Here is a 57,671-nt window from a genome sequence, read left to right on the forward strand (position 1 = left end):
TGATCGTGACCGGAGCTGATACTATGGACCAATATACGGTTGTCGGTGTGTTTGGCAAACGGTGTCCGGAGAAGGGATCTGGGGAGATTGTCTATGATACATGAAAGTGAACTCTATTCATCAGGGTTTCCGAAGGAGCTTAAGCTGATTTTGAGCATGATTAGAGGTGATCTGACGGCTCTATCCCCTGAAGAACTCAAGGCAGGTTTGCAAGGAACGGATTGGCAGCTCTTTCTGCGGCTTGTCTATCATCACCGCTTATATTCTGTCCTTTATTTGAAAATGAAAGAATTGAACTCTGCAATCATTCCTGCAGATGTTATGGAGAGTCTGAGACAACAATACACGGTCAATACGTTCCGCATGTTACATCTGACAGCTGAGATGGAGCAGGTGTGTGGCGCTTTTCGTGAACGCGGCATCCGCAATATTACACTAAAGGGACCAGCGCTCGCCCATGATCTCTATGGCGATGTATCCATGCGAACCTCCAAAGACCTGGATATCCTGATTCCGTTCGATGATGTGGAAGCGGCTGAAGGAATTCTGGCTACTCTCGGATACGTATCCAAGGAAGGGGAGCGAGCACCTACGGTGCGCAGCTGGAAATGGCGGGAACATCATATCTGTTATACCCATCCGGTCAAAAAGACTCAAGTAGAGATTCATTGGCGTCTCAACCCGGATTCGGGGAAAGAAACCGATTTTGAATTGCTGTGGAAACGCAGCCGATTCAGTTCATACACACAGACACCTGTCCGTATGCTTGAACAAGAAGACCTGTGGGCTTATCTCGTAACCCATGGTGCACGACACGGCTGGTTCAGACTGCGCTGGTTACTGGATATCGACCAGATGATCCGCAGCATGCCACTTGATGTGAAGAAAGTGGAAAGACGTCTGAAAGCGGAGGGGCGTTTATCCATCGGTTCACAGGCTCTTTATCTGGCCTCGGAGCTGCTGAATACGCCGCTGGATGTAGAGTACAGGTCCTTAATGTCCTTGAGTGACCGTACAGGCAAGCGATTAGCCAATGAAGGCGCAAAGTTCATGAACGACATGCTGGAAAGTCCGGCTGATATGAAGTCTTATCAATCATATCTGTTTAAACTTCGAAGTACCAAACAGAAATGGTTTTTCTTTATCGAACGTTTATATCCAAGTACATGGGATGTGGATCAATTGCCGCTTCCGCGTTCTTTGTTTTTTCTGTACTTTCCGTTACGTCCGTTTCTCTGGTTCTGGCGGCGAATTAAAAGGTATACGGTGACGGAAAGGGGTAAAGTATGATCTCGGAATTAAGATATTTCATGCGAAAGTTGCATCATGTCACGGGGCCCATTTTATATTGGAATCTGCTAGGGATGATCTGTATCAGTCTCATGGAAGGGATCGGTATCTACATGCTTGTTCCGATGCTGAGTCTGATTGGCATATTTGAGATGGGCTCCACAGGCTTAAACATTCCCTGGCTTGGAGACGTATTGAATCGTTTTTCTGAAAATAGCCAATTGTTACTCGTATTGTTCACCTTTGTATTGATTGTCTCCGGACAGGCCTGGATGCAGCGTCTCCAGACGATCCGTAATACGCGAATCCAGCAGCAATTTGTACGCACGCTGCGCATGGAAACCTATGGTGCCATTATTATGGCGCAATGGTCATTTTTTCTCCAAAAACGAAAATCCGATTTTAACCATATATTAACGACTGAACTTGCACGTGTGAGTCAGGGAACGAGCATTATGCTGCAAATGGTAGCCTCTCTGATCTTTACGGGCATTCAGATCGGTCTCGCTTTCTGGTTATCCGCCAAGTTGACGGCACTTGTGCTGTTCTGTGGATTGTTATTATTTTTTGTCTTGAGAAAATTCGTCAAGCGGGCCAAGCAGATCGGAGACCAGACCTCTGAATATTCGCAAAGTTATTATAACGGCATTACCGAGCATTTTAACGGAATTAAGGATATTAAGAGCAACATGCTTGAGCGCTCACACATGAACTGGTTTGAGCGCATGTGCAGACAGATAGAACGCAATGTCATTCAATTTAGTCAATTGAACAGTGGAACACAGTTGATTCACCGGATGTCCGCGGCAATCATTATTGCGGCATTCATCTATCTTTCTCTCCGTGTAATGACGGTGCCTCCAGCAAGTCTGCTGCTCATCATCCTTATCTTTTCCCGCTTATGGCCAAGATTTACGGCGATTCAGTCCAATCTGGAGTACATCAGCTCCATGCTGCCTGCGTTTCGGGTAGTCAGAGAACTGCAAGCGCAGACGGCGAAGAGTCGTGAGATTAGTGCAGAGATTGCTTCGGCAGGAGATGTTGGAACTGATGGTATTCAACCTATGGAACTGAAGGAATCTATCACGTGTGAGGATGTCTGCTATCGCTATGAGGGAAGTGATGCTTACTCATTGAGAAATGTGCAAGCTTCGATTCCAGCAAGGGGTATGACCGCAATTGTAGGTAAATCTGGAGCAGGCAAGAGCACGCTGATAGATCTGATTATGGGCCTTGTGAGGCCTGAAACTGGTCGTATTCTGATTGACGGTGTGCCTCTGTCAGAAGAACGATTATTAAGCTGGCGAAGTTCCATCGGATATGTCTCCCAGGACCCATTCCTGTTTCATACGAGTATTCGTGAGAATCTGCGTCTGGTTGATCCAAATGCAAGTGAAGAACAGATGTGGCAGGCTTTACAGTTTTCCTCTTCTGCGGCTTTTGTGAGAAAGTTGCCACAGGGTCTGGATACGATCATTGGTGATCGGGGTATTCGGTTATCCGGGGGGGAGCGTCAGCGATTGGTGCTTGCCCGGGCCATGTTGCGTAATCCTTCTGTATTGGTGCTGGATGAAGCAACAAGTGCGCTGGACAGTGAAAATGAACAGTACATTCATGAGGCGTTAGAACGGTTAAAAGGACATGTGACCATTATCGTGATTGCACACCGATTGTCCACGATTCGGACGGCAGATCGTGTAATTGTGCTGGATGAAGGTCGGGTGATTCAAGAGGGTGGATATCAACAGTTATCTACTGATCCGGTAGGGACGTTCAGCAAGCTTTTGAACATGCAGGCGGGTGTTGTGGGACAGTAAGAGGGTAGATAGCAGAATCCATTCCAAAATTAAAAGCCGAGTATGGGACATATGTATCTGCTTCTGTTCATTCATATATTTATTGAATAATCAGGCACGACACACGTAAAGAGGCGCGCCACGATGGGCGCGCCCTTTATGTAGGTGGTTCGTATATTGAGCATGGATTAATGAACAACGGCTGTTTTCGTAGGAAGCGGCAGCTGTAGAGCACCGATCTGCTCCAAATGCTGTATGATCTCTTGTACAGCTTCCTCAATGGACGATTGTTCCGTATCGATGATGACTGAAGGTGATTTGGGTACATCATAGGGGGCGGAAATGCCTGTAAAATGCGGGATGTCACCGTTGCGGGCTTTTTTGTATAGACCCTTGGGATCACGACGCTCACATTCTTCAATTGAACAACGCACATAGATTTCAATGAAATCATCCGGTTCGAATAATTGTCTAACCATCTCCCGATCCTGTTCATGAGGAGAGATAAAGGCCGAAAGTACAAACAACCCGGCATCCACCATTAACTTCGATACTTCCCCAATTCGGCGCAGATTTTCTTGACGATCCTCAGCTGTAAAACCAAGATCGCGGTTCAGTCCATGACGTACATTATCCCCATCCAGAACATAACAGCTTACGCCTTGTTCATAGAGATTTTGCTCCAGGGCAAATGCAAGGGATGACTTTCCTGCACCTGATAATCCGGTAAACCATATGGCACGACTACGGTGCCCATTATGCTTCTCCCGGTCTTGTCTGTTGATGCTGGATGATTGCCAGGTTATATTGCGCTCTTCCTTCGACATGAGTATCCCGCCTTTTCCCTACCATGATATGTATAATATTTTAACATATTTACAAGATTATAGCACCTTACAGATTTCTTCAAAATAAGCGTGAATCGACAAAATATCGGGTATAGATGTAGTACATACATAAGCATTATGCATATATCCAAGGAGTATTTTGAATCGATTGATGCAAAATGCTCACATCGCAGGAGGAACAATGTCATGAACGAAAACATACAAAACATACAAGTTGGGTTCAAATGCCCGGATTGCCAGCAGGATATCCGAGCGGAATTTATAGATGAACAGGTCAGCACGGTTCGTTGTAAAGGTTGTGACAGAGCGTATACACTTTTGAAGCCAACCATTGGTGATGAGATTCTATTGGATTGGGAGCAGGAGGCTTTGTATCACAAGCTGAGGGCAGAGCGGTCTGAACTGGATAATCACAATATGTCGGCCTTGATTATCAAAGTTATCGAGTTGCTTACATGGCGTGATCGGGGAGATGGACAGACCCGTGCCATACAGACCGTGAGGGAATGGCTTGCTTCCAGTGGCAAACCTCAGACCTTACTTGAATTGTTCCATCAATCTCCGCCACAACCTGAAAATAAACGTTTCGATCGTTGATGATTTACATACATTAGCCGTTCCTGTGGCATATTATCTGAAGGTATTCGTGTGTGCAAACGACTAACCGAATTTTTCAGGAACAGGAGCGGATAGAATGAAGCGAATGGTTCTATATATACTGTTGGGACTGTTGTCCATCAGTATGGTACCGGCACAGACTGAAGCATCACCGGTTACCGGAGCGTATCACTTTGGCTTCAAAAAAAGTCAAAACGGTCAACTGCCCTCCATTGATCAGGAAGGCTTTAAATCGATCTTACAACATAACGATGCCATTTTCCTGGGGGATACAAAACAGAAGGAATTGTATCTCACGTTTGATAACGGGTATGAGAATGGATTCACACCTGCCATACTGGATGTTTTGCGTACCAAGAAGGTACCAGCTGCTTTCTTTGTGACAGGTCATTATCTGAAAGATCAGCCTGAGTTGGTCAAACGTATGGCGGCAGAAGGTCATATTGTCGGTAATCATTCATGGAGTCATCCGGATATGACCCGCATCTCCAATGAAAAGCTTAGAGAGGAACTCGAGAAGGTCAAGTCAGAGGTCAATCGGCTGACGGGTCAACAAGCGACCTTTTTACGGCCACCGCGGGGGATTTTTAACAATCGTACGCTTGCAGAGAGTCATGCCCAAGGGTATGTGAACGTGTTCTGGTCTGTTGCTTATAAAGATTGGGATACCAATGTGCAGCGTGGTGCACAATATGCTCATCAACAGGTGTTGAAACAACTCCATCCGGGCGCTGTCATTTTGCTTCATTCGGTATCCAAAGATAACACGGAGGCTCTGGGTTCCATTATTGATGAGGCTCGCAAGCAAGGATACGTATTCAAAAGTCTGGATGATCTGCGGACCAAAAGTTATTGATCCATTATCATAATGAGCAATGGACCAAATGTAGGTCATTCAAAGTTTAGCAAAATATTAAAGGGCATCCTGAGCGATTAAGCTCGGAATGCCCTTTTTAGTTATATTGGTATGCCAGTCCAAGTATTGGATGTACCACATACGGATTTAGAAGAAATGATGGGTTAATACGATACGCTGTAGCGTGTAATACTATAAAACAGTGTTATAGATGATTCCAATTGTTTTTGGGCCGCAGTGACTGCATACTACACAACCAGCAGTGGTTAGTTCCACACGGGCACCCGTTTGTTCCTGCAAAGACTTCTGTAAATCAAGCGCATCCTCTTCAGCCATGGTGTGCACAACAATCAGCAGGTCTGGATCGATCTGATCCTTCTGGCTGAGCGTATTATTCAGCATTTGTTCCAGAGCTTTTTCCCGTTTGCCGCGCACTTTATAGGCAGGTGCCATCTTGCCATCTGTTACCCGGATGACAGGACGAATCTTCAACAGGCTTCCAATCAGGTTCTGCATGCCCGAACAGCGTCCACCTTTATGCAGATACTCTAGTGTATCGATGACAAACTCCGTGCGTACATTTGATTTCATTGCCTCAATCAGGTGTGTAATCTGAGTCAGGTTTTGCCCTTTATCAGCAGCATGTACAGCTTTCATCACCATCAGCGCAATTCCTGATGAGAGATTCTGTGAGTCAATGACCGATATTCGACCTTCCGGGAACTCGGAACTCGCTAGTCGTGCATTTTGAAAGGTAGAGGAAAGTTCAGAAGATAAGCTGATATATAAAATCTCATCCCCTTGATCTATGTAAGGTTGAAATGCCGTTATGAAGTCAGCGGGGGAAGGTGCAGCTGTTTTGGGAAGACGCCCATCTTTGCTGACACGTTCATATAGCTGTTCAGGCTTAATCTCAGCACCGTCTTTCAGTGATTCTTCACCGAACACGACATATAAGGGGATGATACCGATATCGTGCTGCTGGATCCATTCTGGAGCCAGATCACTTGTGCTGTCCGCAAAAATTTTGATTCGTGACATGTCAATCTCCTTTGAAAACAATGATTTTGGCAAAAAAATATAGATTATACTTATGTGTAAACCCATTCATTTTAATTATAAGGAAACATGACGCTGATGCAAAGCGTTACATCAGCGTCATGCCTACCAAGATAAGTCCAACGAATAACAGAATCATGATCCCATTTAATATGGTTCCGATAATGGCAAAAACTTTCTTTCGATTCTTGAGGACAAGACCAATAATTCCGACGATGCCTCCGGCCAGATTGAGAATCAGGCAGACCAGGATGGCTAACGAAGCCAGAACCACTGCTGGATGCAAGGCGATCTCTTCTGTCTGCAACGGGGTGAGAACTCCGATGGACTCGTTTACAGCCATGGTGGCAATAAAGAATATCAGGATATAACCCAAGATTGCAACCAATCCAATGACAAAGCTGGCGATTCCAGGTCCGGAATGTTTCCGTGGTGCCATCGGTTGCCTGTCATGATCTGGCGGGTATGCTTCATACCCATTGTTATTGTATGGATCTGCCTGGCCAGGGTTCTGATCCGTGTTGTTATAACCTGAATTATAGGAATCGCGATTATCCATAATGTTGACTTACCTCCCTTAATCATCGTACTGAGTGTTATTAACCTCGTCGATGAGTAATGATTCTCCTTTTAAAGGTTGTTCAAAAAGTCCGCTTTTGATTACGAAAGATGCCTAATGGCATCATCATCATCGAATATGGGATTCACCCGAAATGTCCGTTGCTCACGTAGTTTCCTACGCTCCGCTACTCCATTTCTAGCTTCATCCCATCTTCTTGGTACTGAAAACCAATCTTTTTGAACTTGCACTTAAAATACAACGATTACATACCTGTTTACTTTTCCATAAATATCGATAAAAATCAAGGATTTACGCTTGTTTCCTACAATTTATAGGGCAGGGATAGGATTGTTAAGTATAAAGAGACATATGATCTTTGAAGCTCCGTCCCGACTGGTAAAGGAGGAGTGGATTCGCTACAATAATAGGAGTGAATTGTAGTTAAATTAAGGGAGAGAACTTATATGCAACGAAGATGGATGATGCTTGGAGCTGTGATGACCATGCTATCGGTGGCGATTGGTGCGTTTGGTGCTCACATGCTCAAGGATACGATTGGGCCCGCGGCCATAGCTACATATGAGACCGGTGTACAATATCACATGATTCATGCATTGGCCTTGCTCATTATTGGCTTGACGGCTGGTCAACTTGGAGCATCGACAAAACTGAAGTGGGCAGCGCGTCTGTTGTTTATCGGAATTATTGTGTTCTCGGGCAGCTTGTATGTGCTTAGTATTTCTGGCATCAAGATTCTGGGTGCCATCACACCGATTGGTGGGGTAGCCTTCATTGCCGGATGGTTGTTATTGGCATTAGATGTATGGCAGCGAGGTAAAGATCGCTCTTGATCGGTCCAAACAAATCTCGGAGGGTTCAATCCTACATGAACCATAGAACTAAAAAGCAACTTGCGTTAGAATGTCCCGTCATTCTAACGCAAGTTGCTTTTTGTTTTAATCCGATGAAGTTAGTTACAGAAACTCATCGATTTCATTGGTTCGGAATGTATACACCTGTTTTTCATCAACATGGTATATGCTCACAATACTGGTATCTCGATCAAAATTCAGAATACGGCAAGGAATGCTCTGATGTTTACCGTTCTTGTTATTGACAACAATACGGGTGAGTTTATTCTCTTTAATGAGTGTGTCAATCCACGCGTCAAACGAGTTTCCATCGGATACATTGGATGTTTGGGTGGCAGGCTTTTTCTCGCTAACCGGTTTTTCTTGTTGATTCTGTGTTTTGACTGGAGCAGGTGAGGCAGGTGTCTGAGCTGCAGTGGACGCCTTCTGTGCTGCGTTGGCTTTTTTGCGTTCGTTGTGAAGTGTGACGAAAGAGTCCTTCTTGGACTGGAGTGTCGCTTCAATAATTTTGCCTAGCTCTATGCCGGATTGAATCCGAAAGTCCGCAATTTGTTCTTCATTGTTTATGAACTCCAACAGGGACTGCAGTGCCAATGCATTTGAGCGGCTCTTAATAAGTATATCGACATTAAATAAAAAGCCGATGTCCTCTTGATTGGATAAGGTTTCTTTCATTCATCCCAGCCCCGTTAAAAAGTATGTCAGCTCAAAAAAACGCTTCAATTCACTATATCATTAAAAAGGAAATTATCATAGTGCTAGAGACGCAGAAATATGCCGATTAGAATGGGGAAATATCACAATTAAACCTTATTATTCACGTCTTTTCGAAGTTGTCCACAAGACAATCCAGAATGAGGAAACAACATTCGTGACCTGTGGAACAGGAGGTGGATCGGGAAATTTGTTGACCGATGCAGTCTATTATTGTTGGAGAGCGCGTATTGGCATGTGCGGAGCAACTTATCGTATCTCATTTTGGAGTAGAGTCGCAAAGTGCTGTTACACGTAAATAATAAACTGTATGAGACAACATTCATCTTATGCCCACTTTAATTGTTTGTACTCTGACGTTTAACAACCGTCTTCTCGTTATTATGTTACAATATGCTCATCACACATTAAGGAATGAAGACCATGCATCAAGAGGACAGTGTATTTGAACAGATTATGAAGCAGAAAAGATTGAAGCCTGTCAAGCCTGAAACTACAAAAGTTGAAGTTAAACCAATACATAAAAAGAAACTAGCTCAGGAGCCATTAAGTGAATTGGATGTCCAGTTCAAAAAGTCGGTAGCTGAATCAATAGATCGAAGTGTACTTCATAGACGTGTACTGGGAATTAGAAGAGAGTTAACGGAGATAAGGCGATTAAAGAATGATGAGCATACGTTTTAAAGTAGGCCCAATTCAACTCACCTTGGGTGAGGGGGGCTTTTATTGGTGTTTATTCCCTGCGTTCTAATCCCTTCTATCGAATCCCATAGACCCGCTCCTTTTGGCATGGTATAATCATTCCATAATTTAGGAGATGAGGTCTACATATGAAGAAGTTGGTTTTATCGTTTTTAGTTTTATTATTGTTTGTCGTTTCAACTACATATGAACCAGCAACAGCAGCTACTAAGTATGATTTTAAGAACGTAAATTGGGGTATGACAGTTAGTCAGGTTAAAAAGAAAGAAAAATCTAAATTGCTAGATCAATCAAAAATAAAGGATATCTCGTTATTGGAGTACAAAACAACGGGATTCAGAGTCAACGCAAAACTAGTATACATATTCTACAAAAACAAATTAGTACGTGCAGTATACGAGATTTATCCTAATGATTTTAAGAAAACGACTATGGACAGAGTTTATAAATACTTCAGTATAAAACGTGACCTCTTTGACGAATATGATGCTTCAATTAACTTCCAAGATGGTTTAACTCCAAATGGAAAGCGAGTTCATTATGACGATGACATAGAAAAAAATCTACTCTCGGGTGCGGTTGCTTTGGAATGTAATTGGGTAATTGACAAGAAAAAAACCAGTATTAGTTTGATGTTGGCTAGGGTTACTGATGCTGTAAGGCTTAGAGTGATATACACTGATTATAATTTGAAGTATGACCTTGATGAACTTATAGACGCTCAAAAATATTAACGATTATTATGAGAGCTACCTCATTTCTGAGGTGGCTTTTTATATTTCATTGAAAGCTCAGTTCTACTATCTAAGTCTGCGAAAAAGAATTACCAACAATATATTTGAACTGTAAGTACCCACATTTTCTCAAACACGGCAGGTGTCCACACGACAATCCAGAATGAGGCATACAATTATCGTGACCTGTGGAAGAGGAGGTGGATTGGGGAATTATGGTGACGATGGAGCCCATTGTAGTTGGAGAGCATGTATTGGTAGGGGTAGAAGTCAAGCTGCCCAAAACAACGTTGTTGACCATTAACACATCCAAAGGATATATCATGTGCGGAGCACTCGACGTGGGATTACTTAATGAGAAGCTCGGGGATCGCAAAATTATTGCGGCTCGGGCGGTTGGTGTGCGTACACTGGAGCAATTGTTGCATGCACCTATGGAGTCGGTGACAACAGAAGCCGAGGCCATGGGCATTACGGTTGGCATGACGGGTGTAGAGGCTTTGTTGAAAATGATCTAAGCACTAACAAAAGGGCTCCCCATGTGGGAAGCCCTTCTTTAGCGTTGCATTACAGAGCCGACATATCGTAACTAGCAAAGCTATACACGAACGCTTCTCATTAAATTAAGCTTCTTCCTTCGCGAACAAGGCAGCCAGATTTTCTTGGAAAGGTGCGCGAACAACGCCTTTTTCCGTGATAATAGCTGTTACATATTCGTTAGGCGTTACGTCAAATGCTGGATTGTATACTTTAACACCTTGCGGTGCTGTACGTTTGCCAAATCCTTCGGTCACTTCCTCCGCAGCACGTTCCTCAATTGGAATCAGGTCCCCGGATGGAGTGGACAAGTCAATGGTCGACAATGGGCTGGCTACATAGAACGGAATATTGTGAGCCTTAGCAAGCACTGCGACACTGTATGTTCCGATTTTGTTAGCTACGTCACCATTCGCTGCAACACGATCCGTTCCGACGATAACGGCTTGAATCCAACCTTTGGACATGACCATGCCTGCCATATTATCACAAAGCAGTGTAACGTCAATGCCGGCTTGCTGTAACTCAAAAGCAGTCAGGCGTGCGCCCTGAAGTACGGGACGAGTCTCGTCTGCAAATACCTTCAGGTGAATGCCACGTTCCTGCGCGAGATACATTGGAGCAGTTGCCGTACCGTATTTCGCCGTAGCCAGTCCGCCTGCGTTACAGTGAGTGAGTACACCCATCCCATCTTCGAACAAAGGCAGTGCATTCTCGCCGATCATGCGGCATACTTCTTCGTCTTCCTTCTGAATCAACAGAGCTTCTACTTCAAGAGCATCATTGCCCTCATCCAGGCTCAGGCCGGATTCAACGACCTCATTTGCTTTTTGCATCATGCGATCCAGTGCCCAGAAAAGGTTCACCGCTGTTGGTCGGGAAGTAGCCAGATGAGCACATATGGATTTTACGTGATCCAACCAACCTTGAACGGTTGTTCCGTCATATGATTTGGCACCCAATACAACACCAAATGCAGCAGCAATACCAATCGCCGGAGCACCGCGTACTTTCATGGAGTGGATGGATTCCCATACTTCCTCGGGTGTATACAGTTTCAACATGAGGATCGTTTCGGGCAACAGACGCTGGTCAAGCATCTCAAGCTTGTCCTTTTTCCAGATAAGAGAGGACAGAGGCTGATATTCAGGGGTTGTCATAGGGGGTTCCCTCCGTTCCTTATGTTAAGCCTTAGTAGTAGTAACAGCTGTGGATACAATATCCAGTACTTCGCCGATGGTATTCAAGCGACGATTGTTCTTGATCAATGCTTTACCAATCGACAACGCTTTACGCTGAGCATGTTCACGTTCAGTCGCATTTGGAATCGTATCTATATCCGCCACGTGAGCGAGTCCCACGATACGACGAACCATTTTGGCACCTGCAAAGCCGATCGAATCTCTGAACAATTGTTGCACATACAGATCCTGATACCCTGGCGTTTTTGCCATCGGATCAACGAGGTCATTAACCCAGAGGGCACGGAAACGAGATTCGAATTCAGTCCATACATCACGAACCATATTCAGCAAAAGCGTCTCACGCTCACGCAAAGCAGTCTCATCCTGAATCCATCCTGGCAGGGATGCGTAATTCAAGAGCAGGTTCGCAAGGACTGCACCAACATCGAATCCCATGGGGCCGTAATATGCAAATTCGGGATCGATGACCTTGGTTGTTTCAGGTGTAACAAAAATACTGCCTGTGTGCAGATCTCCATGAAGCAATGCCTGCCCATGTGTCAGGAATTTTTCCCGCAGCAAGGCCACTTCAAGGTGAAGTTCTCCATCTGTGCGAAGGGCTTCAGCCTCGTCCTCAATGGAAACATCATAATTATTTTTCTCGGCGATCCGGTAGGGTTCATCAAAGATCAGATCCTCCGTTATTTTGCATTGGTCCGGATTAATGAATCTGCCCTGTTGTTCCTTCTTCAATTGCTGATCCATGCCCAAGTCGGATGTGAAGAACAGCGTTCTTGCCATGAATTCCCCAATATGCTGTGCAAAAAGAGGATAGGAAACACCTTCGATCAGGCCTTTACGCATGATCACATGATCACTCAGATCTTCCATAACCGTTAACGCGAGGTCATCATCGTAATGATACACTTCGGGTACCATCCCTGGACATAGACGATACTCTTCCTGAAGAATCTCACGTTCAATGCGGGCACGTACCAGAGAGAGCGGCCATGATTCTCCAACCACTTTCGCATAAGGAAGCGCCTGTTTGATAATGATACTTTTATCGGAGTTCTGATCCGTGATGTGGAATACCAAATTCAGATTGCCATCGCCGATCTCGTGACAATCCAGATTCGCATCTGCCGCAAATGGACCCGGTAATGTTTTGGCCAGTTCAATTGCATCCTGGGGGGTAAACGGGCGATATTGGGACAAAGGTGCCACCTCCATATATATGAAGAAACAGGAAAACCCACTTCTTTGCTTGGTATATGTCAGTATATCGGAAATAACGCGGTTTTTGAACTTTTTTTTGAGACAAGTCAAGTCGATCCTGATTCGAACTTCCGGTTCAAGGGTAAAAACAAATAGGCCGGACGGTTGAGAGAAACGCCGTTAACAAGCCTCTCCACTACATGTGGTGACACATTATTAACTCTCTGTTATGCATTGTGGGACAACCTGCTTATCATGGCATGACAGACTAATTTTAAATAAAGGATGGGATTAATATGGCTACAAAAAACAAAACAGATCAAGCAAAATCGGTGGAACAAGTACTTAATCGTCAGGTAGCTAACCTGAACGTATTGTATGTTAAAATCCATAACTATCACTGGTACGTTAAAGGACCTAACTTCTTCACATTGCATGTGAAATTCGAAGAGTTCTACAACGAAGTTACAGTACAAATGGATGAAATCGCAGAGCGTATCCTTACGCTGAAAGGTAGCCCGGCGGCTACAATGAAAGAGTATTTGGAGCTTTCCTCTATTCAGGAAGCAGCAGGCGGAGAAGACGCAAAAACGATGGTACAAAACCTGATCGAGGACTTCGCTACACTTTCGAATGAATATCAGGAAGGTATCGATGTTGCAGATTCAGCTGAAGATCAACCAACATCCGATATGCTGACAGGCTTCAAGGCTGACCTTGAGAAACACATGTGGATGCTTCGCTCTTTCTTGGGTTAATACAGCCAAGATTTAATCTAATATAAGTATGTTTCTTACGTAAGCTTCCTGATCCCCGATCATGTTGTCAGAAACGCCCAGAGCGTCTATACTGCTGACAAGAACGATAGGGGAGGGAACCGCTTATGTTAGAACCAACGATACCGGCTTTAAAAGAATGGGCTTCTGCAATCAAAGCACTGGAAACGGGTCGCCAAATTATGGTGATGCGCAAAGGTGGAATCATAGAGGAAACCCGACATTTTGAGCTGAAAAGTCCGGCGTTTTACCTGTATCCGACTTATGAACATCAGCGTAAAGAACTGATTAAGTCCTCGGATCAATCCTATGTTGAAGAATCACTGGCCGAATGGGTGCCCGAAGCTTCTACAATCCGTATTACTGCATATGCCGAAGTAACGCAGGATCTGGAGATACGAGATCAGGAGATGCTGGATCGACTTCTTGACTTTCATATGTGGACAGCGGATTTTGCCGAAGACCGTTTGAAATGGAAACGGAAAGATCCGCTCCATGTATTGATTTTACGTGTGTACCTTTTGAAAGAACCGATGGAAATCCCCGTACTGCCTGAATATAACGGTTGTCGTTCATGGATTTCTATTCCGAATGGTCCGGTGCCGCGCGAAATGACGCCGGTGGTGGACGTTGCGGATTTTGACGAACAGGTACAGAAGATTAACGAGATGCTCAAATTGTAAATAGTAACGTTATTTAACGGGAGGACTTGTCCATGATATGGATAAGTCCTTTTTTTAGATTAGTGTACAGCAGATGACATAAAAGCTTGAATTGCTGTGATTTTTCTCACTGTACATTTGTGAGTAAGATGTTTTCTAATTTGATTCAATTTGTCTTTTAATATAGAATCAGAAAGAATAATGTTTCCTGCAAGGGACAAACGTTCTTAGGAAATGACTTGATTATCATTGAGAATCAGTTTAGAATTATTCTAAAGTGTTCTTGCTTTGAAAGATTCAAGTACAGGAGAAATTCAGGGGAAGCCCTGTTCAGATATAATAGGCGCTTTTTCTTTTTCGACAACAACATCAATTTAATCAATGGAGGGAAACAATACACATGGCTACGAATTTCGTCATTGAAGGTCTGAAAGCGACGATCGAAGGTAAGGAAATCCTGAAAGGCATCAACCTGGAAATGAAAGGTGGAGAAATCCACGCAATCATGGGACCAAACGGAACAGGTAAATCCACTCTGGCTTCTGCATTGATGGGCCACCCTAAATATGAAGTAACAGACGGTACAATTACACTTGATGGTGAAGATGTATTGGATATGGCTGTAGATGAGCGTGCACGTGCAGGTCTTTTCCTGGCTATGCAATACCCAAGTGAAATTGCAGGTGTTACAAACTCCGACTTCTTGCGTAGTGCAATTAACGCACGTCGTGGCGAAGGTAACGAGATCTCCCTGATCAAGTTCATTCGTCAAATGGAAGGTAAAATGAAAGAACTCGACATGAATCCTGAGTTCGCTCACCGTTACCTGAATGAAGGTTTCTCCGGTGGTGAGAAAAAACGTAACGAGATTCTGCAAATGATGCTGCTTGATCCGAAAATCGTAGTACTTGATGAAATTGACTCCGGTCTGGACATCGATGCTTTGAAAATCGTGGCTGACGGTGTGAACGCTATGAAGAGCGAAGACCGTGGCTTCCTGATCATCACTCACTACCAACGTCTGTTGAACTACATTACGCCTGACTATGTTCACGTAATGATGCAAGGTCGTATCGTGAAATCCGGCGGACCTGAGTTGGCTCACCGTCTGGAAGCGGAAGGGTATGACTGGGTAAAGGCAGAGCTGGGAATTACAGACGAAACTGTAGGCCAAGAAGCGTAAAGACAAAACGGAGGAGGATTAATTAATGACTACACAAACAATTCTTCCGGTTGAATCTGAAGCGCTTCGCGCCTTGTCGGAAAGCAACAATGAACCCGGCTGGTTGACCGAACAGCGGCTTGAAGCTTTAAAGCTTGCGAGCGGGCTTGCGCTTCCTAAACTGGAAAAACAAAAAATCGAACGCTGGAATGTCAGCGAGTACGGAACATATAAAACAAGTGAAGCCATTTCTTCTTTGACAGAAGTACCTGCTTCTATCAAAGATCTGGTTCAGGATCAAGCTGAGGGCAGTCTGGTTATCCAGCGCAATTCCGGTACGGTATACTCCAAGGTGTCTGCTGATCTGGCAGCAAAAGGAGTTATCTTCACGGATCTGGCTACAGCGGTTCGCGAACATGGCGATCTGGTAAAACAATATCTGAACACAGCAGTGAAAGCGGATGAGCATTCCCTCGCTGCATTACATGCGGCACTTTGGAATGGCGGGGTCTTCCTGTATGTTCCGAAAAATGTCGAAATCGAAGTACCACTGCAAGCAGTGTTGCTTACGGACGACGCATCTGCAACGTTTGCCCCTCACGTGCTTGTAGTTGCAGAAGCAAACAGTTCAGTAACTTATGTTGATAACTATGTATCTGGCGAATTGTCCGCACCTGTTTTCCATAATGGTGTTGTGGAAGTATTCGCAAAATCCGGTGCTAAAGTACGTTTCGCATCGGTTCATCAACTGAGTGTGAATGTAACTGATGTTTCATTCCGTCGTGCAGTGTTGGAGAATGATGCTTCCATCGAGTGGATTGTAGGTGAAATGAACAATGGCGACACAGCGAGCAACACGATGACCGTGCTGAAAGGCAATGGATCAAGTTCTGATTCCAAAGTCATCGCTGTAGGTTCCGGTTCACAGAAAATCAACTACACCACAGAAGCTCGTCACTTCGGCAAGAATACACCAAGCCAGATGATTACACGTGCAGTTATGCGTGAAGAAGCTTCTGCAATCATCAACGGCATCACGAAGATTGAGAAAGGCGCTACCAAAGCTGATGGACAGCAGACAGAGAAAGTATTGATGCTGAGCCCTAAAGCACGTGGAGACGCCAACCCAATCCTTCTTATTGACGAGGATGATGTAACGGCAGGTCACGCTGCTTCTGTTGGTCAAGTCAATGCCGAGCAGATTCATTACTTGATGTCGCGCGGAATTAACCGTACGGATGCCGAACGCCTGATCATCTATGGCTTCCTGGCTCCGGTGGTGGCGGATATTCCTCTGGAAGCACTGCGCACCCAATTGCAGTCCCTGATTGAGAAGAAGCTGGGACAATGAACCCGTCCATTCGCGAGCAGTTCCCGATCCTCCACCAGGAAATTAACGGACACCCGCTCGTATATTTAGATAGTGCTGCAACTTCACAGAAGCCTCATGCTGTGATTGAAGCAGTCAAACATTATTATGAGTATGAGAACTCCAACGTACACCGAGGTGTTCATACCCTTGGAAGCCGTGCAACGGACGCTTACGAAGGCGCACGTGAGAAGGTAGCCAAGTTTATCAATGCCCGCCGTACACAGGAGATTATCTTTACTCGCGGGACAACGACAGCCCTCAATCTGGTGGCTTCATCGTACGCCCGCGCCAATTGCAAAGAAGGCGATGAAATTGTTATCACGCAAATGGAGCACCATAGTAATCTGATTCCTTGGCAGCAAGTTGCCAAGGAGACAGGTGCAACATTGAAATACATTCCGCTTCAGCCTGACGGTCATATTGAATTGGCTGATGTTGAGAAGACGATTACGAACAATACTAAAATTGTAGCAATCGCTTATGTATCCAATGTTATGGGTCTGATCCATCCAGTGAAACAAATTGCTGAAATTGCACACCGCAATGGTGCTGTCATCGTTGTTGATGGCGCACAAAGCACACCTCACATGAAGGTGGACGTTCAGGATCTGGACTGTGATTTCTATGCATTATCCGGTCATAAAATGTGCGGACCAACCGGAATCGGTGCACTCTACGGCAAAAAGGCGCTGCTGGAGTCCATGGAACCCATTGAGTTCGGTGGTGAAATGATTGATGATGTGGGTCTGTACGAATCCAACTGGAAAGAGCTTCCCTGGAAGTTCGAAGGTGGAACCCCGATTATCGCAGGTGCGGTAGGGTTGGGAGCTGCCATTGATTTTCTGGAGCAGATTGGTATGGATGAGATCGCACATCATGAAAGTGTGCTGGCAGCTTATGCAACAGAACGACTGGCTGAGATCGATGGGTTAACCATCTATGGCCCAGCCAAGCGGCATGTGGGTGTCGTTACCTTTAATCTGGGGGATGTTCATCCACATGATGTGGCAACTGTGCTGGATGCGAGTGGCGTAGCCATTCGTGCCGGACATCATTGCTGTCAACCGCTAATGCGCTGGCTTGAAGTTAGCTCAACAGCTCGTGCCAGCTTCTATCTATACAATAACGAACAAGATGTAGATCGGCTTGTCAGCGCCTTAATCCAGACAAAGGAGTATTTTGGCGATGCAACTTGATGATCTGTACAGACGTGTTATAATGGACCACTACAAAAACCCGCGTAACCGCGGAACATTTGATAATGACGCTGTCACGGTGAATTTGAACAATCCAACGTGCGGCGACCGGATTTCACTGCAAATTTTGCTGAAAGACGGAATCGTTCAGGAAGCCAAATATACGGGTGAAGGCTGCTCCATCAGCATGTCCTCTGCATCGATGATGACAGAGGCTGTCAAAGGCAAAACGATGGAGCAGGCACTCGATATCGCTAACCGTTTTTCCTCACTGATGAAAGGTGAAGAAGTCGATTTCGACGATTATGAAGATCTCGAAGCCCTATCCGGTGTGAACAAGTTCCCTGCACGCATCAAATGTGCCACTCTGGCCTGGAATGCATTACGCAAAGGGATTGACGAAGAGAATAAAGTACAATAACGATAGGGAGGTAGAGCAAGATGGCTAAAAAAGCACCAGAAATGGAAGAGTACAAATATGGTTTTCGCGACGAGCACAAATCCATCTTTCAAACCGGTAAAGGTCTGACTGCAGAAGTGGTTACCGAGATTTCCAAGATTAAGAATGAACCGGATTGGATGTTGGAATTCCGTTTGAAATCCTTGAAACAATTCGAAAAGATGCCAATGCCAAAATGGGGCGGAGATCTCGACGGATTGGATTTCAATGAAATTCAATATTATGTGCGTGCTTCTGAAAAACAAGGTAAAACATGGGAGGAAGTTCCTTCCGAAATCAAGGAAACCTTTGATAAATTGGGTATCCCTGAAGCAGAGCAAAAGTTCCTTGCAGGTGTATCGGCTCAGTATGAGTCCGAGGTTGTATACCACAACATGCAAAAGGAATTGGAAGACCAAGGTGTAATCTTCATGGATACGGACACGGCTCTCAGAGAGCATCCGGAAATCCTGCGTGAATATTTTGCAACAGTTATTCCGCCAGCAGATAACAAATTTGCTGCATTGAATAGTGCGGTATGGTCCGGAGGAAGCTTCATCTACGTGCCTAAGGGCGTTAAATGTGAAGTGCCTCTGCAAGCCTACTTCCGGATCAACTCCGAGAATATGGGACAATTCGAGCGTACACTCATCATTGCCGACGAAGATAGCTTCGTTCACTATGTAGAGGGCTGTACAGCTCCAATCTACAGCACGAACTCACTGCATAGTGCGGTCGTTGAGATCATCTGTAAGAAAAATGCCCGTGTTCGTTACACAACGATCCAAAACTGGGCACCAAACATCTACAACCTCGTTACGAAACGTGCGGTTGCAGAAGAAAATGCAACGATGGAATGGGTCGATGGTAACATCGGTTCCAAACTGACGATGAAATATCCAGCGGTTGTATTGAAAGGCCGTGGAGCTAAAGGTTCCGTACTCTCCATCGCTGTAGCTGGTAAAAACCAGCATCAGGATGCAGGTGCGAAAATGATCCACTTGGCTCCAGATACAACATCTACGATTGTATCCAAGTCCATCAGTAAACATGGTGGTAAAGTAACGTACCGTGGTTTGGCTTCCTTTGGACGTCAAGCTGAGGGCGCGAAATCTAACATCAAGTGTGATACACTCATTCTCGATAATGAGTCCACATCGGATACAATTCCTTACAATGAAATCATGAATGATAACATCATGCTGGAGCATGAAGCTACAGTATCCAAAGTGTCTGAGGATCAGCTCTTCTACCTGATGAGCCGCGGTCTGACTGATGCGGAAGCAACACAGATGATTATCATGGGCTTCATTGAGCCATTCACGAAGGAATTGCCAATGGAATACGCCGTTGAGATGAATAGATTGATCAAATTCGAAATGGAAGGCTCCATTGGCTAATCCAATGCAGCGCCTTTCGAAGCCGTAAAGCTAAACCTAGCTGCTGATGTTAAGCAGTAGATATAGTTTCAAGTGATCGAATACCCTCTAGAGCAGACTTTTAAAAAGTCTCTCTAGGGGGTATTTTTGTGGAATAAAATAAGACCAATAGCACAAGCCATTTCATAGATTTAAGCATTTAATGATAGAAAAGGATGTGAGTGTATGAGCGTAAACCCTTTCGAGGGCTATCGGATTACAAGTTCATTCGGCTATCGAATTCATCCTATTCATGGTGGACAGACATTTCACCGCGGAATCGATCTCGTGACAGAGCCCTGGAATGGCCCCGTCTATGCCTTTATGGAAGGTAGGGTACGTTTTGCTTCCGAAGGAGTTACAGGCTCCGGATTCGGCGGTTACGGGCTTACAGTTGCCCTTCAGGATCATCGTGGCTACTTGCATTGTTATGCGCACCTTTCACGTATTGCTGTAAGCGTTGGACAGCAGGTGAAGCGAGGCCAGCTTGTCGGTAATCAGGGGAGCACAGGTCAGAGTACTGGTCCGCATGTACATTATGAGATTCGTAAAACAAGTGCACCATCTTATGGGTATACAGCCAGCGAAGAGGGTGTGACGGAACCGGGTGCGTATCTACAGGCCGAATACGGAACTGCATCTCAGGAACAGGAGGCTCCGCCGATGACCACTGAGCAGAAGAAAATGTTTGAAGCCATGCAGAAAACGCTGGAGATTCAAGGGGGATGGATTCAGCAACAGGAGCAACTTTCCAATATGGATTGTCCCGCATGGGCGCAGCAAGCATTTGATTATTATCGACCGTTTATTATGAACGACAAAGGCAGTTATGAATTTTGGAGATTACTTGTTATCATGTACCGCAAGGAAAAAGGCATCCAGGTTCATTCGGATTCCGACACATAGATTCCTGCAAAGAACAGGGAGTAACAGAAGGCTGATCCACTCAGGTAGATGCAGACAGACAACCATTTATCGAATGTTGCCTGTTCGCCCGGTTCATTCCACCGGAAACGTCATATGTTAGGGTATACCTGATGAAGAGGAGGCAATCACATGAGCGAAGTAGGATATGGCTGTGGTGGCAACGTAGGCGGAGTAGGCGGCGTTGGCGGATACAATATGTTCACAAACACTGGTGCAATCTTGGTACTGTTCATTCTGTTGGTTATCATCACAAAAGCATTCTGCGTGTAATCCAACATGATTGAATCGGAATAGACAAAAGGGAAGCCGATTACGGCTTCCCTTTTGTCATATGCCAACCTATGAGTTGGTTATTCAAGCTACTTCCTGTTTGTTGCTTCGTATCCATCCTGTGTGCTGAGTACAATGAACAGATAGGCTTGTTACACCACTACTGTACATAAATTTCAACGATAGCAATATCTCTTTCTTTCGCTAAATCGATAAAGGCTGTAGAGGTCTGAACGAGTGGTCGGAAATAATCCGCAGGATTATTCATGACAATGAGTCCCGTCTGACCCGTGGTGAGCAGAACCCTTTTACCGATAAAATTAGGTAGCATATGCTTGATCAGTTCCTGCGTTGCTTCACCGTTTAACTGACCGAAGCTGAGACTGTACAGTTCACACAGAACAGAGATCAGTTCCTGTTTGGTCTGGTACACCCGATTTGTCGTCATGGCGCTGTAAACGTCTGCTACAGCAGTTATACGGGCATATGGGTGGATTTCGTCCCCTCGAAGTCCATGAGGATAACCACTTCCATCCTCGCGCTCATGATGCTGAAGTGCAACCATTGCCAGAATTTCATCCTGCGTGGATTCTTTAATGATATCGTACCCATAGAATGTGTGTTTCTTCATTTCGTCAAATTCTTCCGTGGTCAATTTACCAGGTTTATGTAAAATCTCAGAAGGAATCTTGGACTTGCCGATATCATGAAGATATCCTGCTTTGGCTACCGTTAGACATTCCTCGGGGTTGTAACCCATCCAGCCGGCGATATAAAAAGCGAGCATTCCGACTTGCAATGAATGGTTGTACGTATAATCGCTTTCCCCGTCCAGCATAAGCAACAAGGAGACAACATCTTTTTGTTTTTCCAACTGTTCTGTTAGGGTAAACAAAATCTCATCGACCTGTGTCTCATCAATAAAACCCTTCTCCATCGCTTGTTGAAATAGAGATTCAGTACCTTTGATCGTATCGTTAAACAAGTTAGTTAACAGACGGGTCTGATCGGAAGGTAAGGTTTGTGCATCAGAGTGTAGGTCGGATGGTGTGTGTTCTACATCTGCGTACTCGATTCCATGTTGCAACAGTTTGGATAGGTCATCTTCACTGAGGGTGGAACCTTTCATCAGCATGTGGAGACCCGAACTGTTGTATACATCATTTTTTAACAGGTCACCCGGTTTAAGATCAGTAACATGCACTCTCACGTATAAACCACCTTTTCTCGACTAATATCGACACATATAATTATAATAACAAGAAAAAAATGGGTTGACAACGACTTATTTACTATTAACCCACTCAATCTAAAAGGTGTAAAGGCTCATTATTTAGTTCTCCATGGGGTTCCATGGTCCTAATTGATGTCCCTTCCATTCAGATCCATCTTCCCAAATTTCCTTTTTCCAGATCGGAACGGTCTGTTTGAGTCTCTCTATGGCGTAACGGCTTGCATCATAACAGTCGTTGCGATGAGGCGAGGAAACGGCAATGACTACACTAATCTCTGCCACATCCACTTTGCCAATTCGGTGACTGATTGCACATAACACACCAGGCCAGCGATCGGAGATTTCCATACCAATGGCAGCCATCTGAGAAAGAGCCATCGGCACATAGGCTTCGTATTCAAGATGGACGGTGCGCTGTTCACCAGTCATTTCACGAGTCGTACCTACAAAAGTAAGAGCTGCCCCGTGATTCGGGGTAATCACTAGCGCCGTTGTTGCTTCCACGGACAAGGTGGACTCTGTGATCAGAAATAAGCCATCTTCAGTCCGATGTTCTGGAACGGTAGAGCGAAGCTTTTCATCGGATATATCCGTACCATCACCTCCAGAGACGGGAGGGATTAACGCAAGTTCATCTTCTGAGCTAAGTATAGTATCGGCAGGAGCGTACTGCTGGTTAACTGCCAAAAAAGATGTCCTTATCTGAGAAGCTGCCTCTGGATAGGCCAGACTCAATTTTTCTTTTAAATCGGCAGCGGTTGGAAGGTCTCCAATGTACTCAAACTCCAGAAGGGATGTATTTAAACGTTCTGCAATGCCTGCAAATAGTTGAATTGTCAATTTCATGGATATGACTCACCTCTTTTTGATCTCTAAACCCTTTAAATATATCATAACGACGCGGAAAATGTTATGCTTATCCATTAGAAGAATGAACGTTTATTGAAGAGCAGGGGAGGCGGTGTGATGAGCACCAGGGAGAAGCAAACGTTAACGATTCTGCACACCAATGACATCCATAGCCACTTCGGCTCCATGAGCACCATCGCCGCTATGATTAATGAAGAACGTGACCAAGGTGGCAACTTTCTAGTACTGGATATTGGCGATCATATGGACCGGATGGCCGTTGACACAGAAGGAACACTGGGTACGGCTAATGTTGATGTTATTAACCTGACGGGCTACGATGCCATTACAATCGGTAACAACGAAGGTCTAACCTTTACGCCAGATCAGCTCTCGCAGTCCTACGCTGGACTTCTGTGTCCTGTGGTATGCGGCAATGTTGTGGAGCAAGATACTGGACTTGCACCAGTGTGGATGAAACCTTCTCTGATTGTGGAGAAAGGTCCATTTCGCGTTGGTCTGCTGGGGGCAACGGCCCCTTTTACCACGTTTTACGAACTGCTCGGGTGGGATGTTCTGGACCCTGTGGAATCATTAAAAGTTCAAGTGGAAGCATTACGTAATGAAGTGGATGTGGTGGTTATTCTTTCACATCTGGGACTTTCGACAGATCGGAGACTGGCGGAGCAGATTACTGGAATTGATGTTATTCTCGGTGGGCATACCCATCATGTTCTCGAAGAGCCATTAGTCATTGGTCAGACCGTGCTGGGCGGGGCTGGGAAATTTGGCCAATGGCTTGGGAAAGTGGTTCTGGAACGAACAAATGTGGGAGAACCTCTCCAACTGGTAAGTAGCGGTTGTATGGCTGCCAAGAGTATGTTACTGGATGATCAGGTTGCGCTGGCAATCGCTGCGAATCGTACGGAAGCCGAAAGAACACTCAATCAGACGGCAGTGATAACGGATCGGGTGCTGCCTATCACGTATGATCGGGAATCCCCGTTTGCAACATTGCTTGCACAAGCTGTCCGTCATTTCACGGGGGCACAGCTGTCTCTGGTGAATGCAGGTCAGCTTCTCGGAGAGCTTCCACAAGGGAATATTACAAAAGGAATGTTGCATTCCCTATGTCCATCTCCTATAAATGCTTGTACAATATGCTTGAGTGGAAGTCATATTCGTGAAGCACTTGAGCAGTCCTTGTTGGACGAGTTTTCAGGTAAGCCCATTGTGGGATTTGGTTTTCGTGGTCATATTCTAGGCACGTTATGTATGGACGGAATGGAAGTTCAATACAATCCACATGCGCCAGCCTATGAGAAGATCCAGACCATATACATCAATGGGGAGCCTATGGACGAACAATGTGAGTATATCGTTGGGACACTGGACATGTTTACGTTCAACGTGGGGTATCCTCCTCTTGCTCATGGAACCCGTACGCTCTATCATCTTCCAGAATTCATACGCGATTTGCTAGAAACGGAAATAAAACGACCAGGGGCTCTGGACGACAGCCTGCGAGCCCGCTGGCATCAAAGCTAAATTTAAAGTACTTGCCTTCTGCTGAAGCGGCGGCTAGTGGTAATTACATCTACGGAGCGGGAGAGGATAGGCTGTGCGTTTAGTACATATAAACTTATTGCAGCCTGGCATGAAGCTGGGGAAACGTATTTATAGTGAAGAAGGCCTTGTATTACTTAGTGAGGATGTAGAGCTGAACAGTCGATTGATTGGACGCCTTAAGGATCTCGGGGTCGGTTATGTGTATATTAAAGATGCTGCGACAGAGGACATCATCGTTCCTGAAATGTTGCAGGAAGAGACCCGAAGGAAGGCACTGGTCGAGATCAAACAGCAATTTCAGAGTATGTCAGGATTGAAAACCAAAAATCGGATTCCTCATTTCGGTAAGGCGCTTAGTGGTGTGATGAATGCGATTCTGGAAGACATCGGCAGTCAAAAGGAAGCCATGATTATGCTGATGGACATGAACTCCAGCGATTTTGACCTGTATAACCATTCTCTGAATGTATGTGTGTACACGCTGGTTCTTGGTGTCGCTTCGGGTTACACACGCCAGCAGTTAATGGAGATTGGTCTGGGCGCTTTGTTGCATGATATCGGCAAAACACAGATTACACCAGAAATTTTGCATAAACCCTCCAGATTGAGTGATGAGGAATTCAAAATCATTCAGCAGCACACTACATATGGACACCGTATTCTCAAAGATGAACCAGGTATACCGCTTCTATCCGCGCATTGTGCATTGCAGCACCATGAACGAATTGATGGAAGTGGATATCCCTTTGGTTTGAAAGACAAGGAAATTCATGAATATGCCAAATGGATTGCGCTTGCTGATTCGTATGATGCCATGACAACGAATCGGGTGTACAAGCAAGCCTTGCTGCCGCATCAGGCAGTAGAGGTGTTGTATACAGGTTCAGGAACCCTCTATGAACAACGGATGCTGGAGAAGTTCAGGGATTGCGTCGCGATATACCCAGTAGGTATTTCAGTCAAGCTCAGTACGGGAGAGGTCGGGGTAGTTGCATCAATTCATTCACGTGTTCCTCAACGTCCACTTATCCGTGTTCTAAAAGATGCGGACGGCCAGACTTTATCTTCGCCTTATGAAATTAACTTGTCTACAGCACTGTCTGTGATGATCACAGGTGTAGAGGGTGTGGAAGATACACCATCAGTGGCTCAAAGTGAACAGGTGGAAAGCTGAACTACTAGAAAGTTGATTAGCGCTCATGTCGCAATATCCGGGCCGTTTCGTAATTCGGTCCAGAGTTGCCTGAGCGTTTTTTTGTCATGTAATGGACAGGGTCTACGTATGCCGAAGCATTCAAAATTGTGCTATGATAAAAGATAACTCCAAAAAGAGAAACACAAGGTATGATGTAAATAAAACTTTTTAGGTTAATAAAAGGAATAAGGTGAAGAACAATGACCATGCTAAACTCAGGATCGGTACAACCGATGCCTTTATCGCCAACGAATGATCCATGGGATCCGATCGGTTCTCTGCGTACATATGGACGCCATGTGCTGACCAGTGTAGAAATGACCGTGACACATCTGTGCAATATGAGGTGTGAGCATTGTGCCGTGGGAGATATGCTTACGATGCGTGAGGCGCCGGCTCTTCCGCTCCCTCTGATGCTGAAACGATTGGATGAAGTGGAGCATCTGCAGACGATTAGTCTGACGGGTGGCGAGCCAAGCTTTAGCCAGAAAACAGTGGATGAGATGATTATCCCGCTGCTCAAATATGCCAAGGAACGTGGAATTCGTTCCCAGATCAATTCGAATTTAACGCTGGATATCAGCCGGTATGAGCAAATTTTACCTTATCTGGACGTTATGCATATCTCATTCAACTATCTGAATGCTGACGATTTCCATCAAGTTGGATTTGCGAATAGTGGCAGACCTGTGAAACGTGAAGTAGCGGTGAAAATGTATGAGAAAATGATTGAAAATTCACGCAAACTGAGTGAAGCAGGCATGTTTATCTCTGCGGAATCGATGATTAATTTCCGTACGCACGACAAGTTGGATGGTATTCATCAATTGATTCGTGAGATGGGCTGTGTCCGTCATGAAGTGCATCCGATGTATAATTCGAACTTTGCTTCGTCACTGCCCGTGTTATCACTGGATCATATGAGAGCAGCGATTCATCGTTTGCTTGATGTGCGTGACAAAGATATGTGGATGTTATTCGGGACCCTGCCATTCTTCGCGTGCAGTGCAGCAGAGCAGGATCGGGAACTGATCAACCGTTTATACAGCGAACCAAATGTGACGGTACGTAACGATCCGGACGGACGTAACCGCGTTAACGTCAACATGTTCACGGGTAATGTGTATGTGACGGATTTTGCGGATATCCCGGCGTTTGGAAACATTCGTGATCGGAAACTGGATGATGTGTTCCATGAATGGTCAGCTGAACATCCGTTGAATCAAACGGTCAATTGCCATTGCGATATTGCATCCTGTTGCGGACCAAACCTGCTAGTGGCAGATATGTATTACAAGGGTGTGGATTTCAAATCGAGAAAGGCAATCACACGTTGATATTCCAGGTGTATTCCTGAAATAGATAGAAAAGGGGAGTTTCAACTTGGATATTCATACTGAATTTCATCTTGGACAGCTGGTATTTAATCTGGTCTGTGTCTTTTTGCTCGTATTTTTGAATGGCGTATTTGTTGCAGCGGAATTTTCCCTTGTGAAAGTAAGGCAGACACGCTTAACTCAATTGCAGAGTGAAGGAAACCGTTTGGCTGGTTATGCACTGAAGGTGAATAGTAAACTGGATTCCTATCTATCGGCAACTCAGTTCGGGATTACATTAACATCACTTGGACTCGGGTGGCTGGGAGAACCAGCCATCTCTGAATTGCTCGTTGAGCCTCTCATGTTTAAGCTCGGTGTAGGAGATACAGGGCTTATTTCGACCGTGTCGGTCATTATCGGTTTCTGTATCATTACGTTTCTGCATATTGTGCTCGGTGAGCTTGCGCCTAAATCGTTGGCAATTCAAAAAACAGACGGAGTGGCATTGTTCTTATCTGCACCCTTGCTGTTGTTCTACAAAATCTTCTTCCCGTTCATCTGGGTACTGAATGTATCGGCCAATGCATTGCTGCGTTTGGCAGGTATCGAACCTGCCAGTGAAGGAGAAGCTCACTCGGAAGATGAACTTCGAATTCTGATGAAGCAGAGTGCCAAAAGTGGTGTCATCGATAAAGATGAGATCAAACTGATGGACAACATCTTTGATTTCTCCGATATGCTGGCACGTGAAGTGATGCTGCCACGTACAGACATGGATTGTCTGTACACGCATATGTCTTTGGAAGAGAATCTGGAGATCATTAATGCAACCAAACATTCCCGGTATCCTGTTGCAGTAGAAGACAAGGATGAGATCATCGGATTCATACACATCACTGATCTGTTGCTGGCTAAACCGGAGCAACAACATGATCTGGCTTCACTTGTTCGTCCAATCTTAAACGTTCCTGAATCTATGGAAATCAGCCATGTGCTGCGTATGATGCAGAAGAAACATTCTCAGATGACGCTGGTTGTGGATGAATATGGCGGCACAGCTGGATTGCTGACTGCGGAAGAAATTCTGGAAGAGATCGTTGGAGATTTGTATGACGAATTTGAGGATGAGCGTCCACATATGGAACGCAGTGGTGATTCGTTTTCCATTGATGGTCGTTCGCTTATTGAAGAAGTTCATAAGTGGACCGGAGCCATCATTGAGGATGAAGAAGTGGATACCATTGGCGGATGGCTGTTTAAAGAGCTTGGAGGTAGTCCAGCCAAGGGCAAAACTCGGGAGCTGAATGGATACGTCTTTGAAGTGGAGGAGTCCACTCGTTTGCGAATTACCCGGGTTCGAGTGTACAAACAATCTGTTCCTCAAGACATGAATTCGGAAGAAAAACCAGTAGAATAGATTTTGTAGTAATCTGAAGATGAGTGAGATGAGCAAGTGTGAACATGTTACTCATTTACGAAATACAGACCTTTGGAAGTGCCGTAAGAGGTGCTTCCAAAGGTCTTTTTTGATTGAGAGTGAAGTTGGCATGAGAAATTCCTTTATGAAGTTTGGATAAATGGGGATTAACCTGTAGAACTGAAACATATACATGTAGAGACGGGAAGCAATGGTTTGAATGGTATGGGGAATGCACGTAAACATCGTTGAAGGAGGCGTTTCGAGTGAAGGATCCACAGCTTCGAGCCTATGCTCCTTTTGTGGGGCCGTTTGATCCTTGCAAACCGATGGAAATCCGCACGTATCTTGTTCCACCGCAGTTGTTTATACCGTTCCAGCCCATGGGTTGGCCGCAATACAGTCCGGCAGAAGCGTTAAGACTGGGAACATTATGGCCTGCATTATATAGCCCTTACACATCCAAGAAGTCAAAGGAGAGGAAGGTGGAGGCAAATGGAACCTGAAGCACCGAAAGCCTGTGATGCAAAATACTACGAGTTGCTGGAAGAACTTCAGGCGCTGGACTTCGTGTTAGTGGAACTGAATCTGTACCTGGATACCCATCCAGGTGACTTCCAAAGCATTGAGCAGTACAACAAGTTCAGCCAGGAGCGAATGCGGGTAGCTCATGAGTTTCAACAGCTGTATGGACCGCTGATGAATTTTGGTCACGCCTTCTCGAAATATCCGTGGGAGTGGTCCCAGACACCATGGCCTTGGCAGGTATAAACGTTAAAGGAGGAGTCTTGCAATGTGGGTATACGAGAAAAAGCTACAATATCCCGTTCGAGTGAGTAAATGTGACCCTCATATGGCCAAATTACTGATGGAGCAGTATGGTGGAGCAGACGGGGAATTGGCAGCTGCCCTGCGGTATCTGAACCAGCGTTATACGATTCCAGACAAAATTATCGGCCTGTTAAACGACATTGGAACAGAAGAATTTGCCCACCTCGAGATGATTGCAACCATGATCTATAAGCTGACTAAAGATGCTACAGTTGAACAGCTGGAGCAAGCCGGGCTGGCTGCTCACTACGTTAATCATGATAAGGCCCTTTTTTACAGCAATGCAGCAGGTGTACCGTTTACCGCTACGTATATTCAAGCCAAGGGTGATCCGATTGCGGATCTGTACGAAGACATTGCAGCGGAAGAGAAGGCCCGGGCTACATACCAATGGTTGATCGACATGACGGATGACGTGGATCTGCAGGACAGTCTGAAATTCCTGAGGGAACGGGAGATCGTGCATTCCTTGCGTTTCCGGGAGGCTGTAGAGATCCTGAAAGACGATCGCGAGACAAAGAAGATTTTCTGAACGTTTGGTATAGAAGCAGAAGTCTGGCAGTCCGATAGGGCTGCTTTTTGCTTTGAGTTAATTACTATGAGTTAGTTAATAAAGCCAGAAGCAGTATACGTGGTGGAGTGAGGATTCCGTTCAAATAAAAAGACGATCCTTTTTGAATTAAAATAAAAGGGATCGTCCTAGTTATTATTCTGCTGAATAAAGATATGATGGCGAAAAAGGCTAGCCTAGTATTCTACCACCATGGCTACATTTTGCCACCCGGCTCCAACCGTCCAGAACAACACTTTGTCACCACGCTGAATCTGACCGCTTGTAACCGCCCGATGCAATGCAATGAATGGACTGCTGGTTGAGGTATATCCGAATTCATCGCCAATGTAGACGGCAATATCATCAGCAATGCCGACATTCTCGGATACAGCCCGAATATTACTAATGGATAGTTGAGAGAAGCAGGCGGCTTTGATCTCGTCTGGTGTAATCTCGTTGCGTGTTAACAGGGTACGGATGGACTCAGAAGCGGCATCCACGCAGATGGAATCATCGAATGGTATGAATTTCACATGAAAAGCACCCGCATCTACACCCGTTTTGCCCAGTTTAGCCAGGCCTTCTGCAGGAAATAGCGAATTACCATACACACACGTATCCGTCTGATAGATTGAATCAATGAAACCGACAGCTTGTTCATCCCGCTCCACAATAACCGCCGCTGCTGCATCACCGAAATTGGCGAAGTATACGGGATCGTCCGGGCTGGCGTGAGGAGCCACGTAATCCGAGCCGATGATTAAGGCACGACGAATGCGAGGATTGCCCAGCATCTGCCGGCTAACCTGTTCGAAAGCTGCTGTCATGCCTGCGCAGTTGGCGTTGCTGTCAATGCAGATCGTATGAGAGGCTCCGTTAATCAGGCGATGGATCATCAAGGAATTCGTAGGAAAGATGTATTCTGGCGTTTGGCTTGCATAAGCAATCAGATCAATATCTGCACCGGTGAGTCCGGTTTTTTCCAGTAGGTTACTGGCTGCCTCAAAGGCCATGCTTAGTGAGTTTTCGTCATCGTTGTCAATTTTATAACGTGTATCACGACCAAGTGCCTTTAACAATCCTCGAATATCTACACCTCTTGCGTCAAAATGTTCAATATAAAAGTCATTGTGCACCTTGGTTGCTGGATGATAGATATCGATATCTACAATACGAATTCCGGCCATCTTCATTCTCCTCTTGAGCGGAAGGGTGAATTCTCAGCTTGTCCGCCTGGTTTATTAAGTGGTAACGGTAGAGATGATTTCGAGATTGTCCAGACCGACTGACCGGCCGAGCCGGGACAACTGCATTTTTAGAATCGCGTTGTTCTCGAGGGTCAATACGATTTTTTTATATTCATCTTTTTTGAACATTTGAAGGCATCCTTCCAGAAGAGGCACAATCTCCGGAGCCGTAACATTCAACTTTTTGCAATCAATGTTCAGGTTATACTCCTTGGTATTAATAGGAGCGATCGTATCCTGATAGGCCGAGATGGAACGCAAACCGTCTTCTTGAGAGAAAGAACCCTCCAGTTCAATGTTTAACACCTTGTTCGAAACGTCAGTCTTCAGAATGAAATTTCCCATGCTTGATCTCTCTCCTTTAAATGAGTTAAGGCTATCCTGTTAGTGGATACACAGCCCATTGGGCCTCTGCCGAAAGCTTCTAAGATGCGAGCTGGTTCGAAGGATAATTTAACCATATTATAAAGGTAGGAATGTAAAAAGATCAATAAAAAAGTCGAATCATGTATAAAAATGTAGAAAAGTGAATTACTGTATTTCGTCTAGAGTGGCAAGCAAAATATTAAATGCACTAATAATGCGTGGAGCACCCACACATGGTGCCAGATGTAGCAATATTCCCTTGAGCTGATCCACCGTCACTCCCACGCTTAGAGCCATCGTGTAATGCACGCCTAGTTGTTCATACTGTCCTTGGGTGATCAACGAAGATATGATAGCAACTTCCTTCCATTGATCCGAAATGGTGGTGCGCTGAAAAATATCCCCATATGCTGTCCCCATAATAAATTCAGATAATTCGGGAAAATGCTCCTTGATTGGTGCAAGGGCTCTTGCGCCGTACTCACCAGAAAGTTTAGCAAAACGGTCCAGGCCCTGAGCTACATGTTCGCTCATGATATGCTCCTCCTAATTCAAAGTTACGGTGCGGTGAGCCGTAGGTGGAATTTCATCTCGATCAGTCAGAAGCTCAATGACAGTCACCTGATTCAACGTTTGGGCTGTGCTCAGCGCAGATGAGAATTCTTCATGTGTCTCTGCCCGGAAAGCGACAGCTCCCAGAGATTCGGCGAATTTGGCTGCATCCATGGGAACCTCAAATAAGGTGCCATCGATCCTGCCTGTTGTTTTTTCCATTCCTTTGAGAGCCATATCCAGTTGTTTATTATTGACGACAATGAAGATCACGGCAAGATTGTTGCATACTGCGGTATTAATCTCAGTCCCCAGCATCATGAAACATCCGTCCCCGGTGATGCATACGATAGTTTCCTCAGGAGAAGCAGCTTTGGCACCAATGGCCATACCAATGGCATTACCCATACATGCAAAGTATGCGTCAAATACAAAACTGCCTGGTTTCTTGACTTTATATCGCTGTACCGCATGAAATCCATGGCTGCCATCATCAACAAACAACTTATGATCGTACGGAAGCAGATCACTCATCCCTTCCAGCACAGAAGCCAGAGACAGGTGGGGCAGATCTGGTAAAGGGACAGTGTAATCGATGGGTGCCGTGGTTCTCACAGGAGTAGGGAGGTCTTCTAATGTGCCCAGCAAATATTGCATGTTGTCCTTCAAATCACCGGTGATATGTAAGGTTTGAGCACTCAGAATCTTACCCACAAATGTAGGATCAGTATCAAATTGAATGAGGTGTGCCGGGTGGTTCTCAGGTTTCAGATTGCATAGGGTCATATCACTCAGACGTGAACCGAGTACAATATAAAGGTCACTTTGGTTCAACATGTCGTCTGCATGTGGGAAACCTCCAACACCACAAGGTCCATGGTACAGGGGATGGTCCCACGCAATCGCTCCTTTTCCACCAGGCGTAGTAATGACAGGAATGTTGAACGATTCGGCCAATTGAAGCAATTCATCATGGGCTCTGGCACGACTTACACCTTTACCAGCAATAATTAAAGGGCGGTTGGATTGTTGAATGAGAGGGAAAATACGATTCAGGTTAGATATACTAAAAAGAGGTTCCGGTTCGGGAATGATAATCCGGCATTCCGATAACAATTCAGTCTGTACGTCAAAAGGAAGACAGAGGTGAACAGGGCCTTTATTCGGACCAAGGGCAATGGATAAGGCATGATTCAGTAGGGTGCCGAAGTGATCTCCACGCTCAACGAGTTTACTGAATAATGTGGCAGGCCGGAACATCTCGGCTAGATCAGCCAGATAGGAAGAGGAATCCTGGCACTGAGGTAGCCCCAGTTCCTGGATGGATTGATGACCCGTAATAAATAGAACGGGCAGATTGTTGGCCTTTGCATGGGCTGCTGCAGTAAGCAGATTAGTTCCGCCTGGACCGGATGTGGCAAAGGCAACGCCGAGTTTACCCGTCTGTAATGCATAGCCGGATGCGGCAAAACCTGAGCTGGATTCATGACGGCCTGGAATGAACTCTAATCCGTAATCCACCATTTTCAGTACAGCAGGGCAGATGGATTTACCAATAATACCAAAGACATGAGTAACGCCTAGATTACGCAGAGTTTCTGCCAAATAGTCCGCAACTGTTCTCATGCGGGACACCTCGCTTCATGAAATAGGTTATTAGAACCATACGCATATTCCATTTGTTGAATGCAAGTTACTATCTAAGGTTGTAAGAGGAAATATTCATTGTTATTAGGAAGAGTATCTTTTTTTGTGGTTTTTTGTCAACCTGTATTTGTGAGTCTAAATTCCTGATTCTTAAGTTGGTAACGCTTTAAGTGATGCTGGATAAAGTGAAAACAATTGGTTATATATCCCTGGAACGAATTACCCGGTTGTTACGAAGTTACAAATAATGTAAAAATATGACTAACAATGATGAATTTCAGTCTCTAATAGCGACTTGAAAGCTAGGGATTTATCTTTTTTCGTATCAACGCATCGCATTCGCAATTCTTTGCTTTCTGCTATACTGGAAAGGAATTGGGAGGGGATGGAATGACAGTCATCAAGATGGCTCTGATTGGGCTGGGTAAAATGGGATTACATATGGTTCATCTCATCGAGAATACAAAGATGGACACGGAGATTGAGATTGTTGCGGTGTGTGATGCGAATGAGGAAAGTTTGGCGTCTTTTGCAGCTTCTCATCGGGGAGTTAGGACGTATACGGATTACAAGCAATTGATGAATGAACATCAGATTGATCTGTTGTATATTGCAGTTCCGCCGAAATTTCATTATCCGGTTGTCATGGAGGCGCTGGAGCGCAAAATTCATGTATTCTGCGAGAAACCGCTTGCCAATAGTATAGAAGAAGCCAAAAAGATGCTGGATGCAGCGCAAAAAGCGGGCGTTGTTCATGCCATCCACTTCTCGATGCCGCATGAACCTTCCGTGCTGAAGTTGCAAGAGATGATTGAGCAGGATACTGTGGGGGCCATTCGCAAAATAGATCTCATTTTGCAATTCCCGCAGTGGCCACGATCATGGCAACAGAATGCATGGATTACAAGCCGGGAGCAGGGTGGATTTATTCTTGAAGTGGGGATTCACTGGATTCATATGATTCAAAAGGTGTTTGGTGCCATCCGGGTAGTGAGCACCCAGGTTCAATATCCTGATAATGGAGACTGTGAACTAGAAGTGCAGGCTGCAATGGAACTGGAAGACGGAATCCGAATTCAGCTGAACGGCATCTCTCAATTTGCGGGGGAAGAACGTGTATCCATGGTGGTGTATGGCACAAAAGGCACGATTGCGCTGGAAAATTGGGAAGAATTGAAGACTGGCATGGTGGGGCAGCCACTTTCTCCTGTGGAAGTGCTTGAGTCCGCCAGTGAATTGCCGGTTCTTAAACATGTGATTGCACGTATACAAGGCAAACCAGCTAAGATATATGACTTTAACGATGGGTATCAGGCACAATTGATACTGGAAGCGTTACGGAACACGGAACAATCAGGATAAGAAAAGGAGTGTCAGGTTTTTTCATTTCGAAGTGCCTGCTGTACCTTTAAATGTATCAGCTCTCCGTAACACCAAGAAGCATCGCAGTGGCCCAGGTGTGCCTGTCTGCGATGCTTCTTTCCTGTGTTTTGGCGCAAAATAGAGCTACATAGACATTCTATCGTTATGTTGTATGTTGATTCAGGTCACGCCAGCTTGAATCGCTTAACCAGCTGATCAAGTGTATCCGACATTTCATTCAACTGCTTGGACGTGTCAGACATTTCCTGCAGGGAAGCAAGTTGCTCCTCCGTCATCGCAGATACTTCTTCCGTGGCTGATGCAGTATCTTCCACAACAGCCGATACTTCATTGATGGACTTCATCACAGCCTCACTACCGGAAGTTAACTCCTCGACAACAGCAGATACCTCCAAAACTTCACCGCTGAGGTTATGAATATGCTGAGTAATGGTTGAAAAAGCATTACCTGCATCCTCAATGGTCCGCAACCCTTCATTCACATGTAGAGTACTCTCATCAACCACCTGCACCGTACTCTGAACACCTGCTACCACGGTTTCCAATATACTTGTAATCTCTTTGGCTGATGTTGCACTTTGGTCTGCAAGATTACGAATTTCCGCAGCAACAACAGCGAAGCCGCGTCCATTTTCCCCAGCGCGGGCAGCTTCGATTCCGGCGTTAAGTGCAAGCAGATTGGTTTGTCTCGCAATACCTGACATTGAATCTGCAATGTTGATCACTTGATCAGACATCTTCGAAATTTCATTAATGGCTTCCTGTACAGAGAGGAAGGATTGCTCAATGGAACTCATTTTACCTACAGCATTATCAATGCGCTGTTGCCCATCCACGGCAATGGATTCGGTACGAACTGCACGGCCTGCCACGTCACTTGCCGAGGAGGCGACACGATTAAGGCCGTGGAGGGATTGCTGCATCGCAGCTACCATGGTTTGCGTAAGAGCAACCTGTTCATCAGCGCCTTCAGCTACACGTTCCATGGCAGTGGCAACTTCTTTTCCTGCAAGATGGCTATCGGCAACCCCTTTATCCAATCGATCCGAAGCTTTACTCAGAATCATGGCATTGCTCTGAACGTCCAGCATCATTTGCTGCAAACCAGTGAGCATTGTATTGGCTGCCTCCGCGAGTTCACGAGTTTCGTCTTTCATTGGCGTAGCGATTCTCAGTGTCAGGTCACCATTGGAAGAACCGATGTCATTTAATGCCTGCTTCACGGTACGGATGTTTCTAACAATGGCACGTGACAGGACCAATGCAGTGATGAACGAGATAATGGCCACAACGATAAGTGCCCCATACAGTTCCAGGTTCAGTAGTGTGTTTTTTTGCTTCAGTGCTTCTGTACGGTTATCGGTTAACGTATGCTCGTTGGTTCGAAACGTATCGAGAGCAGTCCGAATCTGGTCCATGTCTCTTTTACCTGGATCATCTGCGAAAAAATCTCGAATGGCCTGTGTATTATTTGCTTGGCGAAGGGCGACCACAGGTTCACCAGCGACCTGAACCCAGTTCTCCATATTAGTATGTATGTCTTCCAAAAGTGCAAGTTGAGCCGGATTATCCGAAATTAAAGCAGCAAGTTCATCTTTGAGTGTAATAAGTTGCGCTTTTCCTTGGGTGTAGGGATCGAGATAATTGTCCTGACCCGTGATGATGTAACCGCGTTGACCTGTTTCCATATCTACCATGTTTCTTTCGAGTTCATAGGTGAGGGCGTGTACCCTCATATCGTGATCGACCAGAAAATCCAGTTCCCGTTGGAGCTGACTTGTGCTGTTCTGAATCAGCAGGATGCAACCAGCCAGTACAGCCAGTACGAGTAAATATCCTAATCCGATCTTATAAAAAATCTTAAAGGTCTTTCGCTTTTTCATGTTTGTTATTCCTCTCTATGGGGTATATGTAGTTGTCGAAAAAACCGGAAATATGACAATTGTAGGTCTTTAGATTAGGTGTCTAAAGAACTATTTTTTAGTATTATACGTAAAGAAACTTCTTTTGTATATAGTTCGTTTAACTATAATATAACGTTTGATTTATGTTGTATAAGGTTGGGGTTGATGATGTTTTACAATCGTTGGTTTACACGTTCAAACGTTATGTTTATCATGGGAAGGGAACGATTCCAATTACATATACAATATCCCAATCCGAAAGGAACATTGGACATGAATAAAGAGAAGGTATTGCTCAAACCGGAAGCGATGATTTTTGACATGGATGGTACGCTGTTCCAGACAGAGACCCTGTTGTTGCCAGCTTACCAGCAACTATTTGATACATTGCGTGCCGAAGGGCATTTTGAAGGAGAAACTCCACCCGAGGAACGGATGCTGGGAAGTTTGGGCATGTTGCTCGAGGATATATGGAAAGTGGTTATGCCTGAGGCATCGGAAGTGGCACATCGCCGTGCAGACGAACTGTTGCTTCAACTGGAGATTGAGGGGCTTGATCAAGGAAGTTCCCAATTGTATCCTGGGGTGAAAGAAACACTGCAAGCATTAAAACAACAAGGAGTGCGTCTTTTTGTCGCAAGTAACGGGCTGGAGGACTATGTGAAGGGTGTGGCGTTTGCACACGAGATTATGCCTTTCTTTGAAGGGGTATACAGTGCAGGCCAGTACAAGACTCCTTCCAAGATTAATCTGGTGCAGATCCTGCTTGAGAAACATCGTATTCAGGACGCATGGATGGTAGGGGATCGCTCTTCTGATGTGGAAGCTGGTAAAATGAACGGTCAGGCGGTCATCGGCTGTGCTTATGCCGGGTTTGGCCGTGATGAGGAGCTTGCGGGCTCAGATGTGCTCATCTCTGATTTTACAGAACTGCTGCGTCTGTATGATGAAGCAGAGTAGCCTATACGCTACATACGTATACTGAGATTTAAGATTACGAACCGCATGATATGAACCTGTAGACTCAACGGAAATTCGTTGAATACAGGTTTTTTTGTATGGTCATGCAGTCACATTCTCCCCTGTAAAAAGTTGATTTCCCTATCCCGCCTACCTCCATATTCCCTCTATACTTCATTCAAAAGCTATAGGGGGTCCGATTCTGGTGAAACCATCCAAAATACATGCCTATATGTTCATCTTTCCAAGTCTTTTTTTAACCCTTGTATTTGGGATCTATCCGCTGTTATGGGCGCTGCGTTACATGTTCTATGATTATCAAGGCATCGGGACGCCTGTCTTTATCGGGCTTGATAATTTTGGACGCATTTTGCGTGACGGGCAATTCTGGGATTCTGTAGGCAACACGGGTGTGTACGCCCTGGGCAAACTCGTTGTTACAATTCCACTGTCGTTAACTCTGGCGATTATTCTGAATCGCAAATGGAGAGGGCGATCCCTCTTTAGGGCGATCTATTATCTCCCCACTATTTTTAGTGCTTCGGTCATGGCGATTGTATTCTTTATTATTTTCAACTCTTATAACGGAATATTGAACCAATTGCTGCTCAAGTATCATGTGATCTCCGAATCCATTAGCTGGCTGGGGGCTGAACATGCCATGCTAACAACCATCATCATCGCCATCTGGGGGGCTGTGGGCAACTATATGTTGTTGTTCATTGCGGGTCTTCAGAGCATTCCCGAAGAGCTTTATGAGGCGGCATCGCTGGATGGAGCGAGTGAGTTTCAGAAACTGCGGAATGTAACAATTCCATTGCTGGGTCCAGTCTTGCAGATGATCATCATGCTGGCAATTACCACGGCGCTGAAAGGTTACGAGAGTATTATGGTGCTTACCGAAGGAGGGCCGTATGGCAAAACAGAGGTGATGTATCTGTATTTGTTTAAACTGTTGTTTCCCGTGTCGGCTGACACCCAATCACTCCAGCAGCTCGGTTATGGCAGTGCGGTTGGTTTCACAACGGCTCTCATCGTAGGGGCTGTGACGCTCATTTATTTCCGTATATCCAAAAAGCTCAATGATGTCTATTAAAATGAAAAACAGACTTTTTGAACACGTATAAATTAATCAGGAGGAAACGATGATGACTCAAAATGTGCTTGCGCCCTCAGGGTCTCCCCAACTCATTCGCTGGACCAAACGAACGGTACTTTGGCTGTTTTTGATCGCAATTGCTCTGCTGTCGTTGTTCCCCATCATACTTGTATTGCTCGGTTCCTTCAAAACAAACCAGGAATTGACCGGAGGGGCTACCATCTGGCCGAAGATTTGGCAGTTCTCCAACTATGCTCAGGCTTGGAAAACCGCCAATTTTTCGGGTTTTACGATGAACAGCGTGTTTGTTAGCATCAGTACAACAGTTGGCACGTTGCTGGTAGCTTCGATGTCAGCCTACGCTGTGGATCGAGTGAATTTCAAAGGGAAAAAGGGGTACACCTTGCTCATGGCATCCACTCTGTTTATTTCCATAGGCGCGGTTGTGCTGCGTCCGCAATTTGACCTCATGGTTAAGCTGGGGCTGAATACCACGTTGTGGGGCGTTATTATTATACTGATCAGCGCACACGCTGCCACATACTTTATTCTCATTGGTTTCTTCAAGAGCATCCCGCGCGAACTGGATGAAGCGGCGATGATTGATGGCTGTAATTTCTTCACCACATACTGGCGAATTATTCTTCCGCTCCTGCGGCCCGGACTCGCCGTTGCAGGTCTGGGTGTATTCCAGAGTTCTTGGAATGAATATATTCTTCCTTTTGTGTTCACCATGAGCAATCCGGATTTGCAGACTTTGCCGGTTGGGCTGGCTAGTCTGCGATATGGCATCGGAGCTGCGGCTGAGGTCCAACTGATGATGGCCGGAGCCTGTCTGTCCATTTTGCCGCTGCTCATCGTTTATATTTTTGCCAACAAATCATTCATGCAGGTGACCTTGGGAGCTGTGAAAGGATAGGCGTGAGCACAATCATGGAAACGGTTTTACGGGTTATTCCACTGTGCTATACTCATTTTAATTCACAGCGGACGGGCCAAGCCGTGTTCAAGGAGCGAGCGCCGATGATATTCGACTTTTATAAAATGTCCCTGAAAAAAAGAATACAGCTGCTGTACATTTTTCTCGTTGTCCTGTGCATCAGTGTGACCGGGATATGCTCTTATCTCTTTGCTGCACGAAGCATTGAGCAGAATGCACTTGAACTGAAACAAAGCATTCTGAACAAATCAGTGCAGGTTATGGATGAACATCTAAGGCATATTGTTGTATCCTCTTTTTCTTTTATGCTCAATGAAGCATTCACCCAGGTCATGAAGGACGTGGGGAAAAATAACACATCTCATTATTATCAGAATCTCTCGCTGCTGCAAACATCGTTTGCTCAATTGAAGCTCGTAGAGCCACTGATTGATACCGCATATCTGACAACACCCATCGGTGATTTTTTCTCGACCAAAGATTTTCCGAATCGCAATAACCCGTTCGACAGGGAATACGGACGCTACGTGAAGCTGCAAGGCTGGAATACGATGTGGTTTGGTTCACATCAGAGTGAACTGTTCCAATCCCAAGGAAATGTGTTATCTCTGTTGCTCAAACCCATTGTGATCGATAATCATACCTATTCGAATGTATATATGGTCGTCAATATGAAGGAAGAGGCGATGCGAGACATTCTGACGCAGGATCTCATGAATAACCAGATTCAACTGTTTTTGCTGCACAAAAACGGAAATGAAGTCATTCGACCCAGGTCCCGAAATTACGATTTCATTATGGAGCCGGACTTTACCCAACAGTTTAGCCGTGGCGATGCTGGAGATTTTACCTATAGGAACGATCAGGGGGAGGACATGCTTGTTAACTATTCGGCATTGTCGATGAACGAGGATTGGGTCATGGTAAGTGTACAGTCCAAGGCTGACTTGTTGTCCCCCCTCCAAAAGATACGCTGGCTGATCATCCTGATCATGTTGTTTTGCATTTTGCTCGCACTTGGGTTGTCCAGGCTACTGGCATCCGCTCTGCTGAAGCCACTGAACAAACTGCGACGCCTGATGGTTGAGGTGGAGTCCAATGATCTGGATGTACGGTTTCGCAGCAAGTATGACGATGAAGTCAGCGCTGTAGGGCATCGTTTCAATCGGATGTTGGACCAGATTCAGGTTCTGTTTGAAGAAGTACGGACAACAGAGCAAGACAAACGGCGGTTTGAAGTCAAGGCGCTTCAGGCGCAGGTTGATCCTCATTTCCTCTACAATACGCTGAATACAATGTTCTGGAAAAGTGAGAGCGGAGAGAAGAAGGATGTAAGTGAGATGATCGTCTCCTTATCCTTGTTATTCCGTCTGGGACTGAATGATGGGAAAGACATCACCAGTGTGGGGCAGGAGATCAAACATGTCGAACAATACATGCAGCTTCAGCAAAAATGTTATGAGGATCTGTTCGTTTATCGAATTGAGGTGGGGGACCCCTCTTGTTACGCTGTTGATATTTTAAAAATATTGCTTCAGCCCTTGGTCGAGAATTCCATCCTGCATGGATTCAATGACAAAGAAGATATGGGCGTTATCCTGATCCGCATTGATCGTCAGGGTAACACACTACGGCTGGAGGTGGCTGACAATGGATGTGGGATGGATGTAGCCAGCATCTCTGCTGAGGATGCTCCTGACGGGGGACGCAAAGGTTATGCCCTATCCAATCTCCATGGCAGACTAAGCCTGCACTACGGGGATGTGGCCTCGATTGTGTTTCATAGCAGTACAGATGTAGGGACAACAGTTGTTATCACGATTCCGATCACCTGAGGAGGGGCAGTATGGGCCAATTGACGATGTGTGTTATGGATGATATCCAGGCAGTTGTAAAAGGCATATCCTCAACTATTCCGTGGGAAGATCATCAGGTTCGGATTGTAGGCACGGCGGGCAATGGAGAGCTCGGTTGGTCCTTGTTGCTGGAGCAGCAACCCGACATCGTGATTAGTGATATCAGGATGCCCAAGCTGAGCGGACTGGACCTCATGAAGCGGGCATTGGATGCCGGACTGCGAGCCAAATTTATTTTCATCAGTGGTTATTCGGATTTCCAATATGCACAGGAAGCCATCAAGCTGGGGGCATCCGACTATTTGCTCAAACCGTTTACCCCTGAAGAAATACTCGGTGCGGTGTTGAAGGTAAGACAGGTGATTAAGGAAGAGCAGGCACAGTGCAAACAGTTGGAACAGTTGGAGCAGAAGGTGGAGAGCAGCAGCCAGTACGAGCGTCACAGCTATCTCCTGGGTTTGTTGCGTCATGAAATCGGGGGCTTCCTGAATGAAAGTCGCTGGAACGAGCTGCATATTGATCTCGATTCCTCCAATCTTCTCGTGATGGTCATTGAGGTGGATGGTTATACGCGATATGGATACACGATGCATCTGGATGCCGAAATCGTTCCTTTTGCGGTCCAAAATATTGTGGGAGAAACCTTGAACCGCTATACCAAGGGCGTTGTTTTACGGGAAAACCGATACCGGCTTGCCGCCATATTTAACACACCAAGTCAGATCGATGTCTCCGAGCTCCTGGAGCAATGCCGCCAAAATGTGGAGCGATTCAGCAAAAAAACAGTCTCGATTGGTGTGGGTACGATTGCCCACAGACCACAGGAAATCTGGACGTCCTACGCACATGCAGATCAGGCGATATCCTATCGTTTTTACAGTGAAGGAAATTGCATCCTCAAGTATGCTGAACTGGAGAATCAGGCCTGTGTGGCCCCGGTATATCCTTTGGAGAAGGAAAAAGAGCTTTTTTACGCACTGAAATGTGGTAATGAGAGCACTTGTCACCGGATCATTGATGAAATTCTCGAAGAATGGCAGGTTTCCGAAGGTTTTCCCGAGCCGCTCACGATGATTCGTTTGTTGTCTGGACTGGCCTTTGCCATCTACCGTGCCTTTTGTGATGAGATTACAGCAGAGGAACGCTTGCGTCTGGAGGCCGACCTGACAGTGCTTGAGGCGATGCGCTCCTTGACATTTGAGGGCTGGAGGGGATATATCAAGCATTTTAGCAGTATGGGATGCGAGATTATGGACAAAAAGCGACTCACCGATGTCAAACAGGCGATTAGCAAAGCACAGGAATATATCAGTCTGAATCTTGCAGAAAATCTGACGCTGCATGCCTGTGCCCAATCCGTGCATTTAAGTCCGAGTTATTTTGCCAATGCCTTCAAAAAGGAAACGGGCATAACGCCGATTCAATATATTACTAAGATGAGGATGGAAAAAGCAAAAGAGTTGCTGGTTGCAGGTGTACAGGTGCAAGAGATCTGCCAGAGGCTGGGTTATGAGGACAGGCCTTATTTCAGCGGTTTGTTCAAGAAATATTGCGGCATGACGCCAACCTGCTTCCGGCAAATGTATGAGAATTGAACCCGATACGGATCGTCATTTTTCCCACCATGCAAAGTCAGAATGTCCCTCACTTGCATGAAAGCTTAGCGATTATCATTACGTTAACGGATAACCAAACGGGTTGTCCAGACAAGCATAAGGGGGCATATCAATGGTTAAAAAGTGGATGGTGACTACGCTAAGTGCATTGCTGGCGCTAAGTTTGGCAGGTTGTTCTGCTGACAGTGGTACTTCGGCAAATAGCGAATCGGGGACCAGCGGGGAGAATGCCGGAGGGAAAACCAAAATCATATATTGGACACCGGACCGCCATGATGCTGATTTTATGAAATCCAAGATCGATGAGTTCAACCAGACGAACAAGGACAACATTGAAGTGGAGATGACCGTGATGGGGGACAACTACCCACAGGCGGTCGATATTGCTTTTGCCAGCAAGCAGGCACCCGATGTGCTGCAAGTTAATGATTTTCAGACGTATTATCAGAAGGGGTATCTCGCCCCGATCGATGGATACATGAGTGATGAGATGAAGGCCGTGTTTAAAGACAGCTTGATTGAAAATAAAAACACGATTGATGGAAAAATATATTCCCTCCCCAATACAGGGCAGGTCTGGCGGCTTGTGTATAACAAGGATATTTTCAAAAAAGCAGGGATCGAGAGTCCGCCAAAAACGTTGGCTGAGATGGTTGCGGATGCCAAAAAAATTACCGAAGTTGGTAAAAGTGAAGGCATCTATGGTTTTGCCAGCCCGTTCAAGAGCAGCAGCGGCTTCTGGAGAGCAGCCAATACGATCGCAGGTGCAAGCAGTAATGTTGGTATTGATGGTTACAACTACAAGACTGGCCAATTTGATTTTGGGATGTACAAGGATATCGCAATGGCACTCCGTCAGATGAATCAGGATGGCAGTATGCTGCCAGGGGTAGAAAGTCTGGACATCGATCCACTCAGAGCCCAGTTTGCACAAGGAAAAATTGGAATGTACATTAATCACTCCGGCGAACCAGGGGTATATAAAGATCAGTTTCCTACCAAAGAAAATTGGGCAGCGGCTCCTGTGCCAACAAATGATGGAACGATCAAGGGCGCTTCGCAAGTCATCGGGGGCTCCTACATCGGCATCAATGCAGATTCTGCCAATAAGGAAGCGGCATGGAAGTTTATGGAGTATGTGTACAGCACAGATCTTCAGAGTGAGTATTACGAAAAGGGATACGGAATCTCACTGATTCCTGCTGTACTAAGCTCTGACAAAAAACCAAGCATTCCGGGCATTGAAGGTTTCCTGCCCAAACGATATGATGCCATTTTCCCGGCAAATCCAAGTGTGGTGACCGAGAGTTCACTGGAAGGCACCAAATGGGGTGAGGCTTTTTCAATCTTTGTATTCACGGGTGGCGATCTCGATGCTGTGATCAAGGATCTGGATACAAGGTACAATGCAGCTCTGGAGAAAACCAAAGCGGCAGGGCTGACCAACATAACTGCTGATCCATCGTTCGATTCTTCCAAGCTTCAGGGTAAATTGTCCACAGAAGACTAATAAACGTTCATAGCGGCCGTGGTTTAACTACTTCGGTCGCTTATTCACAAGGAAAGGGGAAAAGCAAAATGATTATTAATCATGCGTCTACCGATGCATATATCATAAACGAAACGAGTTCCCGCAAGATCTTGGGCATGGGCGGTACATTAATGATGGTGGAGGTTACCTTTGCTAAAGGTGGTATTGGAGAAGTTCACTCTCATGATGCGCACGAGCAAGTCAGCTATATCGTCAAAGGCAGCTTTGAGGTACAGGTCGGTGAAGAAACTCGTATCTTAAAAGCAGGGGACAGCTTTTATGCCGGTTTTAACGTTCCGCATGGGGTCAAGGCCCTGGAGGACTCCGTCATTCTGGATGTGTTTACCCCATTCCGTCAGGATTTCCTCGAGGCGTCCCAATGAGCGATTTTTACCTTTCGGCAACGGATCTGCAACGGGCTGCCCAATATTATGAAAAACATTTTCCGGAAGAAGCCCGAAATTCGCTCACGATTGCCAATCGTGCCATCCTGAATGAATTTATCGTTCCTTATACCAACGATCTGAATCGCTGGATTCCGATGGGGACACCTGTGGACTGGCTCGACAACCCGACCAATGATCTGGAGTTCACATGGGGCATCAATCGACACTGGCATATGCTCGATCTGGGCAAGGCGTATCTGATGAAGGGCAATCCGCTATATGTAACAGCATTTATTGACCACTTCCGTAGCTGGAGACAGCAAAACCCGGTTTCTGTAAATCTGGTTTATGACGAGGCTGTGTTCTTTCAAAGACCCGGTCCGTGGCGCCTGCTGGAGACGGGACTACGTGTGCAGTCCTGGATATCGGCATATAAATATATGGAAGCGAGTTCACTGATAGACGAAGGTTTTCAGGCGGAGTTCCGACAAGGTCTGGAAGAGCACGCCGAGTTTTTGACCCGTTACCTCGGCAGCACGGAAATCAATCATGCCATTATGCATATGCAAGGCTTGTTCATGATTGCTACGTTCTACCACCAGCACCCGCGAAGTCCACACTGGCGTCAAGTGGCGATGGAACGTCTTGAGCTGTGTTTGCTGCATCAGTTGGGTGAAGAGGGAATACAGGTTGAACTGACAACACATTACCACAATGCCAGCATCGAGATGTTTGGCACGCCTTATCGGTTGGGTGAGATTTCAGGACATCCTTTCTCGAAATGGTATGCCAGCTGTCTACGCCAAATGGCAGCATTTACTGAGGCGCTGATTCGACCAGATCACCAGTCTACCGGTATTGGTGATTCGGATTGGGTTGGCGATGGACGACAACGACTGACCCTGCTTGGAGCGATCCTGGACGATGATGATTTGATGGCTCGCGGAACGGATAGCTCGGAGTGTCTCTGGTTGCTGGGTGTGGAGAAATATGAGCGATGCCTCCGTCTACAGGCTTCTTCTTCTCCGGCTTTGTCGAGCCGGGCTTTTCCGCAGACAGGATATTATGTTATGAGGGACAAGTATCAATATCTTTTTTTTGATGCGGCTGCCATGGGCGGAGCACATGGACATGCAGATGCGCTGAATGTGGAGTGGATGTGGAAGAACCAGCTTTTCTTCACGGACACCGGACGTTACACGTATGAAGAAGGGGAATGGCGTCGGTATTTCAAAAGTACGCGGGCGCACAATACCGTCACGGTGGATGGTCTGAATCAGACACCTTATCTCTCCACACAGCAATGGGGTGAACCGGAGGCTCAGGCCACAACGTTACGTTGGGAGAGCAATGACAGCTATCACTTCATTGATGCTTCGCAGGATGGATATACACATTTGCCAGATCCAGTTACACATCGCCGGTGGATGCTGGCAGGGGTGGAGATTCCTATACTACTAATTGTGGATTGGCTGGAGGCAGAAGCAGAGCATACTCTGGAGCAACGTTTTCACCTGCATCCGCAAGCGGATATTGCGTTGAGGATGAATGAAGCTGGAGAAATGACGGCGGATATGAGCTATGAGGCATCTTCCATAACGCTGACGATGCAATGGGTTACGGCAGGCATCGGGAAGGGAGCCTTCGCGTTGACGGAGCAGCCCGGCTGGGTATCTGAGGTGTATGGTTCCAAGTCGGAAACATCGGTCATCCAGGGCAAGACTGATTTCTCGGGAAAAGTGGGTATTCTGACGTTGTGCCTGCCTGCGGATCATATTGACCAGGTTACATGTGTTACCACATGCCAACTAGAACCTGACCTGATGAGATTGGCATTATCTTATGTGCAAGGTGAGGAAAAAGGGTATATTGTGATTGACAACGATACGCTGCAATGGACGAAAGAACAGAAATAAAAAACAGTAAAGCAGGAGTCTATGCTCGCACTTGGCGAACATAGACTCCTGCTTTATCTAATCCATTCACTTGACTTTCCTTTTTCTTTTTACTCTGGTGGATTTTTGCGAAACGGGCCTGGGAGTGGCTGGTTTTCTGGACGTTCCGGGAGGTCTGTTGCGATATACATATAAGGCATACTCCAGCGGTTGAGTGATGGCTTTATAATAGATATCCCGCTCCCCGATGCGAGCGAATACTTCACGCGCAGGTTTGGGATTAACTTCAAGCAGGTAGATACGTCCGCTTCTGTCAATCGCCAAATCCAGTGCCAGCTCACACAGGTCGCCATACGTATCTTCCAGAAACGAAGCAACATCAATGCCGAATTTCTCTGCAGTTGTGTTAATTTCTGCCCGGAGGTCGTCATCTTCGATCCATTGCTTCATGAGTCGGTTCATCGCTATTGCCTGACCGCCGCCATGCAGATTGGAGGTCACGCTTTTTTCTGCACCCATGCGTCCAGCACATCCAGTAAGCTCCCATTGTCCTTCACCATTCTTCTGAACGAGCATGCGATAATCATGCACACGTCCATTCGGAAGCTGAAGTTGAATCCCCTTTTGTACAAGATACTTGTCTTTCATGTTCCAGTGCTGGAGCAACGCGCCAAGTCGTGAGAAATGAACTTTACGTGGAGTGATGATACGACGTTTCTGATCCCGCCCCTGAACAAGCACCGTATTAGCCTCGCTACTGCTGCGTTCAATGCGCAGAATACCACGTCCGCCTGTTCCATTAATGGGTTTGAGATAGACCAGGGAAGAAACTTTGAGCATCCGGTTTACATCGGACATATCCTGAAATAGAGCGGTTTCCGGCAGGTGTTCACGAAAGTTGGCTTTTTGTAAAAGGGTCTGGTGGATGGTCCATTTATTGCGCAGTGGCCTGTTCAGAAAGAGCAGATGCCCATATTTCTCACGAAAAGCAAGCAATTGCTGGAACCTTCGGTTACGTTGAATCCGGCAGCGATCAAAGATCAGGTCCGGGAATGATCGCCACTCCCTGGACCAGCCTTTTCCCTCATGAAAAACCATGGCTTCAATTTGTTTGCCCCCGGGGTGTACGTCGGCTGGTGTGAATACATAGATATCGAGTCCCCGCTTGCGCCCTTCAAGAATCATTCTGCGATAGACGCTTCGTTCTTCAAGAGCGCGATGTTCATTTAAGTACAACGTCATAATGCCCAGAACAGGTGAGGACACAAACAATCACCTTCTTTTTGCAGTATTCCTGTCTATCATCGTTTGGACTGACGGGCAAGATAAGCGCTGTAGTGAAATATACGTTCCAATGACCGCCGTCTGATCTGTGGTTCATCAAACTTCATGGGCTTTGCATTGGCTTCGAAGAACCAGAGTTCCCCCAGGTCATCAATGCCCAGATCCATGGACATTTCTCCGAGTGTGAAACCAGATCCCCGTTCTACCTGTCTTGCGATCATTAATGAAGTGGATTTCACACGTTTCATCAGGGTTGTTGACATTTCTTCGCCAAAAAGCTCGGTCAGCAGCTTCTCAGGGTCTTCTACGCTCCCGCCGCGCGGCACATGCGTTGTAATGCTGCGGGAGCCAGCAAGTCTCGCTCCTACACCGGTTACGCTCCATTGGCCCTTGGTGTTCTTTTGTACAAGAACACGCAAATCGAAGGGGCGTTTACGAGAGGATGCCAATTCAATGCCTTGTTGCATGATATAGGGCGTAAGTCCGGTTTCTTTGCGAATTCGTGCCCATAACTTGGCAAGTGTAGCTGCTTTATAGGTCGTGCTTTTACGTGTGGTTTGTATTTTGAGTCGGTAGGGAAGTCGTTCTTTTTCCTGAAATTTAAGCATCATGATTCCTTTGCCAGCTTTGCCGCTCTCGGGCTTAAGGTACAGGTAGGGATACGCCCGTAGAACGGCACCCAGAGAAGAAGCACTTCGCATCCGCCGAGTATAAGGGATCAGTTGCTGAGTCGATTTGGACTTCTTCAGCCATTCGAACAGATCCCATTTGTTGAAAAAGAATGGGTTATACAGTTCGATTCCGGATTGCATGCATTCGTCAATTTTACGCTGTACGGAAGGTTTTCCTTCGTCTTCCCGGTTGGGAATACGATTGTACAGAACATGGGGAAGGGGGAAAGGTTGTGAAACCCACTTTCCACTCCCCTTGTTGTACGTATATCCTTTCACGGTGGGACCACTCACGTTCAGATCCCGAACAGTTACAATGTACACCACGTATCCCATGCTTTCGCCTGTCTGTAAGATATCCTGAAAATTTTGATGATTTCCCCTGAACATGCGCTGTTTATCATGCATGGTCAAAACAGCAATGACAGGTTTGAAATCATCATGAAGGCTCATCAAATTTCTTCCTTCTTCCGGAACTTGCTCAAATACAGGCAGTGTTCCAAGATGTGCTCCACCGACGATTTGCCCTCCACCCGGAGTGAAGGGTGACGGAAAATGGAGCGCCCGGGTTTGGCGTTCGCTTCGAACATCCATACATGTTCCTCCTGATCAATGCCCAGATCAAAGCCAATCTCACCAATCAGATGCTGGTGCTGGGTTTCAATCGCCTGGGCCAGTGTAATAGCGACGGATTTGGCATGCTGAAGAACTTCTCCCGCACGATCGCCGAAGTTGCGACTGAGCGCCTGCTCAGGAGTCATTAGGGAGCCGCCATTTTTGATGTGTGTTGTGACGCTGCCACGTCCTGCCTTTTTGGCTCCAATTCCGACAACAACCCATTGATTGTTACCATTTTTATGCATGTGAAAACGAAAATCAATTGGACATTCATCAATCTCAATTAGACGTATTCCCTGCTGAACGACATATCCGCGTAGCTGTTTGCCATGTCTTCCCTGAAGCATGCGCATCAGACTGTTGAAGGACCCAAAACGCAGGAGTGCATTACCGCCTTTTTTGCGATAACGTGCGAAATATCCACGTTTGGGCGAGTAAGTCAGGCGGTAGATCCCGTTCCCCAGACTTCCGGCAGTAGGTTTATAGTAGACGAACTGATGGCGTTCCAACATTTCCTTCATCTGTTCAACGGACGGATTGGTAATTGATTCAGGGATATACCTTCCGGCTGTTGGTTCGTTCTCCAGCAATGTATAGATATCTGATTTGTTGAAGAAGCTCCAATTGAAGAACGGAATTTTCCGACGAATAAATCGTTCCCGCAGTTGGTTAATGGCTGGTGAGAAATCTGAACGACGGCTTGGTAACCGGTTGTAGACGACATCGGGCAGAGGTACCGTTTTGCGGGTAAAGCTTCCGTTATCATTCAGAAAAAAACCGGATACCGTCTCATTCTGCCAATTGATATCCCGGGGAGTAAAGGCATAAATATAGGATTTTCGGCTGCCTTCACGGAGTAACTGTTTGATGAAACCAGTACGGGAACCGAATGGATTCGTGCTCGTCGCAGGCCCATCAGAGAGTACGCCGATCAGTGGACCTAACTGGACCTCATCATTTTGCAAATTCCGGAGATAAATACTGCCCCGTTTCGGAACGTTCATCATATTACGGATACCTGAAGCGAGATACAGATGTTTACCTGCTTTTTTGATTGGTTTGATCGTTGCAGGTACCCGGTCACGCCCGAAGCGAAGGTGCACCGTTTTTTTGCCGGACAGGTTGAGGCTCTTCATTAAAGCGTTGGATACATAAACCACTTTATCCGGTTGCTTGGTGAAATGCAGATTGCAAAAGGTCAAACTCATGATTTATCCTCCTATCCTGAAAAGATCCTTGGGCTCCATGGCAAGCGGGCGCTGCGGGCCTCAGCCGCCGTGAATCGGGATGGGTTTCAGGCCAGCTTTGCTGGATGTATTCGGCAATTTCATTGGACGAATGACGTCCGTGAGAACATGTTGTTGCAACAGATAACGGGCATAGGCAAGCGGCCGGGTATAAGTCAGAGTATGCATGCGTCGGTCGCCCGCTTCTGCAAATGAGGTGCGGCCTGGTTTGGAGTTGACTTCAATTAGCCAGAGTTGGCCCTCTGCATCTGCTCCGAAATCAAGCCCCAATTCGGCTAACCTGCCGAAACGGCTTTCCAGCAGGGTGGGGATAAGAGTAGCAGTCTGCCGGATGCTCTTCAGCAGAGTTTCTGTGCGAATCGTTCCATATCGCTGGAGCAGATATGCGTGGGCAGGATATGCTTTACCCCCACCGTGAAGATTGGACGTGAGTGAACCTTCGGGTCCTTCCCGTACCATATATCCGGTAAGCGTCCAGCGACCTTGCCCATTCTTTTGCATTAGAGCCCGTATGTCGAATGCTCTTCCATGATGGCTAAGCTCCAGATATGGCTGCACGATCATCTTACGCTCAGCCTGATGTAATGCTAGCCAGGAAGATACAGCCTGGGTATGGTTGAATGTAAGAAAAAAGGGTTCATTGTCCTCGTTACGCCCCTCCACGATCCATGTTGATGGAGTCGTTCCCCGAGACAGGCGAAAGGTATTTTTGCCATGAGTCCCGGATACCGGTTTGAAGAACAGTCCTCTGGGCCAACGGTCCAGCCATGTTTCCCAAGGAATATGTGATCCGATCCGGGTTGTGGGAGCAAGTTGTGACCTCAATTCAGGATTTCGGGACAACACACGATGTACCTCCCATTTTCCTGGAAGGGAAGCAGACCAATAACGGTGTTGATCTGTGCCGTTGGTTGGTATCCATTCCTTAAGCTGTTGTCTGACGTACCTGGAGATCGGGCGAAGACAACGATCCATAATGAGATCGACTGCAGGAACAGGTACCGAATTCCACTTCCCTTGATGATAGACATATCCCCATTGAAGAGGGAGATGGACTGCATCATTTGATATCGGGATCACAATAATCTGAAGGGCGTATCGCATGCTCCCCACACTGAGACGACGACAGAAAAGTTCATCTGTAAAGGGAGGTGAGCCTTCGGTTGCACGTACCAGAATGGCCAGTGTCTTGGTCTGAGATGATGGAAACATTACGCTGCACCTCTCCTCTATCAGATTTGTTTCCCATAGGGAATAACTTTTCAAAAACCCGCCAGGTACGTAGAATATTCAAGCATGGCTTTGACGGAAGGGCGGATCTTGCTCTCACTCAGTGGTGTATTATCATTCTTGGATGGTTTGGAGTTGACTTCGAGCAGCCATACGCGCCCAGTGGTGTCCAGAGCCAGATCAATACCAAGTTCACCAAAATGAGCAGGGATGGCACTCTCAATCCCTTTTGCGATATCCAGTGCTGCGGTGTGCAATCCTGCATAAGCGGAAGCTTTGGCTGATCCAGACAACTGTGTTTTGGCAACAGCATCCTTGACGGTACTGAGACTTCCACCCCGTGCCAGATTGGATACGTAGTGACTCCCGCCCGCAATCCGGGCGACGATGGAGGTTACACTCCATTTACCTGTACGGTTTTTTTGCACGAGCGCACGGAAATCCACGGGTCTGCCACTGTTGTCAATGAGAGTCAGCCCTTGTTGGATCTGATAACGCGTTGTTTTCATTTTCCCAGACATACTGGCATACAGTTTATCCAGAGAAGTATACGTTTGTTTCCGGGTGCCCCCGACGCCAGTCGCCAGAGTCAGGAAGCTTCCGTCCGTCTGACGTGAGACCCGGATGATCCCTTTACCCAAAGAACCGCGTACGGGCTTCAGAAATACAACCGGATGTCGGTTGCACATCGTCTTGAGCAGGGCGGACGTCTTGAGTAAATGAGACTCGGGAAGAACTCGTTTAAGCGTTGAAATGGACTTGAGTGCGTCAAACACTTCGTTTTTGTCCAGAAACTTTTCATTGAAGGTTTGCGTGCCGTAGAGCGATTTTACTTCTTTCATAAAATGCTGTACGCTAGGTTTGTTCTCAAGCTTGCGGGACGTTAGCCGGTTATTGACGACGTCTGCTACAGGCAGAACAGTCTTTTTCCAGCCGTCATCATACACCCAGCCCTTCATATAACCCGTTACCGCTCCAATATCCTCCGGTGTGAAAAAGGATACATAGGCGCCTTGCTTACGGCAGGCGTTCACCAGTTCTTGACAGAACATCGTGATGGAGCCAAAGGGCCGATCGGGCTGATCGGGATAATCCTGGCTAACCAGTACACTGATGTAGGGTCCAAGGCGAAGCGTACGGCTGGCTGAACGATAGGATACCCTCAGAACCGAACGTGGAACGAGACCGGTCTTGCTGGCAACTGTCTGATTGATGCGCAGCCCGTCATACCTTGGTACCGGAATAACAGTGACTTCGCGACGGAAAGAGCCAAATTGCAGCTGAAGCGGCCTTCCTGAAGGGATTTTAAGCGCCTTAAGCATCCCTTCGCCCAGCATGATGACGTCGTCCTGCAGGATGCCCGAGCCGGTAACCTGAATCGTTACTTTTTTAGTGGACATCACGGATCTCCTTCCGGGCGGCAACTTGATGTCTGATCTCGAAGTTGAACGGCATCTGAACATGGCATGTGCTTCATCATATGAGGACATATAACCCTTGGTGATTGACCCATATGGATTAAATGCATTTGATTTCGAGGCAGTTTATGGATGGCCTGTTTCAGATCGCCATTGTTTGACAGCGAAGAAAAGCGTGTATTAACACGGATGAACAAACCAATCTGAGGAGGAATAATAGTGAACATTTATGACAAAGCCAATGATTTGGCCAAAGCACTGAGAGAAAGCAGCGAGGTGGAAGAGATTACTTCCGCGATGAAGCTGATTGAAGCTGATCCGGATGCAAAAGCAATGCTGGATAACTTCCGTGATCAACAAATGGAACTGCAACAACGTATGATGAGCGGGGATATGCCAGCTCCGGATGAGATGGAGAAAATGGAGAAATTGTTTGAAGTACTGAGCTTGAATCTGAATATCCGTCGCTTGTTTGACGCGGAGCGTCGCCTCAGTGTCATCATTGAAGACGTGAATAAAATTATTGCTGACAGCCTGGGTCATCTGTACGGTGGCGCTGAAGCGTAAAAAAGGTAGTTCAAAAAGGTTGTCTTGTTTTTTTACCTGAACCTTTCATATTGGCTCCTTATCGTTCATAGACTAGACATATAGAGTCGATCAAGAACGAAGGAGCTGTGAATGGTGAAAAGGTTGAAGAAAGCAAAACATGTAATCTATCTGCTTATTGCGTTGTCGATGCTGGTCATTGCACTGCCGCGGATTTCCTTTGCTGGAGGAATGGACTGGGTTAATATTTTTGGCATCGTCTGGGTGCTGTTCTCCTTATTAATCGTTGGTGCACATCTGCATTTTATTCTTGGTGTGGATGAAGAGAAAAAGCGGGCGCTGGAAGCCGTTCGTCGGGCGAAGCTGCGGCAGTGGGAGATGAAACTGCTGGACAAGCAGGAGCGGAGCGAGTCTGTATAAAGGATAGAATTACAATCCGTATGCCAGGGCCAACAGCGTTGGTTCTGCCTCTGGAACAAGACCGGATTCCCTTGCACATAAGGGGCCGGTCTTTTTGTTATATACAAGGATCAGGGAATAATCGGAAGATTGAATTCAAGCAGCCCATTTCCCAATAAGAATGGGATAGGAAGTGGGGTTATTTTCCTGACGTCGTGTTATAATAGGTACAGTATAGTACAGATGCATCTTCGGGGGTGGTACAGTTGGACGGACAGGAAGAGAACGTAACGAAGCATGAACAGTTACTTCAACATATTGAACAACTGAAGGTTGGCAGCAAAATATCAGTACGTGGACTTGCGCGGGAGCTGGGTGTAAGTGAAGGGACAGCATATCGTGCGGTGAAAGAGGCGGAGAACTTCGGGCTGGTCGTGACCAAGGAACGAATTGGAACGGTGCGGATCGAGAAGAGACCTCGGGGCATGTCGGAACAGTTGACCTTTGCTGATGTTGTGACCATTGTGGAGGGCCATGTGCTGGGGGGGAACGAAGGTCTCACCAAACCGCTGCACAAGTATGTGATTGGTGCGATGAAAGAACAGGCAATGGCCCGTTATATTGACGCTGGGAGTCTGCTGATTGTGGGTAACCGTGAAGATGCTCACTCGCTTGCCCTCGAACAGGGAGCGGGCGTGTTGATTACGGGTGGTTTTGGGACAAGTCGTGAAGTAAGAATTATGGCTGACGAGCTTGGGCTACCGATTATTTCATCCAGACATGATACATTCACGGTAGCTTCAATGATTAACCGTGCGATCTTCGATAGGCTGATTAAGAAAAAAATTATGCTTGTTGAGGATATCATTGGTCAGAAACCTCGCTTGCAGGTATTGAAGGTGACCAGTTCAGCCGCAGATTTTCATATGCTGGTGTCGGAGACGGGTGAACATCGCTTCCCGGTGGTGGATGAATGGAACCGGGTCATCGGGATTGTGAGTCTGAAGGATGTCAGTGAGCTGAAAGAAGATCAAAGTATTGAGAAATGCGTGATACGCCGCCCGATTACGGCCTCATTGCAGACATCTCTTGCTTCTGCTGCCCAGATTATGACCTGGGAAGGTATCGATTTTCTGCCAATCGTGGATCGGAATCGCAAACTGATTGCGTCCGTCACACGCAAGGAAGTACTTCAGGCCATGCGGGATGCACAGAAGCAGCCACAACTGGGAGAGACGTTTGATCATCTGATCTGGAACGGGTTTGCTGAGGAGCGCGGTGAACAGAACGAATTGTTATTCCACGGATTCATCATTCCTCAGATGGCAACGGATCTGGGTACGATCTCCGAAGGTGTTCTGTTGAATGTGATGACCCAGGCTGGCCGGCGGGCAGCGTGGGATGTTACAGGGAACGACCATGTGGTCGATAATGTAACGACGTATTTTGTTCGACCGGTACAGATTGAGGATCAGATCCTGGTTCGACCGTTAATTCTGGAAACCAGCCGTCGAACGTGCAAAATGGACATTGTGGTTACCCGAGAAGGCAGTGTGGTATGCAAAGCAGTAATGACATTGCAGTCGATTGACCATGCCTAGCAGGGTATGTTGCCTCGGGCATAAACAAAGAGAGTACTCCCTGATCAAGAAGCTCTGCCGGGTTGCGCTGTTGCGCGGTTCTGGCTTCGCTTAATGAAGGGGAAGTACTCTCTTTTTGCAGACAACGATAGAGCTTCAACGAATCATGCAGATTGTCCGGAGGTTTTACCTGATCCCTTACTGGACCGTTGTTGAAGCCGCGCATAATAACTGCGGTTACGTATTCCGGCAAATACATTATACGCACCCATAATCAGAAATAGCGCTTCCACAATCACAGATAAAGTGGAACCTGTGAAGACAAACATCAGAATCAGTGCAAGCACAACAAGCATGCCACCCATCCAGATATTTGTCCACGAACGGTACAGTCCGGCGCTGGTAGCATCCGAACTTCTGTGTGAACGAATGCTGTTCAACGCTGCAAAAACCATGGCAACAGCAAAGATGGCGATTAGAGCATATTTGAGTACATCAATGAACACAAAGACGCAGCTCCTTTTCTGGAAAGCATTTACTGCCCTTATTGTACCATGCAGAGATGCAGACAAGGGCAGTTTTTTGCTGTTACGCAGGAACGTGCATGCGAATCTGTACCCAAACTTGCAGTACGCCTTCCATAACCAGCATCGTTTTGACCTGAACGGTGTACTCCTTTTCCCTGACCGAGTAGACTTTCTGATTCAGCATGATTCGTGTCATTTTGCTATACTCATCGATGTTGAATACATCTCTGCCCCGAAGTACCTCAAGTTCGTCTCCGAGTTTCTGTAACATCACTTTCAGAGAAGCTTCGTCTGGCCCCTTATCCGATTCTTCTGCACGGACCTTGATTTCCTTGATAACGGTTTGGCGTTTACTGTATTTTTTCAGCGTTTTGATATCCTCCTCATTCTGATGCAGCTGAAGCTGCAGCTCCTGATTGTTCAGCCACAACGCATTGTAACTCAGGTGAAATACACCGTTGTAGACGACACATCCAGCGATCATTCCCAGAACAAACACAGCGGTCATTCGCATCAGCGGGCGGTAACGGGAAAATGGCGGAATTCTCATGAACGCTGTTCCTGTCTCATATTAGCTCCGGCCTCCGCCG

General features: G+C 46.2%; 58 protein-coding genes (2 of these 58 cut by a window edge). 37 read left to right on the top strand and 21 right to left on the bottom strand.

Annotation, left to right across the window (positions count from 1 at the left end):
• The 3 genes in view from ACE04G_RS14435 to ACE04G_RS14445 are tightly spaced (at most 52 nt apart) and all read left to right on the top strand, a layout consistent with a single transcriptional unit that may run on beyond the window.
• Positions 1-104: the final stretch of a lasso peptide biosynthesis B2 protein gene (locus tag ACE04G_RS14435; protein ID WP_449004280.1), read on the top strand. 379 nt of this gene lie to the left of the window's left edge; the window shows 104 of its 483 coding nt (coding positions 380-483); its start codon lies beyond the left edge, outside the window; the stop codon is at positions 102-104.
• Between the two features lie 52 nt (positions 105-156).
• Entirely contained in the window at positions 157-1,290 is a 1,134-nt protein-coding gene (locus ACE04G_RS14440; RefSeq protein WP_237176441.1) for a nucleotidyltransferase domain-containing protein, read from the top strand.
• Entirely contained in the window at positions 1,290-3,107 is a 1,818-nt protein-coding gene (locus ACE04G_RS14445) for an ABC transporter ATP-binding protein (protein WP_449004279.1), read from the top strand. The genes ACE04G_RS14440 and ACE04G_RS14445 overlap by 1 nt, the downstream gene beginning before the upstream one ends.
• A 167-nt stretch (positions 3,108-3,274) precedes the next feature.
• On the opposite strand, the gene cysC is transcribed toward ACE04G_RS14445, so the two are convergent.
• Positions 3,275-3,913, bottom strand: a complete 639-nt coding sequence (gene cysC / locus ACE04G_RS14450; protein ID WP_221823054.1) for an adenylyl-sulfate kinase — start codon at positions 3,911-3,913, stop codon at positions 3,275-3,277.
• Positions 3,914-4,120: 207 nt separating this feature from the next.
• On the opposite strand from cysC, the gene ACE04G_RS14455 reads away from it, so the two are divergent.
• Positions 4,121-4,531, top strand: a complete 411-nt coding sequence (locus ACE04G_RS14455; RefSeq protein WP_091032651.1) for a hypothetical protein — start codon at positions 4,121-4,123, stop codon at positions 4,529-4,531.
• A gap of 97 nt (positions 4,532-4,628) precedes the next feature.
• A complete protein-coding gene (pdaA, locus tag ACE04G_RS14460) occupies positions 4,629-5,408 on the top strand; it encodes a delta-lactam-biosynthetic de-N-acetylase (RefSeq protein WP_076318332.1) in 780 nt (259 codons plus the stop codon).
• A 192-nt stretch (positions 5,409-5,600) separates the two neighbouring features.
• On the opposite strand, the gene ACE04G_RS14465 is transcribed toward pdaA, so the two are convergent.
• Positions 5,601-6,449: a DegV family protein gene (locus ACE04G_RS14465; protein WP_221823070.1), complete on the bottom strand. Its 849-nt coding sequence runs from the start codon at positions 6,447-6,449 to the stop codon at positions 5,601-5,603.
• A 106-nt stretch (positions 6,450-6,555) separates the two neighbouring features.
• Positions 6,556-7,026, bottom strand: coding sequence for a hypothetical protein (locus tag ACE04G_RS14470; RefSeq protein ID WP_449004121.1), 471 nt, complete (start codon positions 7,024-7,026; stop codon positions 6,556-6,558).
• Positions 7,027-7,493: 467 nt separating this feature from the next.
• On the opposite strand from ACE04G_RS14470, the gene ACE04G_RS14475 reads away from it, so the two are divergent.
• Complete coding sequence (locus tag ACE04G_RS14475) at positions 7,494-7,880, top strand: DUF423 domain-containing protein (RefSeq protein WP_017689551.1); 387 nt, start codon at positions 7,494-7,496, stop codon at positions 7,878-7,880.
• A gap of 123 nt (positions 7,881-8,003) precedes the next feature.
• Here the strand turns inward: ACE04G_RS14475 and ACE04G_RS14480 are convergent, their stop codons facing one another.
• The gene (locus tag ACE04G_RS14480) at positions 8,004-8,576 is read right to left on the bottom strand and encodes a hypothetical protein (protein WP_091014625.1); all 573 of its coding nucleotides are present in this window, start codon (positions 8,574-8,576) and stop codon (positions 8,004-8,006) included.
• Positions 8,577-9,038: 462 nt separating this feature from the next.
• Here ACE04G_RS14480 and ACE04G_RS14485 point away from each other — a divergent pair, with 462 nt between their 5' ends.
• The 3 genes from ACE04G_RS14485 to ACE04G_RS14495 all read left to right on the top strand — a co-directional run bounded on the left by ACE04G_RS14485 (position 9,039) and on the right by ACE04G_RS14495 (position 10,569).
• Entirely contained in the window at positions 9,039-9,299 is a 261-nt protein-coding gene (locus ACE04G_RS14485) for a hypothetical protein (protein WP_221823074.1), read from the top strand.
• Positions 9,300-9,445: 146 nt separating this feature from the next.
• Positions 9,446-10,051, top strand: coding sequence for a hypothetical protein (locus tag ACE04G_RS14490; RefSeq protein ID WP_221823077.1), 606 nt, complete (start codon positions 9,446-9,448; stop codon positions 10,049-10,051).
• 215 nt (positions 10,052-10,266) lie between these two features.
• Complete coding sequence (locus tag ACE04G_RS14495; protein ID WP_017689545.1) at positions 10,267-10,569, top strand: YunC family protein; 303 nt, start codon at positions 10,267-10,269, stop codon at positions 10,567-10,569.
• 105 nt (positions 10,570-10,674) lie between these two features.
• Here ACE04G_RS14495 and mtnA read toward each other — a convergent pair whose 3' ends face one another.
• Both mtnA and mtnK read right to left on the bottom strand, forming a co-directional pair.
• Positions 10,675-11,748, bottom strand: a complete 1,074-nt coding sequence (gene mtnA, locus ACE04G_RS14500; RefSeq protein ID WP_036609936.1) for an S-methyl-5-thioribose-1-phosphate isomerase — start codon at positions 11,746-11,748, stop codon at positions 10,675-10,677.
• 24 nt (positions 11,749-11,772) lie between these two features.
• Complete coding sequence (mtnK, locus tag ACE04G_RS14505; protein WP_221823079.1) at positions 11,773-12,990, bottom strand: S-methyl-5-thioribose kinase; 1,218 nt, start codon at positions 12,988-12,990, stop codon at positions 11,773-11,775.
• Between the two features lie 296 nt (positions 12,991-13,286).
• Between mtnK and ACE04G_RS14510 the strand changes: the two genes are divergently transcribed.
• The 9 genes from ACE04G_RS14510 to ACE04G_RS14550 all read left to right on the top strand — a co-directional run bounded on the left by ACE04G_RS14510 (position 13,287) and on the right by ACE04G_RS14550 (position 21,212).
• A complete protein-coding gene (locus ACE04G_RS14510) occupies positions 13,287-13,748 on the top strand; it encodes a Dps family protein (RefSeq protein ID WP_221823081.1) in 462 nt (153 codons plus the stop codon).
• A gap of 125 nt (positions 13,749-13,873) precedes the next feature.
• Positions 13,874-14,449 carry a DUF1802 family protein gene (locus ACE04G_RS14515; protein ID WP_221823083.1) on the top strand — a complete coding sequence of 192 codons (576 nt, stop codon included), beginning with the start codon at positions 13,874-13,876 and terminating at the stop codon, positions 14,447-14,449.
• A 379-nt stretch (positions 14,450-14,828) separates the two neighbouring features.
• Entirely contained in the window at positions 14,829-15,611 is a 783-nt protein-coding gene (gene sufC / locus ACE04G_RS14520; RefSeq protein ID WP_017689540.1) for a Fe-S cluster assembly ATPase SufC, read from the top strand.
• A gap of 25 nt (positions 15,612-15,636) precedes the next feature.
• Entirely contained in the window at positions 15,637-16,941 is a 1,305-nt protein-coding gene (sufD, locus tag ACE04G_RS14525; RefSeq protein WP_036609929.1) for a Fe-S cluster assembly protein SufD, read from the top strand.
• Entirely contained in the window at positions 16,938-18,158 is a 1,221-nt protein-coding gene (locus tag ACE04G_RS14530) for a cysteine desulfurase (RefSeq protein WP_017689538.1), read from the top strand. The genes sufD and ACE04G_RS14530 overlap by 4 nt, the downstream gene beginning before the upstream one ends.
• Positions 18,148-18,579: a Fe-S cluster assembly sulfur transfer protein SufU gene (gene sufU / locus ACE04G_RS14535; RefSeq protein WP_017689537.1), complete on the top strand. Its 432-nt coding sequence runs from the start codon at positions 18,148-18,150 to the stop codon at positions 18,577-18,579. Before ACE04G_RS14530 ends, sufU begins: the two co-directional genes overlap by 11 nt.
• A 20-nt stretch (positions 18,580-18,599) precedes the next feature.
• On the top strand, positions 18,600-19,997 hold the full coding sequence (sufB, locus tag ACE04G_RS14540) for a Fe-S cluster assembly protein SufB (RefSeq protein ID WP_076209130.1): 1,398 nt from the start codon (positions 18,600-18,602) through the stop codon (positions 19,995-19,997).
• 204 nt (positions 19,998-20,201) lie between these two features.
• Positions 20,202-20,921 carry a M23 family metallopeptidase gene (locus ACE04G_RS14545; RefSeq protein ID WP_221823087.1) on the top strand — a complete coding sequence of 240 codons (720 nt, stop codon included), beginning with the start codon at positions 20,202-20,204 and terminating at the stop codon, positions 20,919-20,921.
• 150 nt (positions 20,922-21,071) lie between these two features.
• Complete coding sequence (locus ACE04G_RS14550) at positions 21,072-21,212, top strand: hypothetical protein (protein WP_017689533.1); 141 nt, start codon at positions 21,072-21,074, stop codon at positions 21,210-21,212.
• A gap of 160 nt (positions 21,213-21,372) precedes the next feature.
• Here the strand turns inward: ACE04G_RS14550 and ACE04G_RS14555 are convergent, their stop codons facing one another.
• Entirely contained in the window at positions 21,373-22,422 is a 1,050-nt protein-coding gene (locus tag ACE04G_RS14555) for an HD-GYP domain-containing protein (protein WP_221823089.1), read from the bottom strand.
• Positions 22,423-22,545: 123 nt separating this feature from the next.
• The gene (locus ACE04G_RS14560; RefSeq protein WP_449004120.1) at positions 22,546-23,292 is read right to left on the bottom strand and encodes a molybdenum cofactor biosynthesis protein; all 747 of its coding nucleotides are present in this window, start codon (positions 23,290-23,292) and stop codon (positions 22,546-22,548) included.
• Between the two features lie 120 nt (positions 23,293-23,412).
• On the opposite strand from ACE04G_RS14560, the gene ACE04G_RS14565 reads away from it, so the two are divergent.
• From ACE04G_RS14565 to ACE04G_RS14595, 7 genes are all read left to right on the top strand, one after another.
• Positions 23,413-24,843 carry a bifunctional metallophosphatase/5'-nucleotidase gene (locus ACE04G_RS14565; RefSeq protein WP_449004119.1) on the top strand — a complete coding sequence of 477 codons (1,431 nt, stop codon included), beginning with the start codon at positions 23,413-23,415 and terminating at the stop codon, positions 24,841-24,843.
• A gap of 73 nt (positions 24,844-24,916) precedes the next feature.
• The gene (locus ACE04G_RS14570) at positions 24,917-26,038 is read left to right on the top strand and encodes an HD-GYP domain-containing protein (protein WP_405131844.1); all 1,122 of its coding nucleotides are present in this window, start codon (positions 24,917-24,919) and stop codon (positions 26,036-26,038) included.
• A gap of 221 nt (positions 26,039-26,259) precedes the next feature.
• Positions 26,260-27,396, top strand: coding sequence for a radical SAM/CxCxxxxC motif protein YfkAB (gene yfkAB, locus ACE04G_RS14575; RefSeq protein ID WP_339183614.1), 1,137 nt, complete (start codon positions 26,260-26,262; stop codon positions 27,394-27,396).
• Between the two features lie 46 nt (positions 27,397-27,442).
• A complete protein-coding gene (locus ACE04G_RS14580) occupies positions 27,443-28,795 on the top strand; it encodes a hemolysin family protein (RefSeq protein WP_449004118.1) in 1,353 nt (450 codons plus the stop codon).
• Positions 28,796-29,061: 266 nt separating this feature from the next.
• Positions 29,062-29,301 carry a spore coat associated protein CotJA gene (locus ACE04G_RS14585; RefSeq protein WP_449004117.1) on the top strand — a complete coding sequence of 80 codons (240 nt, stop codon included), beginning with the start codon at positions 29,062-29,064 and terminating at the stop codon, positions 29,299-29,301.
• On the top strand, positions 29,291-29,566 hold the full coding sequence (locus ACE04G_RS14590; protein ID WP_076209123.1) for a spore coat protein CotJB: 276 nt from the start codon (positions 29,291-29,293) through the stop codon (positions 29,564-29,566). Before ACE04G_RS14585 ends, ACE04G_RS14590 begins: the two co-directional genes overlap by 11 nt.
• A gap of 22 nt (positions 29,567-29,588) precedes the next feature.
• On the top strand, positions 29,589-30,158 hold the full coding sequence (locus tag ACE04G_RS14595; RefSeq protein ID WP_339183622.1) for a manganese catalase family protein: 570 nt from the start codon (positions 29,589-29,591) through the stop codon (positions 30,156-30,158).
• 215 nt (positions 30,159-30,373) lie between these two features.
• On the opposite strand, the gene ACE04G_RS14600 is transcribed toward ACE04G_RS14595, so the two are convergent.
• The 4 genes from ACE04G_RS14600 to ACE04G_RS14615 form a co-directional block, all read right to left on the bottom strand.
• Positions 30,374-31,366, bottom strand: coding sequence for a 3-oxoacyl-[acyl-carrier-protein] synthase III C-terminal domain-containing protein (locus tag ACE04G_RS14600; protein ID WP_449004116.1), 993 nt, complete (start codon positions 31,364-31,366; stop codon positions 30,374-30,376).
• Positions 31,367-31,420: 54 nt separating this feature from the next.
• On the bottom strand, positions 31,421-31,771 hold the full coding sequence (locus tag ACE04G_RS14605; protein WP_339307671.1) for a hypothetical protein: 351 nt from the start codon (positions 31,769-31,771) through the stop codon (positions 31,421-31,423).
• Between the two features lie 186 nt (positions 31,772-31,957).
• Positions 31,958-32,326 carry a carboxymuconolactone decarboxylase family protein gene (locus ACE04G_RS14610; protein ID WP_339307673.1) on the bottom strand — a complete coding sequence of 123 codons (369 nt, stop codon included), beginning with the start codon at positions 32,324-32,326 and terminating at the stop codon, positions 31,958-31,960.
• A gap of 12 nt (positions 32,327-32,338) precedes the next feature.
• Positions 32,339-33,970: a thiamine pyrophosphate-binding protein gene (locus tag ACE04G_RS14615; protein WP_449004115.1), complete on the bottom strand. Its 1,632-nt coding sequence runs from the start codon at positions 33,968-33,970 to the stop codon at positions 32,339-32,341.
• Positions 33,971-34,381: 411 nt separating this feature from the next.
• Here ACE04G_RS14615 and ACE04G_RS14620 point away from each other — a divergent pair, with 411 nt between their 5' ends.
• A complete protein-coding gene (locus tag ACE04G_RS14620; RefSeq protein WP_339307677.1) occupies positions 34,382-35,353 on the top strand; it encodes a Gfo/Idh/MocA family protein in 972 nt (323 codons plus the stop codon).
• Between the two features lie 185 nt (positions 35,354-35,538).
• On the opposite strand, the gene ACE04G_RS14625 is transcribed toward ACE04G_RS14620, so the two are convergent.
• Positions 35,539-37,257: a methyl-accepting chemotaxis protein gene (locus tag ACE04G_RS14625; protein WP_449004114.1), complete on the bottom strand. Its 1,719-nt coding sequence runs from the start codon at positions 37,255-37,257 to the stop codon at positions 35,539-35,541.
• A gap of 294 nt (positions 37,258-37,551) precedes the next feature.
• On the opposite strand from ACE04G_RS14625, the gene ACE04G_RS14630 reads away from it, so the two are divergent.
• From ACE04G_RS14630 to ACE04G_RS14665, 8 genes are all read left to right on the top strand, one after another.
• The gene (locus ACE04G_RS14630) at positions 37,552-38,238 is read left to right on the top strand and encodes an HAD family hydrolase (protein WP_339307681.1); all 687 of its coding nucleotides are present in this window, start codon (positions 37,552-37,554) and stop codon (positions 38,236-38,238) included.
• Positions 38,239-38,443: 205 nt separating this feature from the next.
• Positions 38,444-39,334: a carbohydrate ABC transporter permease gene (locus tag ACE04G_RS14635; protein WP_076209116.1), complete on the top strand. Its 891-nt coding sequence runs from the start codon at positions 38,444-38,446 to the stop codon at positions 39,332-39,334.
• A gap of 52 nt (positions 39,335-39,386) precedes the next feature.
• The gene (locus ACE04G_RS14640; RefSeq protein ID WP_339308654.1) at positions 39,387-40,256 is read left to right on the top strand and encodes a carbohydrate ABC transporter permease; all 870 of its coding nucleotides are present in this window, start codon (positions 39,387-39,389) and stop codon (positions 40,254-40,256) included.
• Between the two features lie 14 nt (positions 40,257-40,270).
• Positions 40,271-42,112, top strand: a complete 1,842-nt coding sequence (locus ACE04G_RS14645; RefSeq protein ID WP_449004113.1) for a sensor histidine kinase — start codon at positions 40,271-40,273, stop codon at positions 42,110-42,112.
• Between the two features lie 11 nt (positions 42,113-42,123).
• Complete coding sequence (locus ACE04G_RS14650) at positions 42,124-43,728, top strand: helix-turn-helix domain-containing protein (RefSeq protein ID WP_339307685.1); 1,605 nt, start codon at positions 42,124-42,126, stop codon at positions 43,726-43,728.
• A gap of 133 nt (positions 43,729-43,861) precedes the next feature.
• Positions 43,862-45,259: an ABC transporter substrate-binding protein gene (locus tag ACE04G_RS14655; RefSeq protein ID WP_339307687.1), complete on the top strand. Its 1,398-nt coding sequence runs from the start codon at positions 43,862-43,864 to the stop codon at positions 45,257-45,259.
• Positions 45,260-45,327: 68 nt separating this feature from the next.
• The gene (locus ACE04G_RS14660) at positions 45,328-45,663 is read left to right on the top strand and encodes a cupin domain-containing protein (protein WP_339183643.1); all 336 of its coding nucleotides are present in this window, start codon (positions 45,328-45,330) and stop codon (positions 45,661-45,663) included.
• Positions 45,660-47,582, top strand: coding sequence for an alginate lyase family protein (locus ACE04G_RS14665; protein WP_339307689.1), 1,923 nt, complete (start codon positions 45,660-45,662; stop codon positions 47,580-47,582). Before ACE04G_RS14660 ends, ACE04G_RS14665 begins: the two co-directional genes overlap by 4 nt.
• A gap of 66 nt (positions 47,583-47,648) precedes the next feature.
• Here ACE04G_RS14665 and ACE04G_RS14670 read toward each other — a convergent pair whose 3' ends face one another.
• The 5 genes from ACE04G_RS14670 to ACE04G_RS14690 are packed head-to-tail and all read right to left on the bottom strand — an operon-like array spanning position 47,649 to position 54,011.
• Entirely contained in the window at positions 47,649-48,827 is a 1,179-nt protein-coding gene (locus tag ACE04G_RS14670; protein ID WP_339183647.1) for a YheC/YheD family endospore coat-associated protein, read from the bottom strand.
• 35 nt (positions 48,828-48,862) lie between these two features.
• Complete coding sequence (locus ACE04G_RS14675) at positions 48,863-49,969, bottom strand: YheC/YheD family endospore coat-associated protein (protein WP_221823121.1); 1,107 nt, start codon at positions 49,967-49,969, stop codon at positions 48,863-48,865.
• Positions 49,969-51,342: a YheC/YheD family endospore coat-associated protein gene (locus ACE04G_RS14680; protein ID WP_310334037.1), complete on the bottom strand. Its 1,374-nt coding sequence runs from the start codon at positions 51,340-51,342 to the stop codon at positions 49,969-49,971. Before ACE04G_RS14680 ends, ACE04G_RS14675 begins: the two co-directional genes overlap by 1 nt.
• Positions 51,343-51,402: 60 nt before the next feature.
• On the bottom strand, positions 51,403-52,593 hold the full coding sequence (locus ACE04G_RS14685; RefSeq protein WP_339307692.1) for a YheC/YheD family endospore coat-associated protein: 1,191 nt from the start codon (positions 52,591-52,593) through the stop codon (positions 51,403-51,405).
• A gap of 50 nt (positions 52,594-52,643) precedes the next feature.
• Positions 52,644-54,011, bottom strand: a complete 1,368-nt coding sequence (locus ACE04G_RS14690) for a YheC/YheD family endospore coat-associated protein (protein ID WP_449004112.1) — start codon at positions 54,009-54,011, stop codon at positions 52,644-52,646.
• A gap of 237 nt (positions 54,012-54,248) precedes the next feature.
• Here ACE04G_RS14690 and ACE04G_RS14695 point away from each other — a divergent pair, with 237 nt between their 5' ends.
• The 3 genes from ACE04G_RS14695 (at position 54,249) to ACE04G_RS14705 (ending at position 56,575) form a co-directional block, all read left to right on the top strand.
• Positions 54,249-54,596, top strand: a complete 348-nt coding sequence (locus tag ACE04G_RS14695) for a YlbF/YmcA family competence regulator (protein WP_036609862.1) — start codon at positions 54,249-54,251, stop codon at positions 54,594-54,596.
• A gap of 114 nt (positions 54,597-54,710) precedes the next feature.
• Positions 54,711-54,995 carry a hypothetical protein gene (locus tag ACE04G_RS14700; protein ID WP_085981456.1) on the top strand — a complete coding sequence of 95 codons (285 nt, stop codon included), beginning with the start codon at positions 54,711-54,713 and terminating at the stop codon, positions 54,993-54,995.
• 245 nt (positions 54,996-55,240) lie between these two features.
• The gene (locus ACE04G_RS14705; protein WP_076209105.1) at positions 55,241-56,575 is read left to right on the top strand and encodes a DRTGG domain-containing protein; all 1,335 of its coding nucleotides are present in this window, start codon (positions 55,241-55,243) and stop codon (positions 56,573-56,575) included.
• 143 nt (positions 56,576-56,718) lie between these two features.
• Here the strand turns inward: ACE04G_RS14705 and ACE04G_RS14710 are convergent, their stop codons facing one another.
• From ACE04G_RS14710 to ACE04G_RS14720, 3 genes are all read right to left on the bottom strand, one after another.
• Positions 56,719-57,060, bottom strand: a complete 342-nt coding sequence (locus ACE04G_RS14710; RefSeq protein WP_449004111.1) for a YtpI family protein — start codon at positions 57,058-57,060, stop codon at positions 56,719-56,721.
• An 82-nt stretch (positions 57,061-57,142) separates the two neighbouring features.
• Complete coding sequence (locus tag ACE04G_RS14715) at positions 57,143-57,631, bottom strand: sporulation membrane protein YtrI (protein ID WP_017689500.1); 489 nt, start codon at positions 57,629-57,631, stop codon at positions 57,143-57,145.
• A gap of 21 nt (positions 57,632-57,652) precedes the next feature.
• A protein-coding gene (locus tag ACE04G_RS14720) for a YtrH family sporulation protein (protein ID WP_026081169.1) crosses the window boundary here: on the bottom strand, positions 57,653-57,671 show its end. 311 nt of this gene lie beyond the right edge of the window; 19 of the gene's 330 nt are visible here — the last part of the coding sequence; its start codon lies off the right edge, out of view; the stop codon is at positions 57,653-57,655.

The organism is Paenibacillus sp. AGC31, assembly GCF_057334655.1.

Coding starts and splice junctions, on each gene's coding strand:
- ACE04G_RS14625 (WP_449004114.1), bottom strand. CDS start 37,257: ATGAAAAAGCGAAAGACCTTTAAGATTTTTTATAAGATCGGATTAGGA.
- cysC (WP_221823054.1), bottom strand. CDS start 3,913: ATGTCGAAGGAAGAGCGCAATATAACCTGGCAATCATCCAGCATCAAC.
- ACE04G_RS14560 (WP_449004120.1), bottom strand. CDS start 23,292: ATGAAATTGACAATTCAACTATTTGCAGGCATTGCAGAACGTTTAAAT.
- ACE04G_RS14480 (WP_091014625.1), bottom strand. CDS start 8,576: ATGAAAGAAACCTTATCCAATCAAGAGGACATCGGCTTTTTATTTAAT.
- sufU (WP_017689537.1), top strand. CDS start 18,148: ATGCAACTTGATGATCTGTACAGACGTGTTATAATGGACCACTACAAA.
- ACE04G_RS14475 (WP_017689551.1), top strand. CDS start 7,494: ATGCAACGAAGATGGATGATGCTTGGAGCTGTGATGACCATGCTATCG.
- ACE04G_RS14675 (WP_221823121.1), bottom strand. CDS start 49,969: ATGAGCCTTCATGATGATTTCAAACCTGTCATTGCTGTTTTGACCATG.
- ACE04G_RS14640 (WP_339308654.1), top strand. CDS start 39,387: ATGACTCAAAATGTGCTTGCGCCCTCAGGGTCTCCCCAACTCATTCGC.
- ACE04G_RS14650 (WP_339307685.1), top strand. CDS start 42,124: ATGGGCCAATTGACGATGTGTGTTATGGATGATATCCAGGCAGTTGTA.
- sufB (WP_076209130.1), top strand. CDS start 18,600: ATGGCTAAAAAAGCACCAGAAATGGAAGAGTACAAATATGGTTTTCGC.
- ACE04G_RS14665 (WP_339307689.1), top strand. CDS start 45,660: ATGAGCGATTTTTACCTTTCGGCAACGGATCTGCAACGGGCTGCCCAA.
- ACE04G_RS14565 (WP_449004119.1), top strand. CDS start 23,413: ATGAGCACCAGGGAGAAGCAAACGTTAACGATTCTGCACACCAATGAC.
- ACE04G_RS14615 (WP_449004115.1), bottom strand. CDS start 33,970: ATGAGAACAGTTGCGGACTATTTGGCAGAAACTCTGCGTAATCTAGGC.
- ACE04G_RS14465 (WP_221823070.1), bottom strand. CDS start 6,449: ATGTCACGAATCAAAATTTTTGCGGACAGCACAAGTGATCTGGCTCCA.
- ACE04G_RS14620 (WP_339307677.1), top strand. CDS start 34,382: ATGACAGTCATCAAGATGGCTCTGATTGGGCTGGGTAAAATGGGATTA.
- ACE04G_RS14680 (WP_310334037.1), bottom strand. CDS start 51,342: ATGAGTTTGACCTTTTGCAATCTGCATTTCACCAAGCAACCGGATAAA.
- ACE04G_RS14715 (WP_017689500.1), bottom strand. CDS start 57,631: ATGAGAATTCCGCCATTTTCCCGTTACCGCCCGCTGATGCGAATGACC.
- ACE04G_RS14685 (WP_339307692.1), bottom strand. CDS start 52,593: ATGTTTCCATCATCTCAGACCAAGACACTGGCCATTCTGGTACGTGCA.
- yfkAB (WP_339183614.1), top strand. CDS start 26,260: ATGACCATGCTAAACTCAGGATCGGTACAACCGATGCCTTTATCGCCA.
- ACE04G_RS14655 (WP_339307687.1), top strand. CDS start 43,862: ATGGTTAAAAAGTGGATGGTGACTACGCTAAGTGCATTGCTGGCGCTA.
- sufD (WP_036609929.1), top strand. CDS start 15,637: ATGACTACACAAACAATTCTTCCGGTTGAATCTGAAGCGCTTCGCGCC.
- mtnA (WP_036609936.1), bottom strand. CDS start 11,748: ATGACAACCCCTGAATATCAGCCTCTGTCCTCTCTTATCTGGAAAAAG.
- ACE04G_RS14485 (WP_221823074.1), top strand. CDS start 9,039: ATGCATCAAGAGGACAGTGTATTTGAACAGATTATGAAGCAGAAAAGA.
- ACE04G_RS14550 (WP_017689533.1), top strand. CDS start 21,072: ATGAGCGAAGTAGGATATGGCTGTGGTGGCAACGTAGGCGGAGTAGGC.
- ACE04G_RS14455 (WP_091032651.1), top strand. CDS start 4,121: ATGAACGAAAACATACAAAACATACAAGTTGGGTTCAAATGCCCGGAT.
- ACE04G_RS14595 (WP_339183622.1), top strand. CDS start 29,589: ATGTGGGTATACGAGAAAAAGCTACAATATCCCGTTCGAGTGAGTAAA.
- ACE04G_RS14690 (WP_449004112.1), bottom strand. CDS start 54,011: ATGTCCACTAAAAAAGTAACGATTCAGGTTACCGGCTCGGGCATCCTG.
- ACE04G_RS14610 (WP_339307673.1), bottom strand. CDS start 32,326: ATGAGCGAACATGTAGCTCAGGGCCTGGACCGTTTTGCTAAACTTTCT.
- ACE04G_RS14545 (WP_221823087.1), top strand. CDS start 20,202: ATGAGCGTAAACCCTTTCGAGGGCTATCGGATTACAAGTTCATTCGGC.
- ACE04G_RS14515 (WP_221823083.1), top strand. CDS start 13,874: ATGTTAGAACCAACGATACCGGCTTTAAAAGAATGGGCTTCTGCAATC.
- ACE04G_RS14530 (WP_017689538.1), top strand. CDS start 16,938: ATGAACCCGTCCATTCGCGAGCAGTTCCCGATCCTCCACCAGGAAATT.
- sufC (WP_017689540.1), top strand. CDS start 14,829: ATGGCTACGAATTTCGTCATTGAAGGTCTGAAAGCGACGATCGAAGGT.
- ACE04G_RS14470 (WP_449004121.1), bottom strand. CDS start 7,026: ATGGATAATCGCGATTCCTATAATTCAGGTTATAACAACACGGATCAG.
- ACE04G_RS14510 (WP_221823081.1), top strand. CDS start 13,287: ATGGCTACAAAAAACAAAACAGATCAAGCAAAATCGGTGGAACAAGTA.
- ACE04G_RS14590 (WP_076209123.1), top strand. CDS start 29,291: ATGGAACCTGAAGCACCGAAAGCCTGTGATGCAAAATACTACGAGTTG.
- ACE04G_RS14440 (WP_237176441.1), top strand. CDS start 157: ATGATTAGAGGTGATCTGACGGCTCTATCCCCTGAAGAACTCAAGGCA.
- pdaA (WP_076318332.1), top strand. CDS start 4,629: ATGAAGCGAATGGTTCTATATATACTGTTGGGACTGTTGTCCATCAGT.
- ACE04G_RS14490 (WP_221823077.1), top strand. CDS start 9,446: ATGAAGAAGTTGGTTTTATCGTTTTTAGTTTTATTATTGTTTGTCGTT.
- ACE04G_RS14600 (WP_449004116.1), bottom strand. CDS start 31,366: ATGGCCGGAATTCGTATTGTAGATATCGATATCTATCATCCAGCAACC.
- ACE04G_RS14630 (WP_339307681.1), top strand. CDS start 37,552: ATGAATAAAGAGAAGGTATTGCTCAAACCGGAAGCGATGATTTTTGAC.
- ACE04G_RS14495 (WP_017689545.1), top strand. CDS start 10,267: ATGGTGACGATGGAGCCCATTGTAGTTGGAGAGCATGTATTGGTAGGG.
- ACE04G_RS14660 (WP_339183643.1), top strand. CDS start 45,328: ATGATTATTAATCATGCGTCTACCGATGCATATATCATAAACGAAACG.
- ACE04G_RS14645 (WP_449004113.1), top strand. CDS start 40,271: ATGGAAACGGTTTTACGGGTTATTCCACTGTGCTATACTCATTTTAAT.
- ACE04G_RS14605 (WP_339307671.1), bottom strand. CDS start 31,771: ATGGGAAATTTCATTCTGAAGACTGACGTTTCGAACAAGGTGTTAAAC.